Raw genomic sequence first — 43,018 nt, forward strand, 5'->3', positions numbered from 1 at the left:
CATGCCATGCATGGCTGTTGTTGCACCCATAGAATAGGCAATTACTTTAAACTGAGGCAGATTAAGCTGTGGAAGCAATGCTTCAATATCTCGCCAATGACTACTAATGGCATCTAAATGAGGGATTTTGCATTGTTTAGAGCCACCAAAACCACGCCAATCTGGAATAATAAATTCAAATTTCTTGTGGTGTGGATATAAAAAAGGATGCCATTGCCAACTTTGCATGCCTAAGCCTGATAATACCAACACAGGTTCACCTTGGCCATAGCGCCTTACAAACAGCTGTTCTCCATCTGGCATGTGATAATAGGGCATATTTTTTCCTTTTTATTTTATTTATCTTGGCACATTTGAATGGTACAAAGAGATCCTATAAGATTTGCTTAATATTTATCTAACTCAAATCATGTTTTTAGTAGTGGGTACACTATAGATGCCATGGCAGTCTAAGCCACTTTATTTAAACATCATGTTTTTTTTCTGTATCTGCTGTTGCATCAAAGGCCTTTAAAGCAGGAATTAAATCTTCCAGCCAACGAATCCAGCCTCGCTCTAAATCAATACCGAGCTGTAAAATCATTTTATGAATAAATAATTTACGGTCATGAGGCACTGTGTTTGGAAAATCCTTCGCAAAGATACTTTCGTATAATTTTAAATTTTCTTGATGTAACTGCAAGTGACGTTCTAATTCGGGCAACATGGTATTGCCACCAAATTGTGCTTCGGCACGTAAGCGTACCATAAGGTCTTCTCGTAATTGGCCTGGCGGGCTTTGTTTGACCATCCAGTCAGCCAACTCAGCACGACCAAGTAGTTCAACTTGATAGGTTTTTTTACGACTGTGATCATCATCTTCTAAAGTCGAGATCCAGCCTTTTTGCATCATGACATTTAATTCACGATATATCTGCTGATGGGTCGAATTCCAAAAGAATCCCATAGAACGGTCAAAGCGACGTGCCAAATTTATCCCTGTACTTGGTTTTTCAATCAGACTGGTTAGCAAAACATGAGCTAAAGACATAGTTGGGACCGCATTAAAATTTTTAACAACTTTATTATGCAACAAGTTGCATAAAAAACAAATCTCGAATATAAATATATGCAATAAGTTGCATAAACCACAGATTCGGGCAGTTAACTACATGCTCAATCTGGAGTTTAAATAAAAATAGCCAGCACAAATAAGCACGCTAAGGAGAGATTATGTCTAACTACCCACATTTATTGGCACCATTGGATTTGGGCTTTACTACATTAAAAAACCGAGTCCTCATGGGATCTATGCATGTTGGTTTGGAGGAAGCCCCAGGTGGCTATGAGCGTATGGCTGCATTTTATGCAGAACGTGCACAAGGTGGTGTTGGGTTGATTGTCACTGGTGGTATTGCACCCAATGAAGCAGGTCTAACTTTTGCTGGTGGAAATAAGCTCGATAGCAAAGAAGAAGCAGATAAACATAAAGTTGTAACTCAAGCCGTTCATGAGGCTGGTGGTAAAATTGCTTTACAAATATTACATACAGGCCGTTATTCATATCAGGCAGACAATGTTGCGCCATCGGCTATTCAAGCCCCAATCAATCCAGTAAAACCACATGCGCTTAGTTCTGCGGAAGTTAGTCAAACGATTGCGGACTTTGTAAACTGCGCGAGCCTTGCACAATATGCTGGCTATGACGGCGTAGAGATTATGGGCTCTGAGGGGTATTTGATTAACGAATTTATTGCTAAACGTACCAACCATCGTGATGATGAATGGGGTGGTAGCTATGAAAACCGTATTCGTTTTCCTTTAGAAATTGTACGCCGTACACGTGAAGCGGTTGGTGAAAACTTTATCATCATCTATCGTTTATCAATGCTGGATTTGGTTGAGGGTGGCTCGACATTTGAAGAAGTTGTGCAACTGGCTAAAGCAATCGAGCAAGCTGGCGCGACGATTATTAACACAGGCATTGGTTGGCATGAGGCTCGCATTCCTACAATTGCCACCAAAGTACCACGCGCTGCTTTTACTTGGGTCACTGAAAAATTAAAAGGCCAAGTCAAAGTCCCATTAATAACGTCTAACCGTATTAATACCCCAGAAATGGCTGAGCATGTATTGGCTTCTGGTCATGCAGATATGATTTCTATGGCACGTCCAATGTTGGCAGATGCATTTTTTGTAGAAAAAGCATCTGAGGGTCGTAGTGATGAAATCAATACCTGTATTGGTTGTAACCAAGCCTGCCTAGATCATATTTTCTCAATGAAAATTGCATCGTGTTTAGTGAATCCACGTGCATGCCATGAAACAGAATTGCTGTTTAAGTCGACTTCACAAGTGAAAAAGCTTGCCGTCGTTGGTGCAGGCCCTGCTGGTTTAAGCTTTGCAACCTATGCGGCAGAACGAGGTCATCAAGTAACCGTATTTGAGGCGGCGAATCAAATTGGTGGTCAGTTTAATATTGCTAAAACCATTCCGGGTAAAGAAGAGTTTTACGAAACACTACGTTATTTCAAACGTAAAATTGAACTCGCACCCAACATAGAATTAAAACTTAATCACAAAGCGACATTTGAAGAGCTTGAAGCAGGTGATTTTGATGACATCGTAATTGCTACGGGGGTTACACCACGTGAACTGCAGATTGATGGTATTGAGCATGCAAAAGTACTGAGTTATTTAGATGTATTAAAAGACCGTAAAGCTGTAGGACAACGCGTTGCAATTATTGGTGCAGGTGGTATTGGTTTTGATACGGCTGAATTTTTAAGTCATGAAGGGGAAAGCGGTAGCCTTAACCCAGAAAAATTTTACGATGAGTGGGGTATTGATACGACCTATGCGCATGTAGGTGGTTTAAAAGCACCGCAAGTAGAGCAACCTAAACGTGAAATTTACCTATTACAACGTAAGGCAAGTTCAGTGGGTGGCGGTCTAGGTAAAACGACCGGCTGGATTCATCGTACAGGCTTAAAGCACCGCAATGTAAAAATGATCGGTGGCGCAAGCTATGAAAAAATTGATGATCAAGGATTACATATTGTAGTCAATGATCAGCCTGCTGTACTTGATGTTGACAATGTCATTATTTGTGCAGGTCAAGAGCCTTTTACAGCAATGTATGAGCAATTAAAAACTGCAGGTAAATCTATACATTTAATTGGTGGTGCGAAAGAAGCAGGAGAGCTAGATGCTAAACGTGCAATTCGTCAAGGTGCTGACTTGGCAGCGGTGATTTAATCAACCTCATACTAAACCATGATGACTATATTCAAGTAGATGTGCAGTTGTGGGACGTCCTCTCCCTTTGGGGGAGGATTGAGGAGAGGGAAATGATTCATCAACAAAAAAAGGACACAAAAATGGCCATTGAAACAACAAAAAAATCTGTTGCACGTTGGCACGAAATGCTCGACACACGGGATATGAATATTTTAAATGAACTCTTGGCAGACGATGTAGTGTTTCGTTCACCTGTCGCGTTTAACCCATATCCGGGTAAGCCTGTGGTGACTTTTATTTTGACCAATGTGATTCAAATTTTTGAAAATTTCACTTATCACCGTGAGTTTTACTCAGAAGATGGTTTAAATGTGGTGCTTGAGTTTTCTGCCAATGTTGGCGAGAAAAAATTAAAAGGGATCGACATGATTCAGTTTAATGAACAAGGACAGATGATTGATTTTGAAGTCATGCTCCGTCCGAAAAGTGGATTGGAAGCTTTGGCTGCACAAATGGGTGAGCGCATTGCGCAATATAAGCCTTAAATCTACTGATTTTTAAATACTCATCTCAGAATAATAAAAAGCATGATGGGTATCGTCATGCTTTTTGCTTATGTGGCTTTAGTAAACAAATATTGCTAGCGAGATACGGTCTTGTAGATGCATTTTTTTAATGGGCATTGTTTGCCAAAGTGAAAAGATTGAAATGATTTGCTGTAATTCGAAGCGAGGTGAAGGTCGGGTCAATGAATAATTTAATTCATAAAGGGCGTCAGGCCCTTTTAAACTTTGTAGATCATGCAATTGGTGCAGAATTACCGCAACTTTATTATCATCCTGCAGGGCAAATGAAGCATGTGTTGCCGAAGTTAAAGCAACTACATGAAAAATATCGTCCTACGCCTTGGCTGTCGAATACCCACGCACATTTACTATATTTTGATGTCATTAAAAAGCGTCAAGTGAAGCTTAAATATGATGCCATAGAGCAGCTGACAATGGCTGATGGTGGAATCACAGCCATTGCATGGTTGGGCTTAGATTTGCCTGCAGATGTACCAACCGTGGTGCTCATGCATACGATTACGGGAACGCCTGAAAGTATGCGAGAAGTGGTGAGAGATCTTAATCTATATACTGGTTGGCGAATTGCACTGTGTTTAAGGCGCGGTCATGCCAATTTACCGATGCCTGTTGCCAAAATAAACTTATTTGGTTCAACAGATGACTTACGTGAACAGATTGCCTTTATTCAGCAGAAATTTCCAGAATCGAATTTGTTTGGCGTAGGTTCATCTGCAGGAACTGGATTATTGGTTCGCTATTTAGGCGAACAAGGGGAGGAAACACCATTTAAAGCTGCATTTGCTTTATGTCCTGGCTATGACACTGAGCTTGGCTTTAAAAATGTTCATCCTTTTTACAGTAAAATGATGACCAAGAAGCTCTTTCAGAAGTTTGTAGAACCCTATTCTGTAACATGGTCAGCAACACTCTCTTTAGTTGATGTGTTGAAAAGTAAAAATCTGGCACAGTTTGAACGTGCTTATTTTCAAATGGCAGGTTTTGCCGATTATCAAACTTACGCCAAATCCACCAATCCAATTTATGTATTTGATAATGTCAAAATCCCATTGATGATTTTGAATGCAGAAGACGATCCTGTCTGTCACATTAAGAATTTAGAACCCTATAAGGCAGTGATTGAAAATATGCCGAATGTTGTGGTGGTGACCACCAAAAAAGGCAGTCACTGTGGTTATTATGAAGGTTTAGTCGACACCCATTCGTGGGCAACCAAATTGATGGCTGATTTTTTAAAGTTATATGCGAACTAGAAACAAAATAGCCTATTGTTGATAGGCTATTTTTGTATGTTACTCAGCTTGTGCGCAACATACAGATGTTTGAGGTTTAAGCTTCATTTGAATCAATACTAAAATTAACGCTAGAGCACTCAGTGTAGCGCCCGCATAAGATACTGCAGCATAGCTTAAGTTTAGATTTAGCACTGCGGCACCTGCGACCGCACCCAATGCATTTCCAAGATTAAATGCACCAATATTCACTGAAGAAGCAAGGCCAGGGGCATCGTGAGCGACTGTCATAACACGCATTTGTAAAGGTGGCACGACTGCAAAGGCGGCTGCTCCCCAGATGATTAATGCAATCGCCGCGCCAATGGTGGTTGTAGCTAAAATTGGAAATAACAGCATCATCAGCATCAGTAAGACTAAAAAGCCAATCAAGGTCTTATCTAAGGATTGATCTGCAAACTTACCACTGAAATGGTTGCCGATTGAAAATCCGATCCCGATTAAAACCAACATGAAAGTGATAAGCTCAGGACTTGCATGGGTAAAGACTTTTAAGCTTGGTGCGATATAGGTATAGAGCGCGAACATAGCTCCAGCACTCATGACTGTGGTCAGCAGTGCTAAAACAACAGGCATGCGTGTCAATACTTTCAATTCTGCTCGTACATCAGGTCTTTTGGTCTGTTGCTGATGGGGTAGTGCTTTCCATAATGCCAACATGGTGATGATGCCCAGTAAGGTAATAGCGGCAAAAGACATACGCCAACCGATATTTTGCCCCACCCACGTTGCGAGGGGCACACCGCCAATATTGGCAATGGTCAAGCCCATAAACATCATGGCAACCGCACTGGCTTGTTTGTCTTTGGGTACAACGCTTGCTGCAACCACAGAACCTAAGCCAAAAAATGCACCATGATTTAAGCTGGTGACTAAGCGTGCAGCCATTAAACCGAGATAGTTAGGTGCAATCGTTGCCAAAATATTGCCGACCGTAAAGATTGCCATCAATAAAATAAGGGCAGTACGTTTTGGAAAACGTGCTAACCATAATGTCATTAATGGAGCACCAATCATGACACCAACGGCATAGGCACTAATCAGTAAACCTGCTTGAGGAATAGACACCGATAGATCTGTTGCAATTTCAGGCAGAAAACCCATGGGTGAAAATTCTGTTGTACCTATTGCAAAAGCACCCACGGCTAAGGCAATTAAGGGAAAATTTAATTTCATATTATATATCCCAAACTGGAGCAAGTTCAGGTGGATTCACTTCACGTGCATTTCTGTCAAGTGTTGCAATGGCTTGCATCTGTGCTGGTGTTAAATGAATGTCTTGAGCTTTTAAATTACTGATTAAATGTTCAGGTTTGGTTGATGATGGAATAACGGCATAGCCTTTTTGTAATGCCCAAGCCAGCGCAATTTGAGCTGAAGTAGTTTGGTGTTCTGCTGCAATGTTTAAAAGGATTGGATCTTGCAAAACTTTGCCATAGGCCAAAGTCATATAGGATGTGACATCTATATTGTTGGCTTGTAGATAATTAGCCAAGTTTTGATTTTGCAAATATGGACTCAGTTCAATTTGATTGGTTGCAATGTTTTCCAGCCCGATATGATCGATTGTTTGTTGAGTGAGCTCAATATTAAAATTGGATATACCAATATGCTCAGTCAATCCTTGTTTTTTCGCCTCAAGTAAATGTTCCATTAATTCAGGAATATCAACCCCCAGTGCAGGTGCTGGCCAATGAATAAGTGTGAGATTGACTGCATCAGTTCGCAATTTAATTAAACTTTCTTTTAAGCTGGGTATCAGTCTATCTGCAGCATAATTTTCAGTCCAAATTTTCGTGGTTAAGAAAATATCCGCGCTATTCACATGACTTTCATGGATTGCTTGCCCAACTTCTGCTTCATTGTTGTAAATCTGCGCCGTATCAATTGCTCGATATCCTGCATTTAGTGCATTTTTAATCGAGTCTATAACGGTTTGACCGCCTAGGCGGAATGTGCCAACACCCATTTGAGGAACAATCATCAGAAATTCTCTTTTTTTAAATTGTTGGTATTGTGCTGCCTATTTTAGTGAAGAAAAATGCATGAGTTTGGAATATATTATTGATTAAAAATCACGAATTCGAATATGCAATGAAATCAACTATTGAGGAGCTACAGGTTTTTACTGTTATTGTGGATAGTGGCTCTATTGTGAAAGCAGCAGAAAGGCTGGATCAAACAGCATCTGGCATAAGCCGTGCATTACAGCGTTTGGAATCTAAATTAAATGTAACACTGTTGGAACGAACAACCCGCAAAATTAAACTGACGCAAGAAGGGCAATTATTTTTAGCTAAAACCCGACGAATACTGAATGATTTGACCGAGGCGGAAGATTCCCTGCTGAAATTAGATGCCGACACTTCTGGTCTTGTACGAGTCGATTCAGCGATTTCTTTTATTCTGCATGTCATTGTGCCTTTAATTCCTGAATTTAATGCACGTTATCCGCATATACAGATTGAATTGGTGAATCATGATCAAGTGATTGACTTATTAGAGCATAAAGCGGATGTCGCGATTCGCTTTGGTAAATTAAACGACTCAAGTTTGCATGCAAAATTTATATATAAGAGTCGATTGTGTTTGGTGGCGAGTCCTGACTATCTTCAGCAGCATGGGCATCCGAAAAATGCGGAGGAGCTTTTAGCACATGCTTTACTTGGATTTAGTCAAATTACACACATGAATACGTGGCCGATCCAAGTCGGTGGAAAACCACTGACGATACGACCAAATATCAAGGCATCAAACGGTGAAACGATACGCGAGCTTGCAATTCATGGCATGGGTATCGCCTGTCTTTCGATTTTTATGTTAGAAAAAGATATTGCTGAAGGGCGCTTGGTACAACTTTTAGATGATCAAATCGAACCGCATGAACAGCTGATTCATGCCGTATATTATCAACAAGAGCATTTACCCAAACGTGTTCGTTTATTTATTGAGTATTTAGCTGAAAAACTACAAGAGCGATTGTGAGCAAAAGTAAGTCATTTGCTACAGATATATATTTATGTACAAGCAATAAAAAGCCCAGTCAAAACTGGGCTTTTTATTGAATTGTTTAGAGAATAAACAATTAGTTGTCTAAAGCTGGAGTTGCAGCGGCAATTGCAGCAGCGACAGCATCATCTTCAGATTGGCTTGCACTTGTGTTTTTAGGTGTAACAGCTTGTGTTGGCTTGTCTTCTGCACGTGGCGCTTCAGCTTTTTGAACTGGAGCTGGCGCTGGTTTTGGCGCCTCAGCAGCTGGTGCTACTTCACGACGAACTTCAGTAACGGTGTTAGGCGTTTCTTCACGAATAACTTCAGTATGTGGAGGCGTTGGTGGAATTTCTTGTTCGTCAGTTGCGTCTAACTTTTGAAATTCTGCTGGCGCTGCTTCAGATGCTGCAGTTTCAACGTGTTCTTGCTCATCTTCCTTTGGTGCTTCTTTTTTCACACATGCAGTTAAGAGTAGGCCAGCTGCAAGTGCACCACAGATCAAAAATTTTTTATTCATAATGCAAAAAATAGGGTGTGAAAGGGATGTTGTCATTATAACAGCAATTCACAAGATAGAAATCCTATGAACTTACACTAATTTTTTATCGGAAATGCTGATACAATAGCCAATTGTTTATTGTTCTAATAATTGATGCGGATTGACTTTGCTTTATAGGTACAGAGTAAAGTAAAATTGCGCAACATTGCAGGCCGATTTAGGCTCGATTGTACGAGAAACCCAATGACCCATTTTATTTTCGTTACTGGTGGTGTAGTTTCATCACTAGGTAAAGGTATTTCAGCTGCTTCTGTTGCTGCACTTTTAGAAGCTCGTGGTTTAAAAGTGACCATGGTAAAAATGGATCCATACATTAATGTCGATCCAGGGACAATGAGCCCATTCCAACATGGTGAAGTTTTCGTAACTGAAGACGGTGCTGAAACTGACTTAGACTTGGGTTACTACGAACGTTTCCTACGTCGTGCGAAAATGACCAAACTGAATAACTTCACTTCAGGTCGTGTTTACCAAGATGTTCTTAACAAAGAACGCCGTGGTGATTACCTAGGTGGTACAGTTCAAGTTATTCCACACATTACTGATAATATTAAAGAACGTGTACTTCGCGCAGGCGAAGGCTATGACGTTGCGATCGTTGAGATCGGCGGTACAGTAGGTGACATCGAATCTCTCCCATTCATGGAATCTGTACGTCAGTTAATGGTTGAGCTTGGTCATAAACGCACGATGCTTATGCACTTAACGTTACTCCCATACATTAAGTCAGCAGCAGAGTTAAAGACTAAACCGACACAACACTCTGTAAAAGAGTTGTTATCAATTGGTATTCAACCAGACATCTTAATTTGTCGTACTGAACACGATGTTGATGCAGATACAACACGCAAAATTGCACTGTTCACAAACGTAGAAGCACGTGCAGTTGTTGTATGTAAAGATGCACGCAGCATTTACCAAATTCCACGTACGTTCTATGAACAAAATGTTGATGATTTAATCTGTGAACGTTTTGGTTATAACGATCTTCCTGAAGCTGACTTAACAGATTGGGACAATGTGGTAGAAGCATTGCTTAACCCAGAATACACAGTACGTGTTGCTATGGTTGGTAAGTATGTTGAACTTCCAGATGCGTATAAATCTGTAAACGAAGCACTTTTACATGCGGGTATTCAAAACCGTGTGAAAGTTCAGATTGATTATGTCAATGCTGAAGAGCTTGAAAGCCAAGATGTCGCAGAAGTATTAAAAGATGCTGATGCAATCTTAGTGCCAGGTGGTTTTGGTGAGCGCGGTACTGAAGGTAAAATGCAAGCGATTAAATTCGCTCGTGAAAATGGCGTGCCATTCCTAGGTATTTGTTTGGGTATGCAGTTGGCTGTAATCGAATATGCGCGCAATGTTGCGGGTATTCCAGATGCAACTTCAACTGAATTTAACCGTTCTACTAAATCACCATTAATTGGCTTGATTACAGAATGGTTAGACGAACGTGGTGAAGTACAACAGCGTAATGCTGATTCTGATCTTGGTGGCACAATGCGTCTTGGTGCTCAAAAATCAGAGTTAGTTGCAGGTACTAAAACAGCTCAAGTGTATGGTTCTGAAGAAATCATCGAACGTCACCGTCACCGTTATGAAATGAACAACCGTTATATCCCAGTGCTTGAAGAAAAAGGCATGAAGATTTCTGGTTATTCACCAGTACAACGTTTAGTAGAAACTGTTGAAATTCCTGCACATCCTTGGTTTGTTGCGGTACAATTCCACCCAGAATTTACCAGCTCACCACGTGATGGTCACCCATTATTTGCTGGCTTTATTGATGCTGCTAAAAAACAGTATCAAAAAACCAAGTAATGGCATTGTAGGACTAAACTAGGAAGTTTAAATGTCACAATTAAAACCACAAGAAATTGTACGTTTAGGCGATATACAAATGGCAAATCATTTGCCATTTGTACTATTCGGCGGCATGAACGTACTTGAGTCAAAAGACCTTGCTTTTGAAATTGCTGAAACATACGTAGATATCTGTAAGCGTTTAGATATTCCATACGTATTTAAGGCAAGTTTTGATAAAGCAAACCGTTCAAGCTTAAATTCTTTCCGTGGCCCAGGCCTAGAGAAAGGCATCGAGTGGTTGGCTGACATTAAAAAACATTTCAATGTGCCTATCATCACTGATGTGCATGAGCCATACCAAGCAGCACCTGTTGCAGAGGTTGCAGACATTATCCAATTGCCGGCTTTCTTAAGCCGTCAAACGGATCTTGTTGAAGCAATGGCAAAAACAGATGCCATTATCAACATCAAAAAAGCTCAATTCCTTGCACCACATGAAATGCGTCATATCATGAATAAGTGCTTGGAAGCAGGTAACGATAAACTGATTCTATGTGAGCGCGGTTCTGCATTTGGCTACAACAACCTAGTTGTAGATATGCTGGGCTTTGACACGATGAAGCAGATGAACGTTCCAGTGTTCTTTGATGTAACACATGCGTTGCAAACGCCGGGTGGACGTGAATATTCTGCAGGCGGACGTCGCGCGCAGATTACGACCCTAGCACGTGCGGGTATGGCAACAGGATTGGCAGGCTTGTTCTTAGAAGGTCACCCAGATCCTGATAAAGCCAAATGTGATGGTCCGTGCGCATTGCGTATGTCTCAACTTGAGCCATTCTTAGCACAGTTAAAAGAGCTCGATACCTTGGTAAAAGGTTTTCAGAAGCTTGATACACACTAATAATTTTCAACATTGATGCGTCATTAATTGGCGCATCGTTTTATTAATCAACTGAGGAATTGTTCATGAGTCAAATCGTTGACATTCGTGCACGTGAAATCTTGGACTCTCGTGGTAACCCAACCATCGAAGCAGACGTTATCTTAGCATCTGGCGTAGTTGGCCGTGCATGTGCACCATCTGGTGCTTCAACTGGTTCTCGTGAAGCTTTAGAACTTCGTGACGGCGACAAAGCTCGTTACTTAGGTAAAGGCGTTAAAACTGCGGTTAACAACGTTAACACAGTAATTCGTGATGCATTGTTGGGTAAATCAGTATTCGAACAAAAAGACATTGATAACACAATGATCGCGCTTGACGGTACTGAAAACAAAGAAAAATTAGGCGCTAACGCAACTTTGGCAGTTTCTCTTGCTGCTGCGCGTGCTGCTGCTGACGAAAAGAAAATCCCACTTTTCCAATACATCGCAGACCTTCGTAATAACAGCATTTTAACAATGCCTGTTCCAATGATGAACATCCTAAACGGTGGTTCACATGCAGACAACAACGTAGACATTCAAGAATTTATGATTGAGCCAGTAGGCTTCACTTCATTCTCTGAAGCTTTACGTGCTGGTGCAGAAATTTTCCATTCTTTAAAATCAGTTTTAAAGAAACAAGGTTTAAATACTGCAGTAGGTGATGAAGGCGGTTTCGCACCTAACCTTCGTTCTAACGAAGAAGCAATTACAGTTATTCTAGAAGCGATTGAAAAAACTGGCTACAAAGCTGGTTCTGACATTATGCTTGCGCTTGACTGTGCATCTTCAGAATTCTACAAAGATGGTCAATACATCCTTGCAGGTGAAGGCAATAAAGCATTCACAAGCAACCAATTTGCTGACTACCTTGCAGGTTTTGCTAAACAATACCCAATCATCTCAATTGAAGATGGTTTGGACGAGTCTGATTGGGAAGGTTGGTCTTACCTAACTTCGATCCTTGGCGACAAAATCCAATTGGTTGGTGATGACTTGTTTGTTACGAATCCTAAGATTCTTCAACGTGGTATCAACGAAAAAGTTGGTAACTCAATTCTGATCAAGTACAACCAAATCGGTACATTGACTGAAACTTTAGATGCGATCTATCTTGCAAAAGCAAATGGTTACTCTACTGTAATTTCACACCGTTCTGGTGAAACTGAAGATTCTACAATTGCGGATCTTGCAGTTGGTACAGCAGCGGGCCAAATCAAAACTGGTTCACTTTGCCGTTCTGACCGTGTAGCAAAATATAACCAATTACTTCGTATTGAAGAATTGACTAAAGCTGCATATCGCGGTAAAGCTGAGTTCAAAGGTTTGAACTAAGCGCTCATGCTCTCTATGTTAAATGTATTCGACTCCAAAGCGAGTAAAGTACTATTGGGCCTTGCGATCATTTTGATCGCAGGGTTTCAGTATTTATACTGGTTTGGTGAAGGTGGTTATAAAGACCATCAAGAACTCACCCAAAAAATTCAGCAACAAGTTGAGCTGAATGATGAACTCAAAGAACGCAATCGTGTTTTGGCTGCAGAAGTCTTCGATTTAAAAAATGGTGTTGAAGCCATTGAAGAGCATGCACGCTTAGACTTGGGCTTGGTTAAGCCACACGAAACATTTGTTCAAATGAGTACAATTAGTACTCAATATAAACCGATTTATATCGATCCAAATGAAAAAGTAGATTTACGTACCAATGAATCAGACGTCGCTGAGCTCCCGCCTACAGAACCTTAAGTTGTGGGCCGTTATACCTGCTGCGGGTTCGGGTAGTCGATTTTCTAAAACAGAATTAAAGCAATACCAAGTTATTCAAAATCAAACCGTATTAGAACATACTGTTCAGCGTTTAAATCAACTGCCTTTACAAGGTTATGTGCTGGCTGTAGGTGAGCAAGATGATTTTGTGCAGACACTTTCTTTTTCGCATGCCGAGCGCGCACACTTTTGTTTGGGTGGTGCTGAGCGAGTAAACTCGGTACTGAATGCCTTACAATATTTATCTACAATTGCCTCAGATGAAGACTGGGTGTTTGTACATGATGCAGCGCGTCCGTGTGTATCTGCTGCATGTTTGGAAAAATTAGTGACAACTGCAATTGAGCAAAACAGTAGTGCAATTTTAGCTGTGCCTGTGCGTGATACACTCAAACATGTTGAGCAGGGCGTGCAGATTAATAAAACAGTTGATCGTACAAATTTGTGGCAAGCCCAAACACCGCAAATTGCGCCATTGGGGTTACTAAAAAAAGCCATTGAGCAGGCATTGCAAGATCATGTGCAAATTACAGATGAAGCCAGTGCGCTTGAATATGTTGGTGTGGCAGTGCAAGTTGTACAGGGCCGTGCGGATAACATTAAAATTACCTATCCAGATGATTTAGAGTTGGCGAAGTTAATTTTGGCTTCACAGTCAGCGCTGAATACTTAATATCTTAAAATTATTTTAGCTGCAGCGGTATATTCGCTGTGGCTTTCACTTATAATTTCTGAATTCTACTTAACGCTTAATCTTAAAATGATCCCTTCACAGCAGTATCGTTTTTTGCGTCATTCCGCTCGAGATGGAATGAGCATAAAGCACGATTCTTCGCGTTGGGCTAAATTACATTTAGACCCGTGGTTATTATGTTTTTTAGTTCTAAATGCCATACTTGGATTGATGGTTGTCTATAGTGCAACTGCTGAAAATACTGGCATGGTACTACGTCAAGCAACAAGTTTTGCCGTTGGTTTTACTTTAATGTTTTTGTGTGCACAAGTGCCACCGAAAGTTTATCAAGCCATTAGTCCGTATTTTTATATTTTTGGCATAATTATGCTGATGCTAGTGTTTGTTATAGGTGAAACTCGGCTTGGTGCTAAACGTTGGATTACCATTCCTGGAATAGGTAGTATGCAACCCAGCGAAGTGATGAAATTTGCGATGCCGCTGATGATGGCATGGTATTTTTCCAATCGCGCATTTCCACCTAAATTTGTACATATCATCATCGCGCTGATTATTATGATGGTGCCTTTTGTGCTTGTGGCTTTACAGCCAGACTTAAATATTGGTCTGATTATTCCGGGTATTTTTATTTTATTTTTAAGTGGGATGTCTTGGAAATTAATTGTAGGGGCAATGGGGGCTTTGGCTATTGCCGCACCACTGCTGTGGATGTTTCTGCTACAGGAATATCAAAAGAAACGTATTTTAACGCTTTTTGACCCAGAATCAGACGCTTTAGGTGCGGGTTGGAATATTATCCAGTCTAAAATTGCGATTGGTTCAGGTGGTATGACAGGTAAGGGTTTTACTGAAGGGACGCAGTCACATTTAGGTTATTTGCCTGAACATCATACTGACTTTATTATGTCGACTTATGCAGAAGAGTTTGGCTTTATTGGTGTTTTCTTATTATTTAGTCTGTTTTTTGCCATTATTATTCGTTGCTTAATGATTGGGATGAATAGCTTTCATAATTTTGGGCGTTTATACGCCAGTGCAACAGGACTTACTTTCTTTTTCTTTGTATTTTTAAACTCTGGTATGGTGAGTGGTATTTTGCCTGTTACAGGTGACCCTTTACCACTCATGAGTTATGGTGGTACGGCTGTTATTGCAATGCTTGCGGGAATGGGGATTGTGATGTCGATTCACACCCATCGCTAAGCATTATTGTAAATGAAATGATAAAGCCGGACATTGTGTCCGGTTTTTTTATGTGTTGGAAGTGCTATAGCTGAATGTATGGAGAAATCCGTCAGTCCTTAAATCAAATTTTTCTGTGCAGATGCAAAAGCTAATCTAATGTCTTGGGTGTAGAGATTTAAAACAGCTACTCAGTGGCTATTTCTGCTGTTTAGGCTAAGGGGCATGTCCAGCCAGCGCTTATAAGCGCCAGTAAGATAATCTGTTGGTATCTATGCTGGCACTGGAAAAGCGGATGAAACAACCGGCATCATGCTTACTTTGGTGGTTAGTTAAACAGCTGATTGATTTTTCTCGTTATTTCTTTGTTGTATATTCGATAGTCACTGATAGCATAGGGGCTGAACAGGGCATATTTGCAGCTGGTGCTGGAACCATTTTTTGCAGCAGCGGTGCGGCAGTTTAGGATGGAAAAGACCTTTGCGTCAGCGGATTTAAGCTCAAATGAACTTAAGTAAATTTTTTCATTGGCAATATCCTGAGTGGTAATAGTATAGCCATTTTTTACTAGAACATTGCGGAGACTGGAAATCGTACGTTTGCTGCTGACAGTCAGCGCATCTTCATAGCCGAATGTTTTAATTAAGGTTGCAGTGTTCAGTTGCTCGGCATTTTTAAATAATTCTGGTGCTGCATTTTTTATAAAGAAGCCGAAGTCTTCTGTACTGATATCGGCCGTAATAGGCTTGAAAGTCAGGCGCACGCCATCACTCAACTTGTCGTATGCGACGCGCATTTGTATATCTGCACAGGAGCTGGAGTCGTTGGCACTACGCCGATGATCAGCACTAACTGTATTGCAGACTTTAATTTTTACTCGGTCTTGCGCTAGGCGACGGAATTGCGCGTCATAAATATGATGTACACTCCAGTAACGGTCTTGTTTTAACTGGTTAAAGAAAGGAGCATTGCTGATTAGCCCTTTGTTTAAATCCAATTCATTATAAGCCGAGAGTGGTACTGTCAGAGAAAAACTGTTCAGTTCCGGATTGAGTTGGATATGCTGAGTTTTAGGCCCGAAGCCACCCAGTACATTTTGGTAGAGGCTGCCGCGTTCCCCTGTAACTTGGCAACCAGATAGTCCGGCTGCCGCGGCAAGAAACAATAATGTTTTTTGCATATTTTGATTTTTTCTATATATAACAATTATTCGAAATTGAAGCTCACGTCAGAAGCAGTGTTTGGAGACGGGTGCTGGAAAATACGTTCGTTCTGATGGTCAAAGTAAACTTTCCAGCTATTTTTGATATTTTTACACTGGAATAAGCCGTAGTATTTTTGCAGATTCGGCGTAGATAGCACCTCAGAGCCTTTATAGGGAATTAGTGGTGATGGATGGCTTTTAATTTGAACAAATTCACCGCCATCACGTGCGCAATAGGTATTTGCGCGTTCCCACATAATAGTACCTGCACCGTAAGATACGTTATTCATGGTGATGGTGCGCGGATTTTTATACTTGGCTTGGAAAAACTCTTGCACCGTCGGATACTGTTCAAAATCCTTATCTGTTAGTTGCCCCAAGGTATTCCATTTATCAATGGCTTTTGACAGCCATCCTTTTTTTGTTTCTTCAGCAGATGCGCAAGTACTGGCAATAATGCATGCTACGGCTAAAAAGGTTTTAATTTTCATTATATAACTCCAATTCAGGTGCAGAGCATGCTAAAGGTCATGCAGCGGAGATGCAACTTTGCGGGTACTAAAATTTATAATTAAATGTTAGAAAATATTTAATTTTTAATAAAAATTTATAATGCTTTATTTTATTAATCTGAATTTAAAAATCAGAATTTTAAGACAAACATAAAAAAAGCCCTTCAATCAGGGCTTTTTTTAATCAGGCAAGGAACCAGGTATAGTATCCCCAGAGCATTAGTGGCCAAGCAATGTACGGACTAAATAACCATTTCCAAAACCAATGCTTTGGAACAAAGCCTACGCCATGAACAAAACCACCTGAAATGCCGATCATCACCATCATAAGGGCACGATGACTATATCCACCATTGTCATCCAGCATAGCTGCTGGATGAACAAGGAGGACTGCTGCCAAAGGAAAAGCCAAAAGGCAGGAAATTAGCATTGCAAATTTATTTGGCTTTTTTTCTACGACTGGTTTTTCTATAGCAACATCGGTCATGTGTTATTCCTCATCTAAATCTTGATGATGTTCAATGTACAGGGCACTAAGTACACCTGCAAAACATGCCATCAACACACCGAGAATCCAAGCAAAGTACCACATCATTTTTCTCCCATACATAGCTTTTAGTAAAGGCTATGTGAATTCTCTTGAATATGTTTCTTAGTAATCACGCCCCACATTTTGTAGTAACACCAAGTGGTATAACACAAGATGATTGGAACGAAGATGCAGGCAGCAACAGTCATAACAGTTAAAGTATTTTTACTTGATACTGCATCCCACATTGTAAGACTTACTGTTGGGTTAATGCTTGAAGGTATAAGGAACGGGAATAATGCAAATCCAGCAGTTAAGATTGCACCAATTACCGCTAAGCTTGAACCTAGGAAGCTCACACCTGCTTTATTTTTACCTGCTGCTAATACAACAATCAAGCCACCAAGTAGACCCATAATTGGAGCAATCATGGTAATTGGGTAAGTTGAGTAGTTGTTCATCCAACCTGGGTTAGTATTAGTAATCACTTCTTTTGCTAGTGGGTTTGCTACGCCATTAGTGTCAAATGGTTGCGCAAGTGTATAACCTTGAATACCGCCAAAGTATAGCCATGCGCCAGCAGTCAAGAAAGTCACTAAATATACAATACCCATGATTTGAGTTGCTTTAGCAGAGCGTTGACGTAAATCACCATCCGTACGGATCATGAGCCAAGCACCACCGTGCGCTGCCAGCATAGAAAGGCTGACTAAACCACAAACCAATGCAAATGGATTGAGTAGTGCAAAGAAACTACCTGTGTAAGTAGAGCGTACAGTTTCATCTAAAGTAAACGGCACACCTAAGAACATGTTGCCAAAAGCTACACCAAATACTAAAGCAGGTACGGCGCCACCAATACATAAGCCCCAGTCCCAAGATGTACGCCATTTTGTGTTCTCAAGTTTTGAGCGGTAGTCGAAGCCGACAGGTCGCAAAAATAGTGCAAAGAGAACCAGGAGCAGTGCCCAGTACATGCCTGAGAATGCAGTTGCGTATACCATTGGCCAGGCAGCAAATAGTGCACCACCAGCCGTAATAAACCAAACTTGGTTGCCGTCCCAGTGCGGTGCAATCGTATTGATTGCAGCGCGACGTTCGTCATCTGTTTTACCTACAAATGGCATGAGTGCCATGGAACCCATATCGAAGCCATCGGTGAGGGCAAAGCCAATGAGTAGTACGCCTACAAGTACCCACCAAATGATTTTGAGCAGTTCATATTCGATCATGCTTTAGACTCCTCATTTGCTTTATTCGCCGCTTCAAGTTTTTCAAAGTGGTATTTACCAGTATGAAGTGAGCTTGGGCCAAGACGTGAGAATTTGATCATGAGATACATTTCGATAATCAAAAGTACAGTATAGAACGATGCAAGTGCGATGATAGATCCCCATACATCACCAGTGCTTAAGCTAGAAGCTGAAAGGTGTGTTGGTAAAACTTCACCGATAGTCCAAGGTTGACGGCCAACTTCGGCAACATACCAACCAGTTTGCGCAGCAATCCAAGGAAGTGGTAAGCCAAACAAGGCAAATTTTAGTAACCAAGGTTTATTTTCTGCATTGCGTTTTGCAACAGCAAAGGCAGCAAGAGCAAACAATAGAAGCATAAGGAAACCAGATGCAACCATTAAACGGAATGCCCAGAATAAGCTTGGTACGTGTGGAATTGTGTCTTTAGCAGCAGCTTTAATTTGTGCTTCAGATGCATCAACTACGTTTGGAGTGTATTTTTTCAAAAGTAAGCCATATCCCAAGTCTTTTTGAGACTCAGCAAAAGCTGCTTTTAATTCTGCAGATTGGTCGCCTGCACGTAGTTTTTCAAGTTGTGAATAAGCCACCATACCATTACGAATACGTTCTTCGTGTTGGATGACTAAATCTTTAATGCCTGTCACTTCTTTGGTGGTTGAGCGTGTTGCGATAATCCCCATTACATACGGAATTTTAATAGCATAGTCCGTAGTCATGGTTTCTTTGTTTGGAATACCAAATAAAGTAAACGGTGCTGGCGCTGGGTGAGTATCCCACTCGGCTTCAATTGCAGCCAATTTAGTTTTTTGCACATCGCCAATTTCGTAACCAGATTCATCACCCAGTAAAATCACTGAAAGTGTAGAAGCTAAACCAAAGATGGCAGCAATGGCAAAAGAACGGCGCGCAAATGGCAAGTCACGTTTTTTCAACATGTAGTAGCTAGAAATAGCCAATACGAAAATTGCACCAGTAACATAGCCTGCAGATACAGTATGTACGAATTTCACCTGTGCAACAGGGTTGAAGATGAGTGCGCCGAAATCGACCATTTCCATACGCATGGTTTCATAGTTAAATGCTGAACCGACTGGGTTTTGCATCCAGCCGTTGGCCACTAAAATCCACAGTGCAGACATATTAGATCCAAGTGCAACTAACCATGTAACAGCTAAGTGCTGTACTTTTGAGAGGCGATCCCAACCAAAGAAGAATAAACCAATAAATGTCGATTCAAGGAAGAACGCCATTAAGCCTTCGATTGCGAGTGGAGCACCAAAGATATCGCCCACGTAGTGTGAGTAATATGCCCAGTTTGTACCAAACTGAAATTCCATGGTTAAACCAGTAGTAACCCCTAGCGCGAAGTTAATACCGAATAATTTGCCCCAGAATTTAGTCATGTCTTTATAAATTTCTTTACCAGAAATCACATACGTGGATTCCATAATGGCAAGAAGGAAAGCCATACCTAAAGTGAGTGGAACAAAAATAAAGTGATACATCGCGGTCATCGCAAATTGGAACCGCGAAAGATCGACCACGCTTTCAGAAATCATCAACGTGTCTCCTTGATTTGGGAAGAACTGCCAGCGATATGCTCGGCAACTTGATTGTCAAAATTTTTAGGAATCGTTGGTGCGTCAAACCAGATATGTTTAATAGTCAATAAAATCACCACTTTAATTATTAATATAATGGCAATTTCGCGACTTACGTTTCGGTTGATATTTTTTGGAACTAAGCTCATGGTTAAGCCTGTTTTTAAAAACTATATTTACATTATTAAACAAAAAAAATATAAAATAAATAGGTGGAACAGTTAAAATAATAATATATTAAAAAAATAATTATAAAACAAATAGTTATTGATATTTTTTTTAAAAATATACTAATTTTATGTTATTTTAAAGTTGATCTATTTACTTGTATTTAAATAAAATAATTCCGACTTTTTTACTTATAATTATATTTTAAACCCGACTAAAACACTTGTATTTGTTAAATATTGCAAATGATAATTAATACAAATAAAACCAACTAAAATACTTATATTTAAAATGCAAAGTCTACAGCATGCTTATGCTGAGTGGGAAAGCTCAAAAAAATGATGAAAAAAAAGAACATGCAAGCATGTTCTTTTTTTTGCGAGGGGGATGTTAGAAGTCGTAACGTAGACCTAAAGATAGGGCGGTTGAGTTTTCGTCTGCTACACCGCTAATACCATTACCAAAACTGCGACCTTCTTTCCAAGGGTTGAGTTTAGAGTTCTTGTCGTTAATGACTGTTGCGAGGTTGCCATATACGCGAAGTGTACTGTCAAGTTTATGCTCAACACCGACTGCAACTAAGCTTGCATTCGCATCATTTGCATCGACATCACGGTAGAAGTATTCACCGCGTACAGAGGTTTTAGGTGTAAGTTTATATTCACCCGCTAAACCAAACACTTGTACATCTGGATTTACTTTGTCATTGTCATGTTGAGACAATTGATACATTGCACCTAAGTTAAACTCTTCAGTAAGCTTGTATGCACCCGCAAGGCGGAAAGCATCACGGCTTGCGCCATCGCTTACGTTTGCCGCATTTTTTTCATATTTTTCGTATGCAGCTGCAAAATCAATCGGGCCTTCTTTATATGTCAAAGCAAGATCATAAGCTTGGTCTTTCTTTTTGCCTTCGCCATTTGCATCTTTGGTTGACTCTGTGCCTGCATTCATTGATACAGCACCCAGCACATTAAAACCGCCACCAAATTTTGGTGATTTATATTCGATGGTGTTTTCGTTGCGCTCATCAAACTTTAAGTTGCCAACACGTGTGACGTTACGTACATCACCCACCATATCGCCAAAGAAGTTGATTGGGCTACGTGCAACTTTAAATGGGCTATCAAAACGGCCAACACGAACTTGACCATAATTCGCGCTTTTTACACCAACGAATGTGTCACGAGTTGAGAAATTCACGCCATTCGCATCTTTAGAGCCACTTGCAAAGTTAACTTCTTGCTCAATTTGAGCAAAAACATTTAAGTCGTCATTAATTTTTTGATCAACTTTAAAACCTAAGCGAGATGCATTAGAAGACAAGCCTACTTCGTTATAATCTTTACCATCATCAAGGTAGTCTAAAGAAACGTGTGCACGGCCATAGATTTTTACATCTGCTGCAGACGCCATCATAGGTGTTACAACAGTTGCCCCGATTGCTAATGCACATAGTGTTTTTTTCATTTGAAGCTCCAGAAGACTTTTCTAGTCATATCAATACGTTTTATCAGTAGCTTGGCTAAAAATAATTTCGCTATCTAATGGCGCTAAGTATTGATTACAAATAAGACAGTTCTATTAAGGAAATATTGCAAAGATATGAAATATGATTGGTGTATTCCTTGAGCAAAATTGTGTTTTTTATGGTTTAAGTATTTGTATTTATTTTATTAAATATAGTTAGTGGGATTGTTGCTGGCTTTTTTATTTTGCATATTGAAAGGCGCCATATATAAAAAATGGAGCCGAAGCTCCATTTTAAGATATTCAAAATATGACATTCATATTTCAAAGTGCTGCTTTAATTTTTTCAGCCAAGGCTTTAATTTTGTCCTGATCACCCATTTGTGCTGCATGTTTCCCTAGCTCATGTACAGAGCTTGGAATAAGGTGGAAGTGCACATGTGGCACTGTTTGACCAGCAGCTACGCCAGAAAGTTGCATTAAAACGATGCCTTCAACTTGAAGAGCTGTTTCAATCGCTTTGGCAACCTTCTGTACAATTTGAATTGTGTAGGCTGCTTCTTCTGGTGCGAGGTCAAGTAGGGTGACTGCAGGTGACTTTGGGATAACCAAAGTATGGCCCTCTGCTTGAGGCATAATATCCATAAATGCAAGAACACGTTCATCTTCATAAACTTTAATCGCAGGTAATTCACCGCGTAAAATTCTTGCAAAAATGTTTTGGTCATCATAAGCCATGACAGATTTCCTTAAGCTGTATTTCAACTGTAATTATTTACAGTTCAATTCTTTCTGACGATCTTTGATCGCGTCAAGACGTTGTTGCTCTTTTTCTGAAAATTTTGGTTTGGTTGTATAGCAATTGTCATTACCATACTTTGCTTTAGCATCAGGGTCTTTAAAACAAAAGCCTTTTGATGCATAGATGACATCATGATCATTCTTGAGTTTTTGACATTCTTGCTCAGACGCCATAGCTACTGTAGATGCCCCTAATAGCGAAACAAAGCCAACCAATGCCGCAACTTTGAAATTGTTCATACGAGTTTCCTCTGTGTTTGTAACAATGTGTGTGATCACACCATCACAGTATTCGATTTAATTATGTATTTTCAATGGTGAGATCTTACTCAATTGTAATATTACTCCATGATTCGTACATTTTTGCGACAGTTGAAAAGTCACTATTTTCTTCAGCAGTGTCGCTGGCAACTTGAACTAAGTTTTGCGCAAGGGAAATGACAGGTGCAGAAAGTTTGGCTGTGCGAACTAAATCTACAGCAATTCCTGTATCTTTTGCTAATAATGGCAAGGCAAAGGTTAATGGGAAACTACGGTTGAGTACCCGTTGCGGTAAAATAGTTTCTGTCGCATTGCTTTTACCGCTTGATGCATTAATACAATCTAAAGCGGCGTGTAAATCTACGCCATGTGCTTTAAGCACAGTCAGGCCTTCAGAAGCGGCACACAAATTGACCGCCATGAGCATATTGTTGACTGCTTTTACAGCAAAACCTGCACCTGATTCACCCACATGTTGAATAAGCTTGCCGAGCACTTGGATAGCAGGCAAGGCTTGCTTAAATGCGTGTTGATCCCCCCCAATCATAAAGGTGAGGCTTGCATTTTCTGCGCCTATTGTTTGCCCAGATACTGGAGCATCTAAGTAAAATGCATTCTGCTGTAGAAATAGTGGCGCTAAGTGCTTAGCTGAACTCGGTACGCCACTAGTGCAATCCACCCAAATACTGCCTGCTCGAATATTAATGCCAGCAATTAAAGCCTCAATATCTGCACTGGTTGGTAAGCAGGAAAAAATAATGTCAGCTTGTACTGCTTGTTGTAGATCTACAGCAAGGGTGCCAAACTCATTTGCATGTTGCTTGGCTTTGTCAAAATTACGATTCCATACATAAACGGTATCAAAGTGCTTGGGTAAATGTGCTGCCATGCGGTAGCCCATTGCGCCTAAACCAATGAATGCAACTGATTGAATCATAATAAAACCCTAATTTAATTTTTAATAACTGTCGATCTTTGTTCAAGCCATGTGGTTAATTTAGGCCAAAATTCATTCGCGCTTTTTTGGCTCGACATGAGGCCTAAATGCCCACCGGGGATAAGAGTAAACGTGACATCTTGGCTACTTGTCAATTCACCTAAGGGTTGAGCTGCCGCTGCAGTAACAATCTGATCGCTAGAACCCGCGCCAATAAACAGGGGAGCGTGAATATCTTTTAATTTTATAATCTTATCTTTCAACTGAATAACACCGCCTTTTAGGGGGTTTTGTAGCCATAGATGCAAAACCATGTCCTGATTAATACCGCCAGGATAATCAATCATGTGGTTGAGGAAGTTGCCCATAGTGGCGTGTTCGTACAGTGCTTGAGGGTCTGCTAGATTAAATAAAAATTGTTTTTGACTGTAATACCAGCCCTTAGGATCTAATATTTTAAAGCCTACTGCATTTAGCAGGCCAGGTGTGTGAATCATCCTTTTAGGAATTTTACCGCTATAAATCATATTTTTGAGTGATTGACTGCGTGAAATCAATTGATTGATATTTTGAAAGAGTCGACCAACGCGGCCAGAGGCATAGCTATCAATAGGGCTACCCATCACCATGAGGTTTTTGACACGGTTGGATGTGCTTAAGGCAGTGTATAGCGTGACAAAAATACCAGCCATACTCCAACCATGCAAAGAAATTTGTGGGCTGTTGGCATGTGTACAGATTTTGTCGACACAGTGAGGGATGGCATCATCAATAAATGATAAAAAATCGAGGAAACGATCTTGATAACTGAGCTTATTCCATTCAATTAAATAAACTTCAAAACCACTGTGTTGAAAGTGTTTGACTAGTGAACGATAAGGATAAAGGTCGTAGATTGCCATATTGATGGCTAAGGGTGCGACAAAGACTATGGGTTCTTGGTATTTACGGTTGGGTGATGCGTAATGACGAACCTGACAAAATTTATATTCTTCAATGACCTCGTAAGGATTGGTTTGTGATAACACCAATGATTTTGCATTAAAAAAACGTGTAGAGAGGTGCTTTAGTTTTTTTTGCTGTGTTAAAAGGCTTTTTTTCAATGGGTTCATGGTGATTGTTGGCCTATATCCTTGTAGGTTTGATCGAAGTCTAAGCGATATTTGCTTATTATACCTTGACCTTAAATAGCTTAGGCGCTCAAAATATTGGCAATAATTAACAAAAGGCAGTCATTGGACTGAGTAATGCTAATGAACCAACAAGACGACATCGAATATCAACTAGATACCTTGGCTATTCGTACAGGTCACAATCGTACTTCTGAGGGAGAGCATAGTGAGCCGATCTTCTTAACTTCGTCTTTTGTGTGTGAAAGTGCAGCCGATGCGGCTGCAAAATTTTCAGGGCAAATTGAAGGCAATACCTATTCACGTTATACCAACCCAACAGTTCAAACATTTGAAAAGCGTCTAGCTGTTTTAGATGGCGCTGAAGCTGCTGTAGCAACGAGTTCTGGTATGGCGGGTGTGCATGCGGTGACATTAGCTTACTTGAAGGCGGGTGACCATGTTGTATGTTCACGTGCTGTGTTTGGTTCGATTATTTCATTGTTTGAAAAATATGTAATCAAGTTTGGTGTAGATGTCACTTTTGTTGATTTAGAAGATATAGATGCATGGAAACAAGCCATTCGTCCAAATACGCGTTTACTTTTCATTGAAACTCCATCTAACCCATTGGCTCAAGTGGGTGATCTGCAGGCAATTGCGGATATTGCACATGCACAAGGCGCTTTATTTGCAGTAGATAATACGTTCTGTACGCCAGTATTACAGCAACCACTTAAGTTTGGTGCAGACCTTGTTATTTATTCATCGACTAAATATATCGATGGTCAAGGTCGTGCTTTAGGTGGTGCGGTGGTCGGTAGTGCTAAACTGATGGAAGAAATTACCGGTGTGATTCGTACATTGGGTAATTCTATGAGTCCATTTAATGCATGGGTGTTCTTAAAAGGGTTAGAAACTTTAAGTTTACGTATGAAAGCACACTGTGCAAGCGCGCAAATTTTAGCTGAATGGTTAGATGCTCATCCAAAAGTTGAAAAAGTTTATTATGCAGGTTTGCCAAATCATGAAGGCCATGAACTTGCGAAGAAACAACAATCAGGTTTTGGTGGTGTAGTATCGTTTGTTGCTAAAGGTGAGCGTGAAGGCGCTTGGACTGTCATTGATAATACGCGTTTCTTATCAATTACCAGTAACTTGGGTGATGTAAAAACGACAATTACACATCCAGCAACTACTTCTCACGGTAGAATGTCGGCAGAAGCTAAACAAGCAGCAGGAATTAGTGAAGGTTTAATTCGAGTTTCTGTTGGTTTGGAAGATATTAATGATATCATTCGCGATATTTCTCGTGGTTTAGATTTAATTTAAGCCAATTAAAAAGTTTATTGTTCGGAGTATTTTATGAACATTAACATGTTGATGCAGCAAGCTCAGCGTATGCAAAAAGATATGGAAAGCAACGTTAAGAAGGCTAAAGAAGAGCTTGCACAAACGGAAGTTCATGCAGAAGCGGGTGGTGGTCTAGTTAAAGTGACCATGACTTGCCGTAATGTTGTTAAACGTATCGAAATTAATCCTGAATTACTTCAAGATGATGCAGATATGATTGAAGACCTTATTGCAGCGGCAATGAATGATGCTGCGCGTCAAGCTGAAGTCATCACTGAAGAAAAAATGAAATCTGCAAATTCAGGTATGGGTTTACCACCTGGTTTGTCTGGATTGTTCTAAGGAAGCGTCTTGCATGTTTAGTGGACGTTTTGATCAACTCGTTCAAGCATTACGCATTTTACCAAGTGTTGGGCCGAAATCGGCTCAACGCATGGCTTTGCATTTAATCATGAAAAATAAAGAAGGTGCTTTAGGTTTGGCGCATGCGTTAAATGAGGCAACCAGTTATATTCATGAGTGTGCAGTGTGTCATTCACTGACAGAAAATGAAGTTTGTGATATTTGTTTATCAAACGACCGTGATGAGCAACTGCTTTGTGTGGTTGAGTCTCCTGCTGACGTGATGGCAATTGAGCAAAGTGGTAGTTTTAAAGGTAAATATCATGTGCTCGGTGGTCATTTGTCGCCATTAGATGGTATCGGCCCTGAAGAAATTGGTATACCTTACTTAATTCAACGTCTATCGGATGGTCTGGTGACGGAGGTTATTTTGGCAACCAATGCGACGGTTGAAGGGCAAGCAACAGCACATTATTTAGTTGAAGCTGCTAAACATTTGCCAGTCAATATGACGCGTATAGCACAAGGTGTACCACAAGGTGGTGAGCTGGAGTATGTAGACAGTCATACACTCAGTCAGGCAGTACACAACCGAATGAGAATGAAATAAGTGGAGTAGATGCTACACTTATTTTAATCTATCTTAATAATACAAAAAAACGATAATAATTTATCTGAAAAAGCAATAAACTACCAATATATTTAAAAAAATATAACCAATATACAAAAAATTAGTTATATAAATATCTTATATATCGGTTAAAATAGGCGAAAACAGTTTTTGCTATAGATTCCGCAGTCTTATGTATCAATTTATTCAACAACAGCAAGATTTACAAAAAGTGATTAACTTAATGGATTCGTATCCCATTTATGGATTAGATACTGAATTTATTAAGGTAGATACGCTGTGGCCGAAACTTGGTGTATTTCAAATCAATGTCAATGGTGAAGTGTTCTTATTAGATGGTGCTGCACTGGATTTGAGTGAATTTTGGATAAAGTTGTTTGGTGCAGAGCAAAACGTTTTTCATGCGTGTAGTGAAGATATTGATCTTATTTATCACTATGCCTCACATAAATCTTTAGACAATGTGTTTGATACTCAAGTTGGTATGTCATTTTTAGGTCATGGCTTACAAGTTAGTTATCAAAATGCATTAAAACTCATGTTAGATGTTGATATTGAAAAGGATCAAACCCGCTCAGATTGGCTTGCTCGTCCATTAAGCTTGGATCAATTAAAATATGCAGCCAATGATGTCGAATACATCATGTTGCTTTCTGAAAAAGTAAAAAATGAATTAGAGCAAAAGCAGTTATTGGACTGTGTACTTGAAGATTGTCGTAATTTGACCTATGAAATTGGCGTAGAAACCCCTGTGCACCAGTTGTACTCAGATGTTGGTAACTTCCGTAATAGTCGTAAACAACTAATGCAACTACAGCAACTGGCTGTTTGGCGTGAGCAAATGGTGAAGGCTTTAAATCAGCCACGTAGTTTCATTTTAAAATCAGCCACTATGCAAGATTTGGTGGAGAAAAATCCGCGCAATCATTTCCAGCTAAGCAGTATTAAGGGAATCCGTCCAAACATTATACGCGAACATGGGAAAACGATTTTAGACTTGCTCAAATATTTGCCAGAGCAAGCGGAATGGCCATTGCGTATGGCACGTCCAATCCGTCATTCATCACAAGATATTAGTCAGCGTGTAGAATTGACAATTCAAAAAGTCGTGGATGAAACCACAGTGCCGAAAGAAGTATTGATGCGTAAAAAATGGCTGAATGCTTTATATCAACACGTGGTATTTCGTAATGATGAGCAAGATTTACCTAATTATTTATTAGGCTGGCGCTATGACATACTCACCAAACCTTTGATTGAAGTATTGCGTGCAGATGAAACTTATTTGTCGACACAAATGAAAGTGAGTGATTAATTGCGCCGAATTGATTAAAGATTTGGCAATTGTACAAATTCACGACTGATGCGTTAATAAACATTAATGTATCAGTCTTTTTTTTGATGTATCCTTTGCCTTGCATTTTAGGAGTGTTGTTTCAAATTATGTTCTGTTCAATTTACAAATCGAGCAAAAAAGACGAAATGTATATTTACATTGCTCGTCAGGAAATCAAAGAAAACCAAGAGCCAGCAAATCCGCTCGAAGTTTTGCCTGAAGCAGTGCGTACCGCATTTGGCCGTGCAACTTTTGTTATGGATTTGGAGTTGAGTGAATCACGTAAATTGGCACGTGTAAATGTGCTTCATGTGATGGATTCAATTGTTACGAAAGGGTTTTTCCTACAAATGCCTCCAGAAGGCTTAATTGACCCTAATGCAGTTGCGCCAGAAGGCCTGCGCGGTGCTTAATTAAAATTCAGGAGTTGTGAAATGGATAGTTTATGGGCTGTATTAGACTCAATTCCTGAAGATAGCATAGCTGTCACGGTATATTTGCTCGGTAGCTTTATTGCGCTACTGTGCTGGTATGGCGTGGCCAAACGCTTGCCGAAGCTCTTGGGTGGCATGACATGGATTATCATGTTTGCCATTCTATTGACGCCAACGGTATCTGAAGGAAACAATGCCTCGATTGCGCCAGCAATTTTTGGTTTGCTTTTTGGTGTGTTAACCAAAGACCAAGCTTTAGTGTGGGCAAATTTATCGCTTATTCTCTTTGTATTGGGTATTTGTATGGTACTTGGCTACTTATGGTCAAAATATACCGCCAACAAAGCCTCAAATGTTGTTCACAATAAAACTTCACCGCTTTAAAGTAAAAAAATAAAGGTTATGACATGTCTGTTGAAAATCAGCAATTTAATGGCACGGCTCAATATATCGCTACGGATAGCTTAAAACTTGCAGTGAAAGCTGCGCGTTCTCTTCAAAAACCATTGCTTGTAAAAGGCGAGCCTGGCACAGGTAAAACGCTACTCGCAGAACAGGTTGCTGAAAGTTTAGGTCTTAAGCTGATCACATGGCATATCAAATCAACCACAAAGGCACAGCAAGGCTTGTATGAGTATGATGCTGTTTCACGTTTACGTGATAGTCAGTTGGGCGATGACCGTGTGTACGATATTAAAAACTATATTAAGCCAGGTAAATTGTGGGAAGCATTTACCAGTGAAGAGCGCTGTGTTTTATTGATTGATGAAATTGATAAAGCAGACATCGAGTTTCCGAATGACTTATTACATGAACTCGATAAAATGTCGTTTTATGTCTATGAAACGGGTGAAACCATTACAGCGACCCAACGTCCGATCGTAATCATTACTTCAAATAATGAAAAAGAACTACCAGATGCATTCTTGCGTCGTTGTTTCTTTCATTATATTGAATTCCCAGATGAAACCACGATGCGTGAAATTATCGATGTACACTTCGAAAATATTTCTGCAACATTGGTCAATGAAGCTTTACAGGTATTCTTTAAATTACGTCAAATTCCGGGCCTAAAGAAACCACCTTCAACCTCTGAATTGATTGATTGGTTGAGCTTGTTGATGGCAGATGATATGCCTGAAGATATTTTGCGCAATACAGATAAATCAAAATCAATACCACCACTTTATGGTGCGCTGATTAAAAATGAGCAAGATGTACAGTTGCTAGAACGTTTGGCATTTATGTCACGTCGTTAAGCGATGAAATAAAAAACAAAAGCTGGAATGTCCAGCTTTTGTTTTTTAATAGATGACTGATGAGAAGCCTGTTGTATTGTTTAAAATATGCTGAATGGTGAGTTACAGCTTGCCACTTTACTTATAAAAGTGATTTTGAATAATATTGAAGAAAAGGCTACCGTTCAAAAGATATGTACTTCACAAAATTGACCCAAAGAGCTTGGGTGTGATTGTATGATCTGTTTAGACTCACTATAAATTTAATGGATTTTATTCGCCTATGTTTGTGCGATTGTTTTATACCCTTCGAAAATACGGCGTTCCTGTTTCTACACGTGAGCTGATTGATCTAAATGAAGCTGTGGCAGCAGGTTTGGTATTTGCAGACCAAGATGAGTTCTATCAGCTTGCAAAAACTGTCATGGTGAAAGACGAACGCTTCTTTGATAAATTTGACCGTGCAATGAAAGACTATTTTGATGGTATATCGACCTTTGATTTAGATGAATTGCTCAATCAGGTGCACAAATTACCCAAAGAATGGTTTGATTTGGAGTTGCTTGAAAAGCACCTCACACCAGAACAACGTGAAGAACTCAAAAAAGCAGGTTCGCTCGAAGAACTGATGAAAATGTTGGAAGAACGCTTGCGTGAACAACATAAAAAGCATCAGGGTGGTAATAAGATGATTGGTACGGGAGGCACATCACCTTTTGGTGCTTTTGGTGATCATCCTGAAGGTGTACGCATTGGTGGTCCTGGGCGAAAACGTTCCGCGGTTAAAGTGTGGGAGCAACGCCAATACCGTAATTTGGATGATGACCAAATTTTAGGTAGCCGTCAGATGCAAATGGCGCTACGCCGTTTACGTAAATTTGCCCGTCAAGGCGCTGCCGAAGAGCTCGATATTGATGGCACGATTCGTGAAACTGCCAAACAGGGCATTTTAGATGTGCAATTGGTGCCTGAGCGCCGTAACCGTATTAAAGTGCTGATGCTGTTTGATGTGGGTGGCTCGATGGATGCTCACATTGCCCAATGTGAAAAACTCTTTTCAGCAGCCAAAACCGAATTTAAAACCCTTGAATATTTTTATTTCCATAACTGTTTGTATGACTATGTTTGGAAAGACAATATCCGTCGTTCAAATACGCGTATGAATACATGGGATTTGTTTAATACCTATGGGCGTGACTATCGTGTGATTGTGGTTGGTGATGCCAGCATGGCGCCGTATGAGTTGAACTCTGCTGGTGGTTCAGTCGAATATATGAATGATGAAGCTGGTAATGTATGGTTGCACCGCCTGCGTAAGCATTTTGATAAAACGGCTTGGCTAAATCCAGAAGAAGATAATTATTGGCATTACACACAAACCATTGGTCAAATCAAACAAATCTTTGAGGATCACATGTATCCAATGACCTTAAAGGGTGTTGAGGATATGACTAAGTATTTAGCACGCTAGGTATAAGTTGGTCATTTGCTTGTAAGAAGTTGCAAGTTTTGTGAACTACTTTGAATAATATATAGATTTTGACTTGTTGTGTTTGGTCGAAATTCGTTAGTATCAGGTCAGTATTTTTTCGCTCTTTATGCTCAGGGGTTTTTTATGAATCATCTAATTAATGGCATTGCCTTACCAAATGAAGAGGGCTTCTTTGGTAATTATGGTGGTCAGTTTATTCCACCTGATTTAAAGCAAGCGATGGATGATATTAATGTTGCTTATCAGGAGATCCGCCAAACTGCGGAATTTCAAGATGAATTAAAAGAGCTATTCGCTCACTATGTAGGTCGTCCGAGTCCGTTATTTCATGCAAAACGCTTGTCTGAGAAGTTAGGTGGTGCACAAATTTATTTGAAGCGTGAAGACCTCAACCATACAGGTGCACACAAAATTAACCATTGTTTAGGCGAAGCACTGCTTGCTAAATATATGGGTAAAACTAAAGTGATTGCAGAAACAGGCGCTGGCCAGCATGGTGTAGCACTTGCAACAGCATGTGCTCTTGTGGGTATTCCTTGCGAAATTCACATGGGGCAAGTAGATATTGAAAAAGAACATCCAAACGTGGTGAAAATGAAAATTTTAGGTGCAAACCTAATTTCAGTCACACGCGGTACTGCAACACTTAAAGATGCAGTGGACAGTGCTTTTGAAGAATATCTAAAAGATCCGAAAAACTTCATTTATGCAATTGGTTCTGTGGTTGGTCCGCATCCATTTCCAATGATGGTGCGTGATTTTCAGTCGATTATTGGTGAAGAAATTAAGGTTCAAACCAATGAGCGTTTTGGTGCAAATCCTGACTATGTGGTTGCATGTGTGGGTGGTGGTTCAAATGCAGTAGGTGCATTTACGGCATTTTTAAATGAGCCAAATGTAAAATTGGTGGGTGTGGAGCCAGCAGGCCATGGTCTAGATACAGACATGCACTCAGCAACTTTAACCTTGGGTAAGCCAAGTCAAATTCACGGTATGGCGTGCTATGTACTAGAAGATGAAAAGGGTGAGCCTTTACCTGTGCATTCGATTGCATCTGGTTTGGATTATCCGGGTGTAGGGCCACAGCATAGCTTATTAAAAGATTTAGGCCGTGTTGAATATACGACTGCAACAGATCAAGAATGTTTAGATGCATTTATGACACTATCACGTGTTGAAGGTATTGTTCCAGCATTGGAAAGTTCACACGCAGTAGCTTGGGCTTTACGTGAAGCACCAAAACTAGCTAAAGACGTCAAAATCGTTGTAAACGTTTCAGGTCGTGGTGATAAAGATGCTGATTATGTTGCAGCAAAATTAGGCTTAAATTAATCTATATTCCTAAATAGACTTAGCTGAGCATCTTCTTTGGTGGGTGTGTAAAGTTTTAATAGTGTATTTAAATTATCCCAGTTTTTGACTGGGATATTTTTTTGCACATATTTTTTATAAAAATCATGGTTAAAAGCAGAAGGAGCGTCTTGTGGGATCAAATTTGGATATAGCGAAAAAATAACGGCTTTTGTATCTAAGAGTTCGGCAATAGCACTGGCAATTTCTAGATTAATTGTGCGCCTATAAGTATGCAGTAAATCATCATTCTTCATGTCAAGCATAAGTTGTTCGAGCTCAGCAATTAAACGATTGAGCTGAGTGACTTTAAGTTGGGTGGTGTTGAGTGTATTCATAATAGGTATATTTCTAGTTATGTTCTTTTAATGTCTATTGAATGTAATCTATTTGTCATTACAAAAACGGTTCATTTAAATAAAATCTCTGAAAAGTCAGAGATTTTAGGCGGATAGACTTTTTAACCTGAAATATATTGCTGAAGTTGTTCGATCAATTTGTGTTGATCATCCATGGCAGCTTTCACTAAATCTCCAATAGAAATTAGGCCAAGGAGTTGATCATTTTCAACCACTGGTAAGTGACGCAGATGTTTATCTGTCATCAGTTCTAGGCAGTCTTCTACAGTTGCGTTTCGGGTTACAGTAAGTACTTTTGCAGTCATAATTTCACTGACGGTGGTATCAAAAGATTTACGGTGCATAAGGGCAATTTTGCGTGTGTAATCACGTTCAGAGAGAATGCCTGCAACTTGGCCATTTGTTTCAGTCACCACAATGGCACCAATGCCTTTTTCGGCCATTAAACTAATGGCATCAAGTACAGTTGCATCTGGATGTATGGTGTAAACAGTTTGAAAAGCTTTCTCTTGAAGTACTTGAGCTACATTCGTCATGATCTTTGTATTCCATATTTAACGTTATTATTAGTTTTAAAGTATCGTGGATTGCATAAAAATCCAATACCAAGATATGCATAAAATTATTGTGTGATATCTCTATCTTTAAGCTATCACAAATTGGCGTGGCGTAAAGAAAAAATGTCGCATTTGTGCTGTGGTCAGCTTAAATTTTTTATTTGCTGTATACAGTGCTGGTGTGGCATGTATACGCGTGAGTGTAGGGAGTAAAGCCACTTCAAAATCTTGAGGGGTTATTCTTTTGGGTGTGTAATGTGGCCAATGTTTTTTAGCATAGCGATGTGCTTGTAAGCCGTTGAGCCAAAATGGGAAGATATAATCTTCTCCATCATTGCTCATTGCCCATCCGTCTCGGTAAAGTCCCCAGAGCACGCCACAATACATCATGGTTTTTAAAATCGTAATTTTAAAAAATAGCTCTTTAGAAATTGGGTGAAAGGTGTGCATCTGAAATCTGTCTAACTGTAGTTGGAACATCGGATTATTTTAATGGTCAGAGATGAAACTAGTGTTTAAGCTTAGCCAAAAAAGCGTAAGTAAATGTGTATTTATGAAATTTCAAGATAAAAAAAACGCCACCTAGGTGACGTTTTATTAAGCCTGCATGGTGGCCATCTTTTCCCAATATTGGGCTTTGTAGGAATCACGTTCTACACGAAAACCTTGATAATAAAGTTCTGCTAAAAACATCGCTGCTTTACCGTGGCCTGCGCGTGCTGCTTGCTCTAGTTCTGTGACCGCGTCAATGAAATTCATTTGTGATTGAATTGTATTTACCGCATTTGCATAAACATGTTCTAGTTCATGTTGAGAGATTTGTTGAATCATATAAAACTCCTTATTGTAATTATGATCACATCTTATATAGGTCGATTGATCCTACTTGATGCATACTCAAGATAACTAAGTATTGTTAAACTAATATTACAAAATATGGTAATTGTCAAATAAAAATAAAAACCTATCTTGCTGAGTTTGAGTTTACATGATTAAACAATGATCAGTTTGATTATTTATTAATATAATTAGTGAAAATAATTAAATAACAAGGAGAACAGCACATGAGTCGTACTTTAGACGATTTAAGTTTTGATATGCCTCCGTCAGCGGAGCAAGTGATCGCACTCGCTCACTTGCATCGTACAAAATTGGATGAAGCAATTTTTCATAATGAAATTCATTTGGGAGAATTTGGGTTAGCACAGCGTAAGCGTGTATATGACTTTACACGTGAACTTGATGTACCTCAACGAGAGGCTTTTTATCAAGTTTACAATGGTGAGTTATTAAGCATTGCAGATGACGATGATCTTCATCCTGCCGAAGCAGAAGGCGGGTTGAGTATATTTGCGATGGTTGTGGTCTTGGTGATCATTGCTGCAATTTTATATTTCGCGGTTATTCGCGCCGTTGTTTAACAAAATAGTGGCTAAATTTAGTCTTGTTGGTGTCAAAGTCTACAGCTTGTACAAGAAAACAGCAGTGTGACTTGAACTTCATCTAACTCCTCCATACACTACTTTTAACTCGAGGTAGTGTATGACTATTGATTTAGAAAAAATTCTTCAATTTAAAACCAATCTATCGAAAATAAAGTTAGAGCAAATTTATAATTATTCGATTGCTACGATTGTTGCGCTCATTTTGTGTGTATCTAGTTTTGCCTTAACTCGTCCCATCTCAGTTCAAAAATTTCATAATGTGGTGTTGTTATCAGAGCAACATAGTTATCCGCTCACTCAGGAAATGGCTGAAAATCTTAAGCAACAGCGCCAAATTAGTATGCGTCAGTACCTTCGCTTAATGCATGCCTATCAACAGGAGTCAGTGCGTGCGCACCAACTCCCTGATGCTTTAGAGGAAAGTCTTTAGGATTTTGGTTTGATGCGAGTATTGTCACTCGCTGTCGATGTAAGGTTTTCGTCTAATATGCCTTGTAACTCATCTTGATCAAGCGTTGGAGAAACAATAACAATCGTCATATTGTCTGCGTGTAAGTGTTTACGTAGTGCGTTTTCAATGTCTTTGACAGTTAAACTGGCCAGTAATTTCGGATATTGACTGAGATAGTCTGCTGGTTGTCCATAAAATCCCAACAAGCCAAGCTGTGCGTTAATGGAAGCATTACTGCTGTAGTTGTTGGGATAAGCACGTAACATACCCGCTTTGGTATCTTCTAATTGCTTACGGTCTATAGGCTGTCGAATGAATCCTGCAAAGGCTTTATGGGCAACTTTTATGCTGTCCATGAGTTGATCTTGGCGTGTAGAGTAACTGAAGCTAAATACACCGGGTGCTTGACTGAAGCTAAAGCTACTATAGGCACCGTATGTATAGCCTCGTTTCACACGAAGTTCTTGCATTAAAATTGAGTTAAAGCCTCCGCCACCAAACATTCGATTGGCAACTTCTAAGGCCAATCGATCTGGATCGTTTCGTGTGGTACCAATATGACCAAAGGTGATGTGGGCTTGAGTCGATTGGAATGGTATATGCTTAATCACAAACTTATCGGTGATTAGTGGCTGTGCTAATTCACCCGCTTTTGTACCTTGTGGTACGTGGCTAGAAATATACTCTGCAAGTTTCTGTGCTTCTTTCGTGTCCAGTTTTCCTGTAATCGCAATATTCATATTCTGTGCGACTAAGAATTTATCGCGGAACTGTTTTAAGCGTTCTGGATTAATACGTTTAATACTACCGTTGGTGCCTGTAATGGGCTCAGCATAGGGGTGAGTTCCATAAACACTTCGATAAAACTGAATGCCCATTAAGCGACTTGGATTTTCTTTAAGTTGTTGCTGGCCAGCTTGATTATTACTTACAGCTAAGCTGAGACTGTTATTTTTAAAGGTCGCATTATTTAAAATTTCAAGCAACATGTTGAGTGCAGGTTCGCGTTTTTTAGGGTCTGAAAGTACACGTAGGTGCACCACGAACATATCTCTATATGCTTGAATGCTGAATCTGGCACCTGTTTGTTCAAATACACTGGCAATTTGAGTCGCATTATATTTCTCAGTGCCTTCACTCATGAGTCTTGCGGTCATACTGGCTAAGCCGCCAAGCCCATTGGCAATTTCCGTATCGCGTGCAGCGCCCGCATTAAAGGTAAGTTGTATGTCCACCATTGGTAGGTCTTGAGACTCTACGAATAAACTGCGTACCCCATAACGATTTTTGAGCTCATGTACATAAGGTGCTTGATATTCAGTTGCGGTATTTAAGTTTTTTAAGCTTTGTAAAAGTGGAATAGACTGTAACTGATTTGGTGAGAGGTCAAGATTCTCTTCGTTATTTAGAAAATCTTCTTCTGAAGAAGCGTATACAGCATGATTGAGTCCTGCGCTAAACACGAGAGCCAATAACAAGCAAGATGTTTTATTGAACATATTGGCATCCATTATTTAGAAGGTTGTTCTGGAGTGAGGTACATGGTGGTTAAGTTGTCACGAACGAAATATGTGTTGGCAACCTTTTGCACATCTTGTGGGCTGACATTTTCGTAGTAGCGAGGTAGCTCATCCATCAAGCGAAAGCTCAAATCATTGACTTCAAGATTACCAATCATTTTGGCTTGACCGACAATATCGTCTTGGTTGTAAATCATATTGGCAATAAATTTGGTACGTATACGATCCATTTCAGTGGCATCAATTAATTCATTTTTGAGTGAATCTATTTCAGCTTGTATGGCTTTTTGTGCATTTTCTAGCGATACCCCTGAGGCAGGCATAGCAGAAATACTAAATAAGCTATCACCGCGGTTATAGGGGTCATAAGAAACACTTAAAGTAGTTAAAACTTTCTTATCACGGATGAGGCGTTCTTGTAGGCGAGATGAAATACCGCTATCAAGTAAATTGCGGATGATGTTGAGCACATAAGCATCTTGTGGATTTTTAGCTGAGCTTAAAGAGTGTACATTCCATGCCATATATAAATTAGGAATTTGCACATTATTGCTTAATTCTAAATGTCGATAACCTGGACGTTCAAATTCTAAGACATCATTTCGGGGTGGTTGCTTTTGTGCAGGAATATCACCAAAGTATTTTTGGACTTGTAGTAATGCCTGTTCTGCATTGACATCCCCAACAATAACTAAAATTGCATTATTAGGCGCATACCAAGTCTTGTACCATTGCTTTAAATCATCCAGTTGGATGTTTTGCAGGTTTTTCATATAGCCAATCACAGGTTGGCGATAGTGACTGGTCGGATAAGCCAACCATTTAAAACGTTCAAAAGCCCATGAACGCGGATTATCATCTGTACGCTGGCGACGTTCTTCCATTACGACCTTAATTTCAGGTTCAAAGTCAGATTGCTTAAGTTTTAAGTTACTCATGCGATCAGCTTCAAGCTCTAAAGCCATTGGAAAATAGGTTTTAGGGTAAAGTTGGTAGTAATTGGTGTAATTGGTAAATGTCGCAGCATTAATACTACCGCCGTATAAACGGCTTAAGCGGGTAAATTCATCATTGGGTACTTTATTTGTACCTTTGAACATCATGTGCTCAAGTACGTGGGAAATTCCTAAAAGATTACCTGATTCATCTGTACTGCCGACTTTGTACCAGATATGCGTCATGACCATAGGAGAGCGATGGTCTTCACGAATAATCACTTTCAAGCCATTTTTGAGCGTTGTTTCAAAAGTTGTGCGGCTGAGCTGACTACGAGAATCAGCATGTGTTATTGAGCACATCAAACCCGTGCCCAATAAACTGGTCAAAAGAAGAGCTCGCGAAGCGCGATTTAAAAAAGATTGAAAATAAAGAGTGCGCACAAGCGATTCCAAATAAGCATGTGTGGTAGAGCACTATTTTTAATAAACCTAAGAAGAAACACAAGGATAGCCCTGTTGTTTTTTAGCATGCAGTGGAATGCAAGCAGACGAATGGCTAAAAAACTGGGAACTTATGTTAGAATCGTTGTTTTTAACGCAGTGCTTTTCAAGGATTCGGCATGCAACAGCAATCTAATGGGCAAAATAAATTTTTGATTGATGCTGATTTTGGGGATGATGATGTCACATTACCGAGCTTAGCATCCGTTAATGTGCCAATTGTAGAAACTCCGAAAGCGCCAGCTCCTGTTTCTGAGCCTGTAGCACCAGAAGTAGCAGAAGTAGAAAAAGAAGCCCCACAAGGTGGATTCTTCAGTCGTATGAAAGAGGGTTTAACCAAAACCCGTAAAAACCTTGCAGATGGAATGGTTAACATTCTGATCGGTGGTAAAGAAATTGACGACGAATTATTGGAAGAGGTTGAAGAACAACTTCTCGTTGCAGATATTGGTGTAGACGCAACAAAAACGATTATTGCAAACCTGACTGAACGTACAGCACGCGGTGATTTGATTTATTCTCATTCATTGTATAAAGCACTTCAGGAAGAGCTAGTTGCATTACTTGCACCACGTGTAAAACCATTACATATAGATCCAAATAAAAATCCGTATGTAATCTTGGTTGTGGGTGTCAATGGTGTAGGTAAAACCACCACAATTGGTAAGTTAGCAAAACGCTTACAGGGCGAAGGTAAAAAAGTCATGTTGGCGGCGGGTGATACCTTCCGTGCAGCGGCAACTGAACAGCTTCAAATTTGGGGTGAGCGCAATAATATTGCAGTCGTTGCGCAAGGCCATGGTGCAGATAGTGCATCGGTGATTTATGATGCTTTTGAAAGTGCTCGTGCTAAAGGTGTAGATGTCTTAATTGCAGATACTGCGGGACGTTTACATAACAAAAGCAACCTCATGCAAGAATTGACTAAAGTTAAGCGTGTAATGCAAAAAATTGATGCAACAGCACCACACGAGGTGATGTTGGTGGTTGATGCGGGTACAGGTCAAAATGCCATTAATCAAGTTGAAATGTTTGATGAAGCTGTAGGTCTTACAGGTTTAACCATTACCAAACTTGATGGTACTGCAAAAGGTGGCGTATTGTTTAATATTGCAAGCCGTACACATGTGCCTATTCGTTTTATTGGTGTTGGTGAAAAAATTGACGATTTACGTCCATTCTCGGCAAAATCATTTGTAGCTGCACTTTTTGAAACTGATAAATAAGCATCAAACATTTGAAACAGGCTTGAAAACCATAAAATTCAAAATGTGTGATATTTCACACAAACTCCGCCTAGTGCGGAGTTTGTTTTTTTTAAGGGTGCTAAGCGATGGAAAAACAAACGGATTAGTAAAAAGCAACTCAGTTCTAAAGGTCAAAATTTATTACACTAAGCTGATCAATACATTGTTGTTGTGATTTTATTTTTGGGGGATTCACTATGGCACTGTTGAGCAAGATTAGTCATGTACTAACAGCAGATATCACAAAAGATTTTAAGCTTAAGAAAAAAGATGTAGAAGTGTCAGAAGAGCAGACATTTGTAGATCAGCTAAAAAAACGTCGTAGTATTTATGATCTAGGTAAACGAGTTCACTTTAGTCAAGCATACATTGCAGAACTTATTCAAGAATCTGTACGCAGTTGCCCATCGGCCTATAATTCGCAAAGTACGCGTATCGTTGTGCTTTTTGGTGAGTCACATCAGCAGTTTTGGGGCATCGTACGAGAAGTTGAGCGCCGTAATGTGCCCATCAGCGTATTTGAGGGTGTTGAAATGAAAATCGCAAAGTGTGCTAATGCTTTTGGTACGGTTTTGTTTTATGAAGATCAAGCAGTAATTCAGCAATTACAGAAAAAAGTTCCATTTAGTGCCAGCGATTTTCCGGTTTGGTCAGAGCAAACATCGGGTATGGCTCAGTTCGCAGTTTGGACTGCATTGGCTGATTTAGGTATAGGTGCATCTTTACAGCACTATAATCCAATGATTGATCAAGCTGTTAATCAGCATTTTGATATTCATTCAGATTGGCTCATGCGGGCGCAACTGGTTTTCGGTTCTATTGAGGGCTCAATTCCAGAAAAAGAAGATCGAGAAGATCACGAAAGTTTCCGTATCTATGCATGAGTTTTTTGTTCGAGCGGTATGTCTATACCGCTTTATCTGTTAAAAATAATTATTAAATAAAAATAAAGCTTTAACCGTGCTTACTTTTACTAAAGTAACTTGGGTGTTCTAAAAATGATACGTAATGTCATAAATTTGGTCATTTCGAATTCATATAAATCCTCTATGATGAGCATATCTAATATTTGCGATACAAAAACAAGAGGGTTCAAAATGTCTTTTCTAGATAAAATTAAACAACGCCGTACTATTTATGCGATTGGTAAAAACCTGTCGGTTGATCAAAAGGCTATTGAAGAGACAATTCAAGAAGCAGTACGCCATAGTCCTTCATCTTTTAACTCACAAACTTCTCGCGTTGTGACCTTATTTGGTGAATCACATACGCAATTTTGGAATATTGTACGCGAGACTTTACGTCAAATCGTTCCAGCTGAAGCATTTGCAGGAACTGATGCAAAAATTAGTAGTTTTGCTGCTGGGTTTGGTACGGCATTATTTTATGAAGACCAAGCGACGGTAAAAGCACTACAAGAGCAATTTGCTTTATATGCCGATAACTTCCCAGTATGGTCAGAGCATTCAACAGCAATTGCACAGTTTGCTGTATGGACAGCATTAGCAGAACAAAACATTGGTGCATCTTTACAACATTACAATCCAATTGTAGATGCAGAGGTTGCTGCTAAATTCAATATTCCTGAATCGTGGAAGCTACGAGCACAATTGGTATTTGGTTCAATTGAAGCACCTGCTGGTGACAAAACATTTATTGATGATTCTGAACGCTTTAAGACATTTAATTAATATTCACAAATCAGATGAATAAAAGTTCAAAGTAGAAAGTTAAATCAATACATTTGCTTTGAATGCTTAACATCATAAAAAGGAGTGCTTATGCACTCTTTTTTATGCGTAGAAAATCATTGTCATAAAGTTGTCATTTATACATTGCATAGTGCATCTAAAATTGAATAGAACAGCAAGAGTATAGACATGGTTTTTAAAATTGTGGCAGGTATTGGCGCATTCGCAATAAGTAGTATCGCTTTTTCAGCAGTCACACTTTCAGTTCCTGAAGAAATTAAGATAGTTGCTATCAATGATCAAGAAATTGGCACTAATTTTTTGCGATCGAATAATAAAATAAAATTAAATGCTGGAACGAATGTAATCGGTGTCCGTTATAGTGGTTACTATCAACATCCAGACAATTCACATGACATTTTAAAATCAGGCGTCGTCACAGTAAAAACACCAGCTTTAACAGATGGTAATAATTACAGCTTGGCATTAATTAATCCTCCACAAGATTTTGACCAAGCAGAAAAATATAAAGATGAACCAATCATTGGTTTATATGACCAAAACAAACAATTATTGGTTCAGCAAGCCGGTGCTAAAGCTAGTAAATCATGGCTGAGTTCGGTATTTTCAGATTCAGATACACTGGATGCAACACAAATACCGCCTCAAGCACATCAACCAGCACCAATTTATACTTCTCAGACTACCCAAGCCACTCTAAATTCAAACGTATCAACACAGACACTTATTCAGAGTTGGCAACATGCAACAAAGCAAGAAAGACAAGCTTTTATGACTTGGCTGGCAGAACAGAGTAATTAAGCGCTATTTCTCGTGGCTTAAAGATAAACAAAGTGATTGAAAGTCGGACTCTTCCGACTTTTTTATTACATGACTGAATAATGAAGATGCCAAGATACAAATAATGTGTTTAATTGTGCTTTAAAAATAGGCATAATTTTTGAAATATACAGTTTTAGGTTGAAAAATAATCGAACAATTCAGTATTTCTAATTAATTTAGAAATAGGGGTTGCGCTTGTTTTAAATCCGTATAGAATACACCACATCAACACGATGAACGAAACGAAATGTTGCGCTAAGTTGTTGAATTTGTTGCTGATGAGGCACAAATAGATCATTAAGAGATTATGAAGAACAACTTGTGTGGATTTTTACTGGTTGATCAATCGAATATATTTTCATTGATAATTGGTAGAAATTTCTCGAAGTTTATTTGAGCAAATATTTGTCAGTAATTG

48 protein-coding genes (1 of these 48 only partly in view) are annotated in these 43,018 nt (G+C 39.6%); 25 read left to right on the forward strand and 23 right to left on the reverse strand.

The features are described from left to right. Both DYI81_RS03655 and DYI81_RS03660 read right to left on the reverse strand, forming a co-directional pair. Positions 1-318, reverse strand: partial view of an alpha/beta hydrolase gene (locus DYI81_RS03655; RefSeq protein ID WP_117006741.1) — the 5' end (the start) only. Its footprint begins 594 nt before the window's first position; 318 of the gene's 912 nt are visible here — the first part of the coding sequence; the start codon lies at positions 316-318; the stop codon falls past the left edge of the window. 145 nt (positions 319-463) lie between these two features. Beyond that, positions 464-1,030, reverse strand: a complete 567-nt coding sequence (locus DYI81_RS03660) for a PadR family transcriptional regulator (protein ID WP_106985000.1) — start codon at positions 1,028-1,030, stop codon at positions 464-466. A 182-nt stretch (positions 1,031-1,212) separates the two neighbouring features. Here DYI81_RS03660 and DYI81_RS03665 point away from each other — a divergent pair, with 182 nt between their 5' ends. The 3 genes from DYI81_RS03665 to DYI81_RS03675 all read left to right on the forward strand — a co-directional run bounded on the left by DYI81_RS03665 (position 1,213) and on the right by DYI81_RS03675 (position 5,059). Then, a complete protein-coding gene (locus DYI81_RS03665) occupies positions 1,213-3,237 on the forward strand; it encodes an NADPH-dependent 2,4-dienoyl-CoA reductase (protein ID WP_117006742.1) in 2,025 nt (674 codons plus the stop codon). Positions 3,238-3,359: 122 nt separating this feature from the next. Next, positions 3,360-3,764: a nuclear transport factor 2 family protein gene (locus DYI81_RS03670; RefSeq protein WP_117006765.1), complete on the forward strand. Its 405-nt coding sequence runs from the start codon at positions 3,360-3,362 to the stop codon at positions 3,762-3,764. Between the two features lie 203 nt (positions 3,765-3,967). After that, entirely contained in the window at positions 3,968-5,059 is a 1,092-nt protein-coding gene (locus DYI81_RS03675; protein WP_117006743.1) for an alpha/beta fold hydrolase, read from the forward strand. Between the two features lie 39 nt (positions 5,060-5,098). Here the strand turns inward: DYI81_RS03675 and DYI81_RS03680 are convergent, their stop codons facing one another. Further along, positions 5,099-6,274 (reverse strand): MFS transporter, encoded by a 1,176-nt coding sequence (locus DYI81_RS03680; protein WP_117006744.1) that lies wholly within the window; start codon positions 6,272-6,274, stop codon positions 5,099-5,101. Between the two features lies 1 nt (position 6,275). Continuing rightward, positions 6,276-7,082 (reverse strand): 2,5-didehydrogluconate reductase DkgB, encoded by an 807-nt coding sequence (dkgB, locus tag DYI81_RS03685; protein WP_205669737.1) that lies wholly within the window; start codon positions 7,080-7,082, stop codon positions 6,276-6,278. Positions 7,083-7,192: 110 nt separating this feature from the next. On the opposite strand from dkgB, the gene DYI81_RS03690 reads away from it, so the two are divergent. Next, positions 7,193-8,083: a LysR family transcriptional regulator gene (locus tag DYI81_RS03690; protein ID WP_117006766.1), complete on the forward strand. Its 891-nt coding sequence runs from the start codon at positions 7,193-7,195 to the stop codon at positions 8,081-8,083. A gap of 100 nt (positions 8,084-8,183) precedes the next feature. Here the strand turns inward: DYI81_RS03690 and DYI81_RS03695 are convergent, their stop codons facing one another. After that, positions 8,184-8,606 (reverse strand): internalin, encoded by a 423-nt coding sequence (locus DYI81_RS03695; protein ID WP_117006746.1) that lies wholly within the window; start codon positions 8,604-8,606, stop codon positions 8,184-8,186. A 225-nt stretch (positions 8,607-8,831) separates the two neighbouring features. Between DYI81_RS03695 and DYI81_RS03700 the strand changes: the two genes are divergently transcribed. The 6 genes from DYI81_RS03700 (at position 8,832) to rodA (ending at position 15,045) form a co-directional block, all read left to right on the forward strand. Next, on the forward strand, positions 8,832-10,472 hold the full coding sequence (locus DYI81_RS03700) for a CTP synthase (RefSeq protein ID WP_106985007.1): 1,641 nt from the start codon (positions 8,832-8,834) through the stop codon (positions 10,470-10,472). A 31-nt stretch (positions 10,473-10,503) separates the two neighbouring features. Further along, entirely contained in the window at positions 10,504-11,361 is an 858-nt protein-coding gene (gene kdsA / locus DYI81_RS03705) for a 3-deoxy-8-phosphooctulonate synthase (protein WP_117006747.1), read from the forward strand. A gap of 65 nt (positions 11,362-11,426) precedes the next feature. Next, on the forward strand, positions 11,427-12,716 hold the full coding sequence (eno, locus tag DYI81_RS03710; RefSeq protein WP_106985009.1) for a phosphopyruvate hydratase: 1,290 nt from the start codon (positions 11,427-11,429) through the stop codon (positions 12,714-12,716). Between the two features lie 15 nt (positions 12,717-12,731). Further along, entirely contained in the window at positions 12,732-13,127 is a 396-nt protein-coding gene (locus DYI81_RS03715) for a septum formation initiator family protein (protein WP_106985010.1), read from the forward strand. Further along, positions 13,087-13,821: a 2-C-methyl-D-erythritol 4-phosphate cytidylyltransferase gene (gene ispD / locus DYI81_RS03720; protein WP_106985011.1), complete on the forward strand. Its 735-nt coding sequence runs from the start codon at positions 13,087-13,089 to the stop codon at positions 13,819-13,821. Before DYI81_RS03715 ends, ispD begins: the two co-directional genes overlap by 41 nt. Positions 13,822-13,908: 87 nt before the next feature. Further along, entirely contained in the window at positions 13,909-15,045 is a 1,137-nt protein-coding gene (gene rodA, locus DYI81_RS03725) for a rod shape-determining protein RodA (RefSeq protein ID WP_106985012.1), read from the forward strand. 307 nt (positions 15,046-15,352) lie between these two features. Here the strand turns inward: rodA and DYI81_RS03730 are convergent, their stop codons facing one another. From DYI81_RS03730 to DYI81_RS03785, 12 genes are all read right to left on the reverse strand, one after another. Then, positions 15,353-16,204, reverse strand: a complete 852-nt coding sequence (locus DYI81_RS03730) for a hypothetical protein (RefSeq protein ID WP_117006748.1) — start codon at positions 16,202-16,204, stop codon at positions 15,353-15,355. Positions 16,205-16,230: 26 nt separating this feature from the next. Further along, positions 16,231-16,719 (reverse strand): hypothetical protein, encoded by a 489-nt coding sequence (locus tag DYI81_RS03735; protein WP_106985014.1) that lies wholly within the window; start codon positions 16,717-16,719, stop codon positions 16,231-16,233. A gap of 205 nt (positions 16,720-16,924) precedes the next feature. After that, positions 16,925-17,227, reverse strand: coding sequence for a cyd operon YbgE family protein (locus DYI81_RS03740; RefSeq protein WP_106985015.1), 303 nt, complete (start codon positions 17,225-17,227; stop codon positions 16,925-16,927). 3 nt (positions 17,228-17,230) lie between these two features. Then, entirely contained in the window at positions 17,231-17,332 is a 102-nt protein-coding gene (gene cydX / locus DYI81_RS03745; protein ID WP_004653762.1) for a cytochrome bd-I oxidase subunit CydX, read from the reverse strand. Positions 17,333-17,355: 23 nt separating this feature from the next. After that, complete coding sequence (gene cydB, locus DYI81_RS03750) at positions 17,356-18,501, reverse strand: cytochrome d ubiquinol oxidase subunit II (protein ID WP_117006749.1); 1,146 nt, start codon at positions 18,499-18,501, stop codon at positions 17,356-17,358. After that, entirely contained in the window at positions 18,498-20,084 is a 1,587-nt protein-coding gene (locus DYI81_RS03755) for a cytochrome ubiquinol oxidase subunit I (protein WP_106985017.1), read from the reverse strand. The genes cydB and DYI81_RS03755 overlap by 4 nt, the downstream gene beginning before the upstream one ends. After that, on the reverse strand, positions 20,084-20,275 hold the full coding sequence (cydP, locus tag DYI81_RS03760) for a cytochrome oxidase putative small subunit CydP (protein ID WP_106985018.1): 192 nt from the start codon (positions 20,273-20,275) through the stop codon (positions 20,084-20,086). The genes DYI81_RS03755 and cydP overlap by 1 nt, the downstream gene beginning before the upstream one ends. Before the next feature lie 409 nt (positions 20,276-20,684). Further along, the gene (locus DYI81_RS03765) at positions 20,685-21,764 is read right to left on the reverse strand and encodes a porin (RefSeq protein WP_106985019.1); all 1,080 of its coding nucleotides are present in this window, start codon (positions 21,762-21,764) and stop codon (positions 20,685-20,687) included. 324 nt (positions 21,765-22,088) lie between these two features. Continuing rightward, a complete protein-coding gene (locus DYI81_RS03770) occupies positions 22,089-22,502 on the reverse strand; it encodes an HIT family protein (protein ID WP_117006750.1) in 414 nt (137 codons plus the stop codon). A gap of 33 nt (positions 22,503-22,535) precedes the next feature. Further along, positions 22,536-22,805, reverse strand: coding sequence for a YARHG domain-containing protein (locus DYI81_RS03775; protein ID WP_106985021.1), 270 nt, complete (start codon positions 22,803-22,805; stop codon positions 22,536-22,538). Between the two features lie 85 nt (positions 22,806-22,890). Further along, on the reverse strand, positions 22,891-23,763 hold the full coding sequence (locus DYI81_RS03780; RefSeq protein WP_117006751.1) for an NAD(P)-dependent oxidoreductase: 873 nt from the start codon (positions 23,761-23,763) through the stop codon (positions 22,891-22,893). Between the two features lie 14 nt (positions 23,764-23,777). Continuing rightward, the gene (locus DYI81_RS03785) at positions 23,778-24,875 is read right to left on the reverse strand and encodes an alpha/beta fold hydrolase (protein WP_117006752.1); all 1,098 of its coding nucleotides are present in this window, start codon (positions 24,873-24,875) and stop codon (positions 23,778-23,780) included. A gap of 141 nt (positions 24,876-25,016) precedes the next feature. On the opposite strand from DYI81_RS03785, the gene DYI81_RS03790 reads away from it, so the two are divergent. From DYI81_RS03790 to trpB, 9 genes are all read left to right on the forward strand, one after another. Further along, a complete protein-coding gene (locus tag DYI81_RS03790) occupies positions 25,017-26,204 on the forward strand; it encodes an O-succinylhomoserine sulfhydrylase (RefSeq protein ID WP_106985033.1) in 1,188 nt (395 codons plus the stop codon). A gap of 33 nt (positions 26,205-26,237) precedes the next feature. Further along, positions 26,238-26,567, forward strand: a complete 330-nt coding sequence (locus DYI81_RS03795; protein ID WP_106985024.1) for a YbaB/EbfC family nucleoid-associated protein — start codon at positions 26,238-26,240, stop codon at positions 26,565-26,567. A 13-nt stretch (positions 26,568-26,580) separates the two neighbouring features. Continuing rightward, on the forward strand, positions 26,581-27,177 hold the full coding sequence (gene recR, locus DYI81_RS03800) for a recombination mediator RecR (protein ID WP_106985025.1): 597 nt from the start codon (positions 26,581-26,583) through the stop codon (positions 27,175-27,177). A gap of 193 nt (positions 27,178-27,370) precedes the next feature. Beyond that, positions 27,371-28,513, forward strand: a complete 1,143-nt coding sequence (locus DYI81_RS03805; RefSeq protein ID WP_117006753.1) for an HRDC domain-containing protein — start codon at positions 27,371-27,373, stop codon at positions 28,511-28,513. A 128-nt stretch (positions 28,514-28,641) separates the two neighbouring features. After that, positions 28,642-28,947, forward strand: a complete 306-nt coding sequence (locus DYI81_RS03810) for a YcgL domain-containing protein (protein ID WP_106986676.1) — start codon at positions 28,642-28,644, stop codon at positions 28,945-28,947. Between the two features lie 21 nt (positions 28,948-28,968). Then, complete coding sequence (locus tag DYI81_RS03815; RefSeq protein WP_106986677.1) at positions 28,969-29,352, forward strand: hypothetical protein; 384 nt, start codon at positions 28,969-28,971, stop codon at positions 29,350-29,352. 23 nt (positions 29,353-29,375) lie between these two features. Next, positions 29,376-30,227: a MoxR family ATPase gene (locus tag DYI81_RS03820; RefSeq protein WP_106986678.1), complete on the forward strand. Its 852-nt coding sequence runs from the start codon at positions 29,376-29,378 to the stop codon at positions 30,225-30,227. Between the two features lie 262 nt (positions 30,228-30,489). Then, complete coding sequence (locus DYI81_RS03825; protein WP_106986679.1) at positions 30,490-31,677, forward strand: VWA domain-containing protein; 1,188 nt, start codon at positions 30,490-30,492, stop codon at positions 31,675-31,677. 144 nt (positions 31,678-31,821) lie between these two features. Then, complete coding sequence (gene trpB, locus DYI81_RS03830) at positions 31,822-33,030, forward strand: tryptophan synthase subunit beta (protein ID WP_106986680.1); 1,209 nt, start codon at positions 31,822-31,824, stop codon at positions 33,028-33,030. On the opposite strand, the gene DYI81_RS03835 is transcribed toward trpB, so the two are convergent. From DYI81_RS03835 to DYI81_RS03850, 4 genes are all read right to left on the reverse strand, one after another. Then, complete coding sequence (locus DYI81_RS03835) at positions 33,027-33,386, reverse strand: hypothetical protein (RefSeq protein ID WP_117006754.1); 360 nt, start codon at positions 33,384-33,386, stop codon at positions 33,027-33,029. The genes trpB and DYI81_RS03835 overlap by 4 nt on opposite strands. A 122-nt stretch (positions 33,387-33,508) precedes the next feature. Further along, a complete protein-coding gene (locus DYI81_RS03840) occupies positions 33,509-33,943 on the reverse strand; it encodes a CBS domain-containing protein (RefSeq protein ID WP_106986682.1) in 435 nt (144 codons plus the stop codon). A 108-nt stretch (positions 33,944-34,051) separates the two neighbouring features. Further along, on the reverse strand, positions 34,052-34,414 hold the full coding sequence (locus DYI81_RS03845; protein WP_106986683.1) for a DUF2750 domain-containing protein: 363 nt from the start codon (positions 34,412-34,414) through the stop codon (positions 34,052-34,054). A 147-nt stretch (positions 34,415-34,561) separates the two neighbouring features. Beyond that, positions 34,562-34,795: a hypothetical protein gene (locus DYI81_RS03850; protein WP_106986684.1), complete on the reverse strand. Its 234-nt coding sequence runs from the start codon at positions 34,793-34,795 to the stop codon at positions 34,562-34,564. Between the two features lie 233 nt (positions 34,796-35,028). Between DYI81_RS03850 and DYI81_RS03855 the strand changes: the two genes are divergently transcribed. Beyond that, on the forward strand, positions 35,029-35,385 hold the full coding sequence (locus DYI81_RS03855; RefSeq protein WP_117006755.1) for a hypothetical protein: 357 nt from the start codon (positions 35,029-35,031) through the stop codon (positions 35,383-35,385). A 121-nt stretch (positions 35,386-35,506) separates the two neighbouring features. Beyond that, positions 35,507-35,839, forward strand: a complete 333-nt coding sequence (locus DYI81_RS03860) for a hypothetical protein (protein ID WP_106986686.1) — start codon at positions 35,507-35,509, stop codon at positions 35,837-35,839. On the opposite strand, the gene DYI81_RS03865 is transcribed toward DYI81_RS03860, so the two are convergent. Both DYI81_RS03865 and DYI81_RS03870 read right to left on the reverse strand, forming a co-directional pair. Continuing rightward, entirely contained in the window at positions 35,836-37,359 is a 1,524-nt protein-coding gene (locus DYI81_RS03865) for a pitrilysin family protein (protein ID WP_117006756.1), read from the reverse strand. The genes DYI81_RS03860 and DYI81_RS03865 overlap by 4 nt on opposite strands. Positions 37,360-37,370: 11 nt before the next feature. Continuing rightward, positions 37,371-38,678: a pitrilysin family protein gene (locus tag DYI81_RS03870; RefSeq protein ID WP_106986692.1), complete on the reverse strand. Its 1,308-nt coding sequence runs from the start codon at positions 38,676-38,678 to the stop codon at positions 37,371-37,373. 260 nt (positions 38,679-38,938) lie between these two features. On the opposite strand from DYI81_RS03870, the gene ftsY reads away from it, so the two are divergent. The 4 genes from ftsY (at position 38,939) to DYI81_RS03890 (ending at position 42,579) form a co-directional block, all read left to right on the forward strand. Next, complete coding sequence (ftsY, locus tag DYI81_RS03875) at positions 38,939-40,045, forward strand: signal recognition particle-docking protein FtsY (RefSeq protein ID WP_106986688.1); 1,107 nt, start codon at positions 38,939-38,941, stop codon at positions 40,043-40,045. A gap of 218 nt (positions 40,046-40,263) precedes the next feature. Beyond that, positions 40,264-40,950 (forward strand): nitroreductase family protein, encoded by a 687-nt coding sequence (locus tag DYI81_RS03880; protein ID WP_106986689.1) that lies wholly within the window; start codon positions 40,264-40,266, stop codon positions 40,948-40,950. A 213-nt stretch (positions 40,951-41,163) separates the two neighbouring features. Continuing rightward, positions 41,164-41,757: a nitroreductase family protein gene (locus tag DYI81_RS03885; RefSeq protein ID WP_106986690.1), complete on the forward strand. Its 594-nt coding sequence runs from the start codon at positions 41,164-41,166 to the stop codon at positions 41,755-41,757. A gap of 189 nt (positions 41,758-41,946) precedes the next feature. Further along, positions 41,947-42,579, forward strand: coding sequence for a DUF2057 family protein (locus tag DYI81_RS03890; protein WP_106986691.1), 633 nt, complete (start codon positions 41,947-41,949; stop codon positions 42,577-42,579). Positions 42,580-43,018: the final 439 nt, after the last annotated feature.

Origin of the sequence: Acinetobacter sp. SWAC5 (assembly GCF_003419885.1) — a bacterium.
In the GTDB taxonomy this organism is placed as follows: Bacteria; Pseudomonadota; Gammaproteobacteria; order Pseudomonadales; family Moraxellaceae; genus Acinetobacter; species Acinetobacter cumulans.

Excerpts from the sequence above, each read along its gene's own strand:
- DYI81_RS03735 (WP_106985014.1), bottom strand. The coding sequence starts at position 16,719 with ATGAAAATTAAAACCTTTTTAGCCGTAGCATGCATTATTGCCAGTACT.
- ftsY (WP_106986688.1), top strand. The coding sequence starts at position 38,939 with ATGCAACAGCAATCTAATGGGCAAAATAAATTTTTGATTGATGCTGAT.
- DYI81_RS03770 (WP_117006750.1), bottom strand. The coding sequence starts at position 22,502 with ATGGCTTATGATGACCAAAACATTTTTGCAAGAATTTTACGCGGTGAA.
- DYI81_RS03845 (WP_106986683.1), bottom strand. The coding sequence starts at position 34,414 with ATGCACACCTTTCACCCAATTTCTAAAGAGCTATTTTTTAAAATTACG.
- DYI81_RS03785 (WP_117006752.1), bottom strand. The coding sequence starts at position 24,875 with ATGAACCCATTGAAAAAAAGCCTTTTAACACAGCAAAAAAAACTAAAG.
- ispD (WP_106985011.1), top strand. The coding sequence starts at position 13,087 with ATGAATCAGACGTCGCTGAGCTCCCGCCTACAGAACCTTAAGTTGTGG.
- DYI81_RS03865 (WP_117006756.1), bottom strand. The coding sequence starts at position 37,359 with ATGTTCAATAAAACATCTTGCTTGTTATTGGCTCTCGTGTTTAGCGCA.
- DYI81_RS03755 (WP_106985017.1), bottom strand. The coding sequence starts at position 20,084 with ATGATTTCTGAAAGCGTGGTCGATCTTTCGCGGTTCCAATTTGCGATG.
- DYI81_RS03880 (WP_106986689.1), top strand. The coding sequence starts at position 40,264 with ATGGCACTGTTGAGCAAGATTAGTCATGTACTAACAGCAGATATCACA.
- dkgB (WP_205669737.1), bottom strand. The coding sequence starts at position 7,082 with ATGATTGTTCCTCAAATGGGTGTTGGCACATTCCGCCTAGGCGGTCAA.
- eno (WP_106985009.1), top strand. The coding sequence starts at position 11,427 with ATGAGTCAAATCGTTGACATTCGTGCACGTGAAATCTTGGACTCTCGT.
- DYI81_RS03885 (WP_106986690.1), top strand. The coding sequence starts at position 41,164 with ATGTCTTTTCTAGATAAAATTAAACAACGCCGTACTATTTATGCGATT.
- DYI81_RS03840 (WP_106986682.1), bottom strand. The coding sequence starts at position 33,943 with ATGACGAATGTAGCTCAAGTACTTCAAGAGAAAGCTTTTCAAACTGTT.
- DYI81_RS03695 (WP_117006746.1), bottom strand. The coding sequence starts at position 8,606 with ATGAATAAAAAATTTTTGATCTGTGGTGCACTTGCAGCTGGCCTACTC.
- DYI81_RS03680 (WP_117006744.1), bottom strand. The coding sequence starts at position 6,274 with ATGAAATTAAATTTTCCCTTAATTGCCTTAGCCGTGGGTGCTTTTGCA.
- DYI81_RS03660 (WP_106985000.1), bottom strand. The coding sequence starts at position 1,030 with ATGTCTTTAGCTCATGTTTTGCTAACCAGTCTGATTGAAAAACCAAGT.
- DYI81_RS03850 (WP_106986684.1), bottom strand. The coding sequence starts at position 34,795 with ATGATTCAACAAATCTCTCAACATGAACTAGAACATGTTTATGCAAAT.
- DYI81_RS03715 (WP_106985010.1), top strand. The coding sequence starts at position 12,732 with ATGTTAAATGTATTCGACTCCAAAGCGAGTAAAGTACTATTGGGCCTT.
- DYI81_RS03810 (WP_106986676.1), top strand. The coding sequence starts at position 28,642 with ATGTTCTGTTCAATTTACAAATCGAGCAAAAAAGACGAAATGTATATT.
- DYI81_RS03860 (WP_106986686.1), top strand. The coding sequence starts at position 35,507 with ATGACTATTGATTTAGAAAAAATTCTTCAATTTAAAACCAATCTATCG.
- DYI81_RS03795 (WP_106985024.1), top strand. The coding sequence starts at position 26,238 with ATGAACATTAACATGTTGATGCAGCAAGCTCAGCGTATGCAAAAAGAT.
- cydP (WP_106985018.1), bottom strand. The coding sequence starts at position 20,275 with ATGAGCTTAGTTCCAAAAAATATCAACCGAAACGTAAGTCGCGAAATT.
- DYI81_RS03690 (WP_117006766.1), top strand. The coding sequence starts at position 7,193 with ATGAAATCAACTATTGAGGAGCTACAGGTTTTTACTGTTATTGTGGAT.
- DYI81_RS03665 (WP_117006742.1), top strand. The coding sequence starts at position 1,213 with ATGTCTAACTACCCACATTTATTGGCACCATTGGATTTGGGCTTTACT.
- DYI81_RS03855 (WP_117006755.1), top strand. The coding sequence starts at position 35,029 with ATGAGTCGTACTTTAGACGATTTAAGTTTTGATATGCCTCCGTCAGCG.
- DYI81_RS03825 (WP_106986679.1), top strand. The coding sequence starts at position 30,490 with ATGTTTGTGCGATTGTTTTATACCCTTCGAAAATACGGCGTTCCTGTT.
- trpB (WP_106986680.1), top strand. The coding sequence starts at position 31,822 with ATGAATCATCTAATTAATGGCATTGCCTTACCAAATGAAGAGGGCTTC.
- DYI81_RS03890 (WP_106986691.1), top strand. The coding sequence starts at position 41,947 with ATGGTTTTTAAAATTGTGGCAGGTATTGGCGCATTCGCAATAAGTAGT.
- recR (WP_106985025.1), top strand. The coding sequence starts at position 26,581 with ATGTTTAGTGGACGTTTTGATCAACTCGTTCAAGCATTACGCATTTTA.
- DYI81_RS03835 (WP_117006754.1), bottom strand. The coding sequence starts at position 33,386 with ATGAATACACTCAACACCACCCAACTTAAAGTCACTCAGCTCAATCGT.
- DYI81_RS03870 (WP_106986692.1), bottom strand. The coding sequence starts at position 38,678 with ATGTGCTCAATAACACATGCTGATTCTCGTAGTCAGCTCAGCCGCACA.
- DYI81_RS03805 (WP_117006753.1), top strand. The coding sequence starts at position 27,371 with ATGTATCAATTTATTCAACAACAGCAAGATTTACAAAAAGTGATTAAC.
- DYI81_RS03820 (WP_106986678.1), top strand. The coding sequence starts at position 29,376 with ATGTCTGTTGAAAATCAGCAATTTAATGGCACGGCTCAATATATCGCT.
- cydB (WP_117006749.1), bottom strand. The coding sequence starts at position 18,501 with ATGATCGAATATGAACTGCTCAAAATCATTTGGTGGGTACTTGTAGGC.
- DYI81_RS03815 (WP_106986677.1), top strand. The coding sequence starts at position 28,969 with ATGGATAGTTTATGGGCTGTATTAGACTCAATTCCTGAAGATAGCATA.
- DYI81_RS03740 (WP_106985015.1), bottom strand. The coding sequence starts at position 17,227 with ATGACCGATGTTGCTATAGAAAAACCAGTCGTAGAAAAAAAGCCAAAT.
- DYI81_RS03670 (WP_117006765.1), top strand. The coding sequence starts at position 3,360 with ATGGCCATTGAAACAACAAAAAAATCTGTTGCACGTTGGCACGAAATG.
- DYI81_RS03790 (WP_106985033.1), top strand. The coding sequence starts at position 25,017 with ATGAACCAACAAGACGACATCGAATATCAACTAGATACCTTGGCTATT.
- DYI81_RS03775 (WP_106985021.1), bottom strand. The coding sequence starts at position 22,805 with ATGAACAATTTCAAAGTTGCGGCATTGGTTGGCTTTGTTTCGCTATTA.
- DYI81_RS03730 (WP_117006748.1), bottom strand. The coding sequence starts at position 16,204 with ATGCAAAAAACATTATTGTTTCTTGCCGCGGCAGCCGGACTATCTGGT.
- DYI81_RS03675 (WP_117006743.1), top strand. The coding sequence starts at position 3,968 with ATGAATAATTTAATTCATAAAGGGCGTCAGGCCCTTTTAAACTTTGTA.
- DYI81_RS03700 (WP_106985007.1), top strand. The coding sequence starts at position 8,832 with ATGACCCATTTTATTTTCGTTACTGGTGGTGTAGTTTCATCACTAGGT.
- cydX (WP_004653762.1), bottom strand. The coding sequence starts at position 17,332 with ATGTGGTACTTTGCTTGGATTCTCGGTGTGTTGATGGCATGTTTTGCA.
- kdsA (WP_117006747.1), top strand. The coding sequence starts at position 10,504 with ATGTCACAATTAAAACCACAAGAAATTGTACGTTTAGGCGATATACAA.
- rodA (WP_106985012.1), top strand. The coding sequence starts at position 13,909 with ATGATCCCTTCACAGCAGTATCGTTTTTTGCGTCATTCCGCTCGAGAT.
- DYI81_RS03780 (WP_117006751.1), bottom strand. The coding sequence starts at position 23,763 with ATGATTCAATCAGTTGCATTCATTGGTTTAGGCGCAATGGGCTACCGC.
- DYI81_RS03765 (WP_106985019.1), bottom strand. The coding sequence starts at position 21,764 with ATGAAAAAAACACTATGTGCATTAGCAATCGGGGCAACTGTTGTAACA.